The following is a 57,250-nucleotide window of genomic DNA, read 5'->3' as shown; positions in this document are numbered from 1 at the left end:
GCTCACCGGGCCATTGTGCGCGCCGGGGGCGTAGCCGAAGAGTTCGGCCTCGGCATAGTTGCGGCTCAGGGCGCCGCAGCTCACCGCGACGAACAGGCCGGGCCGTTCGCTGGCGCGGTGGATGTGGCGGGCCAGCAGCTCCTTGCCGGTACCGGTTTCGCCGTGGATCAGCACCGGTTGCGGCAACGGTGCCAGGCGTTCCACTTCATCGCGCACCTGGTGCGAACGCGGGTCGAAGAACACCAGCGCCTTGGCGCGGATGCTCAGCGGGCTCTTGTCGGCGTCGGGGAAGGTCAGCAGTGGCGCCGGCGTGTGCGGGGCGTTCATGGGGGTTCTCCTTCTACTTCTGCGCCAGGGCGCGTCCAGCGTCCGCGGGACGTCACGAATGGCGCGAGCCCGCATGCGCCCTGTCCGTGCCGCCCCCGGCGGTCCTGGACGGATTCCAAGAAAAACGCCGGTGGAACCTGCCCACCGGCGTCGAAGCGGGGGCGCGATCAGACGCGCGCCAGCCTGGGAGTCGTTGTGCCCGGCGGCTTGCCGGGCGGCGGATCAGAAGGCCGGCACCACGGCGCCGTTGTACTTCTTCTCGATGAAGGCCTTGACTTCCGGACTGGTCAGGGCGGCGGAGAGTTTCTTCAGGGCATCGCTGTCCTTGTTCTCCGGACGCGCCACCAGGTAGTTCACGTAGGGCGAGTTGCGGTCTTCGAGGATCAGCGCGTCCTTCACCGGGTTGAGCTTGGCTTCCAGGGCGTAGTTGGTGTTGATCAGGTCCAGGTCGACCTGGTCCAGCACGCGCGGCAGCAGGGCCGATTCCAGTTCCTTGAACTTCAGGTGCTTGGGGTTCTCGGCGATGTCTTTCGGGGTGGCCAGGGCGTTGCTCGGATCCTTCAGCTTGATCACGCCGGCCTTCTGCAGCAGGAGCAGGGCACGGCCGCTGTTGCTGCCTTCGTTGGGGATGGCGACGGTGGCGCCGTCCGGCAGTTCGGCCAGGGATTTGTACTTCTTCGAGTAGCCGCCGAAGGGCTCGACGTGCACCCCGGTCACGGTGACCAGGTGGGTGCCCTTGCCGGCATTGAAGTTGTCCAGGTACGGCTTGGTCTGGAAGTAGTTGGCGTCCAGGCGTTTCTCGGCGACCTGCACGTTGGGCTGCACGTAGTCGGTGAAAACCTTGATCTCCAGGTCCACGCCTTCCTTGGCCAGGGTCGGCTTGATCAGTTCGAGGATCTCGGCGTGGGGAACCGGGGTGGCGGCGACGATCAGCTTTTCATTGGCGAAGGCCGAGGTGGTGAAGGCAGCGGCGAGGGCGCTCAGAAGCAGCAGCTTTTTCATTGCGATGTCCTTGTGGGGCAGGTGACCGCGGGCATCCGGGCCGACCGGGATGGGGCCTTCGAACGGGCGCTGGAGTCATGTTCCGCCGCTTCAGTGGCGGTGGTCGATGCAGACGTTAGCGATCTTTTTTATTCCAATAAAATACTAATTTTTCATTTTGATATTCTAATTTGTTTATTTGAGCGGCCTATGACGAGCCGTATGAGACATGCTGTCGCGCGACACCCCGCCGCGCGGCAACCCACCACGGCGGCCTCGGGGCGCGTCGGGCGTAACATCGAATCAATTTCTTGAGCGGCGTCAATGCAGATGGTGGTCCATTCTGATTGGGCGGCGAAAAGAAGCCGAACCGACAGCAGATCGGTGGCTCGAAACTGAGTCATTAGAAAAGACAGACTCACGCAAGAACGCCCTGCGCATGCGCAAGGCACGGTGCCCAACCACTTCGGTGGCGGGCGTCAGCCTGAAGAGGAATCGTCATGTTCGGACTAGAGGCGCTCGACCTGGCCCGGATCCAGTTCGCCTTTACCGTATCCTTCCACATCATCTTCCCTGCCATCACCATCGGCCTCGCCAGCTACCTCGCGGTGCTCGAAGGCTTGTGGCTGAAGACCAGCGACGAGGTCTATCGCGACCTCTATCATTTCTGGTCGAAGATATTCGCCGTCAACTTCGGCATGGGCGTGGTCTCCGGCCTCGTCATGGCCTACCAGTTCGGCACCAACTGGAGCGCCTTCTCGGCGTTCGCCGGGAGCATTACCGGCCCGCTGCTGACCTATGAAGTGCTCACCGCCTTCTTCCTCGAAGCCGGCTTCCTCGGCGTCATGCTCTTCGGTTGGCACCGCGTCGGCCCGGGCCTGCACTTCTTCGCCACGCTGATGGTGGCCATCGGCACGCTGATCTCCACCTTCTGGATCCTTGCTTCCAACAGCTGGATGCAGACCCCGCAGGGCCACGAGATCGTCAATGGCGTGGTGGTGCCGGTGGACTGGGTGGCGGTGATCTTCAACCCGTCCTTCCCCTACCGCCTGCTGCACATGGCGATCGCTTCCTTCGTCGCCACCGCCTTCTTCGTCGGCGCCTCGGCGGCCTGGCACCTGCTGCGCGGCCGCGACAACCCGGCGATCCGCAAGATGCTCTCGATGGCCATGTGGATGGCGCTGATCGTGGCGCCGATCCAGGCGATGGTGGGCGACGCCCACGGTCTCAATACCCTTAAGCACCAGCCGGCGAAGATCGCCGCGATGGAAGGTCACTGGGACAACAGCAGTGGCGAGGCGACCCCGCTGATCCTGTTCGGTTGGCCGGACATGGAGCGCGAGGAAACCCGCTTCAAGGTGGAGATCCCGGTCCTCGGCAGCCTGATCCTCAATCACAGCCTGACCGAGCCGATCCCGGCGCTGAAGGACTTCCCCAAGGCCGACCGACCCAACTCCACCGTGGTCTTCTGGTCGTTCCGCATCATGGCCGGCCTGGGCATGCTGATGATCCTGGTCGGCCTGTGGAGCGTCTGGCTGCGCCTGCGCAAGCGGCTCTACCAGAACCGCGCCTTCCTCCGGCTGGTGCTGTGGATGGGGCCGTCCGGCCTGATCGCTATCCTCGCCGGCTGGTTCACCACCGAGGTCGGCCGCCAGCCCTGGGTCGTCTATGGGCTGATGCGCACCGCCGATGCGGTGTCCAACCACAGCGTCACGCAGATGAGTCTGACCCTGGTGATGTTCGTGCTGGTGTACTTCTCGCTGTTCGGTGTGGGCATCGGCTACATGATGCGCCTGGTGCGCAAGGGCCCGGTCACCCATGAGGGCCGCGAAGCCAGCCACGGTGGCGCCGGGCAGAAACGTACTCCGGCGCGTCCATTGTCGGCCACCGCAGAGGGCTTCGACGACGATGACAGCGCCAGTCCGGCAGGGAGGAACTGAGTCATGGGAATCGATCTTCCGCTGATCTGGGCAATCATCATCATCTTCGGCGTGATGATGTACGTGGTGATGGACGGCTTCGACCTGGGGATAGGCATGCTCTATCCGTTCTTCAAGGACGAAGGCGACCGCGACGTGATGATGAACACCGTGGCGCCGGTCTGGGACGGTAACGAAACCTGGCTGGTGCTGGGCGGCGCGGCGCTGTTCGGCGCCTTCCCGGTGGCCTACTCGGCCGTGCTCTCGGCGCTCTACCTGCCGCTGATCCTGATGCTGGTGGGGCTGATATTCCGCGGCGTGGCCTTCGAGTTCCGCTTCAAGGCCAAGCCGGCCAAGCGGCACATCTGGGACAAGTCGTTCATCGCCGGTTCCCTGGTGGCGACCTTCTTCCAGGGCGTGGCGCTGGGCGCCTTCATCGAAGGCATTCCGGTGGAGAATCGCGCCTTCGCCGGTGGCGCACTGGACTGGCTGGCACCGTTCCCGCTGTTCTGCGGTCTCGGCCTGGTCGTCGCCTATACGCTGCTGGGCTGCACCTGGCTGATCATGAAGACCGAAGGCCGCCTGCAGGAGCGCATGCACGACCTGGCCAGGCCGCTGGCGCTGGTGCTGCTGGCGGTGATCGGCATCGTCAGCCTGTGGACGCCGCTGGCCCACGAAGATATCGCCCAGCGCTGGTTCAGCCTGCCGAACCTGTTCTGGTTCCTGCCGGTGCCCCTGCTGGTGCTGCTGACCTTCTACGGCCTGCTGCGCTCGGTGGCCAACAACGACCATGTGCAGCCCTTCGTGCTCACCCTGGTGCTGATCTTCCTCGGCTACAGCGGCCTGGGGATCAGCCTGTGGCCGAACATCGTGCCGCCGTCGCTGTCTATCTGGGACGCGGCCGCGCCGCCGCAGAGCCAGGGCTTCATGCTGGTGGGCGCGCTGTTCATCATCCCCTTCATCCTTGGCTACACCGCGTGGAGCTACTACGTGTTCCGCGGCAAGGTGAAGCATGGCGATGGCTACCACTGAGGGCTGCGCGATGACCCATGAGGAGCAAGGCAAGGCGCCGCTGCGCAAGCGGCTCGGCTGGCTGGTGCTGATCTGGGCGTTGAGCGTTGCCGCCCTCGGCGTGGCGGCCTGGCTGATGCGCCTGTTCATGAGCGCGGCGGGCCTGGGCACGCCGCACTAGTCCGCACAATCGATCCCATCCGGGCGCTGTTCTTGGCGCCCGTTCCCACATCCCTCGCCGGTGCTTCCAGCGAGGGATTTTTTTGCCTCGGTGGGTGGGGTTGGGTTTTATGTAGGAGCGAGCTTGCTCGCGAACATACTCACCGGCAGAACCGATGTTGGGCGGTTCGCGAGCAAGCTCGCTCCTACGAAAAGCGGGACGGCGAAGCTGTCAGTGCAGCTTGTCCCGCTTGGCCAGGGTGGGGAACAGCTTCATCCAGGCCCCGGTAACGATCAGCGTCCCCACACCGCCGAGCACCACCGCCGGCACGGTGCCGAGCCAGTGGGCGGTGACGCCGGACTCGAACTCGCCCAACTGGTTCGAGGCGCCGATGAACAGGCCGTTCACCGCGCTGACCCGGCCGCGCATCTCGTCCGGGGTTTCCAACTGCACGAAGGCGCCGCGGATGACCATGCTGATCATGTCCGCCGCGCCCAGCACCACCAGTACCGCCAGGGAGAACCAGAAGGAGGTCGACAGGCCGAAGGCGATGGTGGCGACGCCGAAGATACCGACGGCGAGGAACATGATCCGCCCGACGTTGCGCTCGATGGGGAAGCGCGCCAGCCAGAACGACATCAGCAGCGCGCCCACCGCCGGCGCCGAGCGCAGCAGGCCCAGGCCCCAGGGGCCGGTGAGCAGGATGTCCTTGGCGAACACCGGCAGCAGCGCGGTGGCGCCGCCCAGCAGCACGGCGAACAGGTCCAGGGAAATGGCGCCGAAGATGTCCGGGCGGCTGCGGATGAAACGGATGCCGGCCAGCAGCGACTCCAGCGTGGCCTTGCCCTGGACGGCCGGCGCCTGGCGCGCGGGCAGGGTGAGCACCAGGCCGCAGGCGATGAAGTACAGCACCGCGGTGGGCGTGTAGACCCAGAAGGCGCCGAAGGCGTAGAGCAGGCCGCCCAGGGCCGGTGCGGCGATGGTCGCTGCCTGCATGGCCGAGGCGGAGGCCGCCACGGCGCGGGGGAACAGCGCGGTGGGCACGATGTTCGGCAGCAGTGCCTGGGTGGTCGGCATCTCGAAGGCTCGCGCGGTGCCCAGCAGGAAGGCCATCACGAAGATCATCTCGCGGGTCACGTTGTCGGTGCTGGCGCCGATCACCAGCGCGACGGCGATCAGGCCCTGGCCAATCTGGCAGAGCGAGGCGATGCGCCGGCGGTCGTAGCGGTCGGCTACATGGCCGGTGTGCAGCATGAACAGCACGCGCGGCAGAAACTCCACCAGCCCCACCAGGCCGAGGTCGAGCACGTTGTGGGTCAGCTCGTAGATGTGCCAGCCGATGGCCACGGTGATCATCTGGAAAGCACTGGCGGTGCAGACGCGGGCGAGCCAGAAGGCGAGGAAGGGGCGGTGACGCAGCAGGGACGTGGCTTCGGCGGTCATGGAAAGTGCTTTTGTTAGGAGGCTAAGCAAGGGCTGCGCAGCGTAACACGGTGTAGCACTTATCCGGTTGTATTGCGCAGGAGGCGCGGAGTTGAGGCCCGCGCGCGGGAGCTGATGAGTGGTCATCAGATTGGGCGACAGCGCGACAAGTTGCCTGCTTGACTTTGCCTGGAGGGGCGCGAATGGGGTAAAGTTGACGAATGAGTCAGGTTTTTCTGTGGTTTCCCACTCCGACGTCGACTCCGAAACGTCAATGATTCCGCACCCTCCGAGCTCTCTCCAGCATTAGAAAACGACATGGGCGGGCCTTCACCGTCCAGAGGATGAACCATGTCCAACCGTGATATTTCCCGGCGTGCCTTCCTGCAGGGCGGGCTGATCGCTGGCGTCGGCGTAACGCTCGCGCCGCTCGGCAGCCGGGCTTTCGCTGCCCTGATGGAAAACAGCGTCACCGTCTCGCCGCAGCAGTGGATGGGCCACGACGGCAAGGCGCGTTTCCGTAACGATGCGCTGTCCAAGGTCTGCGGCAACAAGGTGTTCGCCCGCGACATCCGCTCCAGGGACATGCCCGGCTGGCCGCAGCAGCAGGGCCACGCCATGCTGCTCAAGACCATCAAGGCCGACCGCATTTTCGAGGGCATCGACCTCGCCTGGCTGGGCGTCGACCTGCAGCCGGACCGCATCGTCACCGCCGCCGACCTGGACAAGGACGGCATCGCCTTCCCCGAGGCCCACGCGCCGGATCCGCTGCTGCCGCCGGGCAAGGTACCGATGTTCATCGGCCACCCGGTGGCGATCCTGATCTGGAACGACTTCGAGCGTTTCCGCAAAGCCAAGCTGAAGATGAAGTTCAACGACAAGGCGATCCGTTACGGCGCGAAGGCTCCGCTGTACCAGGGCGATCCCTACGGCAGCTTCCGCTACGTGCGCGTCGGCGGCGCGACCTCGGCCGATCCGGACGAGTTCTCCAGCCTCAAGGACTCGATCCTCTTCCCGATGATCCGCGAGCGCAAACCGGTGTGGAACCAGCAGCCCAATCAGCACGGCGACCTCACCGAGCAGGGTCTGTTCTACGCGCAGAAGATCAAGGAGCAGATCGACAACCCGCCCCAGGACTGGCTGATCTTCGACGAGCGCTACAAGACCCCGTCCATCGAGCCGGCGGCGATGGAGCCGGACAACGGCAACGGCTGGTACGACCCGGCGAGCAAGACCCTGCACTTCGTGGTCGCCACCCAGTGCCCGTTCGAGGCGGCGTACGAGACGGTGCTGATGATCAAGCCGTCGCGCTTCGGCCTGGCCCAGTTGAACATGCACCCCGGCTACACCGTGGGGTACGGTTCCAAGGACCACAACATCTTCGTCTACTACGCGGCCCTGGCGGCGCTGTACGGCAACGGTGTGCCGGTGCGCCTGGCCAACGACCGCTACGAGCAGTTCCAGAGCGGCATCAAGCGCCACCCGTTCGACATCCACTACCAACTGGCGGTGGACAAGAAGGATCTGACCTTCAAGGTGTTCCGCTCCGAGATGAGCGTGGACGGTGGCGGTCGCATCAACTACAGCCCGTCCGTGGCGGCGGTGGGCGCCACTGCCGCGCAGTCGATCTACTACATGCCGCAGAACGACCTGCAGGTGACTGCCTACCATTCCCGCGCCGTCGAGGCCGGTTCCATGCGTGGCTACGGCACCCTGCAGAGCATGGCCGCCACCGAGATGATGGTGGACGAGATCGCTGGCCGCCTGGGCGTCGACGCCATCGAGCTGCGCCGTGTCAACGCGCTCAAATCCGGCATGAAGAACACCCAGGGCGCGATTCCTGCCGGCGCCCTGCGCCTGCACGAGATCCTCGACAAGGCTGCCGCCCACGAGTGGTGGAAGACTCGCGACGCGCGCAAGAAAGAGATGGACGCCAAGGACCCGGATCACTGGTACGGCGTCGGCTTCGCCATCTGCCAGAAGGACTTCGGCACCGGCTCCGAAGCGCCCATGGCGAGCATCGAGTTCGATGCCCAGGGCAAGGTGCACATGCGCCATATCGGCATCGAGATCGGCACCGGCATGTCCACCTCCCAGGCGCTGGTGGTGGCCGACTTCCTCGGCAAACCGGCGGACGAGATGAAGACCGCCGAGACCGAATGGCCGGAGCTGCAACTGCTCAGCGGCGAAGACCCCTACACCATGAGCCAGCCCACCCAGGACGAGAAGCTGCGCAACCCGCGCTGGGTCGGCAAGTACGCCTCGGCGTCGTCGGCGACCAACTCGGCCTACTACTTCAGCCACGCCACCCGTGAAGCGGCGCGCGTGCTGTTCAACCACGGCCTGTGGCCGGCGGCCCTGGAAATCTGGCGTCGCGGCCCGTTCAACGGCGCGGCCAACCCGCTGGTGGTGCGCCGCGAAGACGCCCACTGGGTCGACGGCAAGCTCACCGCCAACGGCCTGGAGCCGCTGTCCTTCGCCGAGCTGGCGCAGGTTGCCCACGACAAGGGCCTGGTCACGGGCGCCACCGTCCACGGCTTCAACCGCTGGAGCTGGGCGGAGTGCGATTTCGTCATCGACGGCGTGCGCGACCGCCTGCCGCTGGACGCCCTGGCCGTGAAGTACGGCGACGGCGCACCGGGCGTGAAGAAGGCGCAGATGAACAGCGCCGGATTCCACCTGCTCGATCGCCAGAACGTGGCCTATCCGCCGGTGCAGCTGAACAACGCCGCGGTGACCTACTACAGCCCGGTGGCGACCATCGTCGAGCTGAAGGTGAACAAAGGCAACGGCGAAGTCAGCGTGCTCAACCACCACAGCTGGATCGAGTGCGGCCGCGTGCTGGTGCCCGAGCTGGTGAAAGGCCAGATCGAAGGCGGCACCGCGATGGGCATCGGCCATGCGCTGCTGGAAGACATGCCGCTGTACGAGGGCGGCCCGGGCGAGGGCGACTGGAACTTCAACCGCTACCGTCTCCCGAAGGCGAAAGACGTGGCCGTCTGGCAGCAGAGCTCGGAAATCCTTCCGCCTCTGTCGCCCAGCGACCCGTCCAAGGGCATCGCCGAGGTGGTGATGATCCCGGTGGTCGGTGCCATCGGCAACGCCGTGGCCCACGCCATCGGCAAGCGCGTCCGCGACCTGCCCATCACCCCTGCTCGTATCAAGGAGGCCCTCAATGGCTAACCGTCCGCTCAACCTGACCATCAATGGTCAAACCGTCGGTCCGGTCGAGGTTCCCGAGGACCTGCCGATGATTGACTACCTGCACGAATACCAGAACCTCACCGGCTCGCGCCTGGGCTGCGGCCAGGGCATCTGCCATGCCTGCGTGGTGATCGTCGACAACCCCGACGGCACCAGCGAGGAAGTGCGCACCTGCATCACCGGCGCGCACTACTTCGAAGGCAAGAAGGTGCGCACCATCGAGGGCCACGCCAAGCGTGAGGAAGACGGTTCGGTGAAGGAACTGAACCCGATCCAGCAGAAGTTCGTCGACCGCTTCGCCTTCCAGTGCAGCTACTGCGCACCGGGCTTCGTCAACGCCGCCACCGTGCTGGTGGAAAAGGCCCAGCGCCAGCCGCTGAAGAAGAGCGAACTGGAATCGACCATCGAGGCGAGCCTCGGCCACCACATCTGTCGCTGCACCGGGTATGTGCGTTACTACGACGCCACCCGCGAAGTGCTGACCGATCTCGGCCTGGTCAAGGAGGGCTAAGCATGCAGCGCATTCTTTCCGGCCTCACGCTGGCTGTCGGCCTCGGCCTGGCAGTCGGTGCCCAGGCCGCCGACCAGGACCTGATCAAACGCGGCGAGTACGTCTCCCGCGCCGCCGACTGCATGGCCTGCCACACCGCCGAGGGCGGTGCGCCGTTCGCCGGCGGCCTGCCGATCCACTCGCCGTTCGGCACCATCTACGGCAGCAACATCACCCCGGACAAGGAGTTCGGAATCGGCAACTACAGCGCCGACGACTTCTTCGCCGCCGTTACCCAAGGCAAGCGCAAGGATGGGGCCAATCTCTACCCGGCCATGCCCTACACCTCGTACCACCTCATCAAGCGCGAGGACAGCGATGCCCTCTACGCCTACCTGATGAGCCAGACGCCAGTGCACCGCGCCGCTCCGGAAACCAGCCTGAGCTTCCCGTTCAACGTGCGCATGGGGCTGTCGGGCTGGAACATGCTCTACGGCAAGAGCGTCCAGCTGGAGAATGCCGAGGGCAAGAGCGCGGCGTACCAGCGCGGGCAGTACCTGGTGGAAGTGCTCGGCCACTGTGGCGAGTGCCACACCCCGCGTAACCAGATCGGCGCCCTGCAGCAGGACAAGCGCCTCACCGGCGGCCTGCTCAACGGCTACAGCGCCCCGAGCCTGCTGGCCCAGGACTTGGCCGAGCGCGGCTGGACCAGTGCCGACCTCACCGGCTTCCTCAAGCACGGCATGAGCCCGCAGGGCAGCATGTTCAACGAGATGTTCCCGGTGATGCACCTGAGCACCCAGCACCTGGCTGACGAGGACCTCGCTGCCATGTCCACCTACCTGCTCGGCGAACAGCCGCCGCAGGCCAAGGTGGTCCAGGCCGTGACCGAGGACAAGCTCAGCGACAGTGCCAAGCGCGGTCGCCAGCAGTACCTCAACGTCTGCGCCGGCTGTCACGGCAACGACGGCGAGGGCAAGCCGCACATCGCCGTGGCCATGCAGGGCAACACCACCCTGCGCCTGGCCGATTCGCGCAACCTGGCCAAGGTCATTGTCGAGGGCATCCGCGAGCAGCAGTTCACCGGCTTCGAGCGCATGCAACCAATGCCGGGCTTCGCTGACAAGCTCAATGACGAGCAGCTCACCGACCTGATCAACTACCTGCGCCAGGCCTGGGGTGGCTTGCCGGGCGACATGGGCGTACAACAGGTCGCTCAACTCAAGGCGGAGTGAGTCGTGCAGCATCTCGATCTGCAAGTAGTCCGGCAGGCGCTCCAGTGGTCCAACGCCGGGCAGCGCGTGTGGCTGTGCAGCGTGCTCTTCACCTATGGCTCAGCGCCCCGCGCGCCGGGCTCGCTGCTGGCGGTCAACGCCAGCGGCCAGTGGGTGGGTTCGCTGTCCGGCGGCTGCGTCGAGGATGACTTCCTCGAACGCGTCGCCGAGGGCGAGTTCAGCGAACCGGTGGTCGTCGTGCGCTACGGCGACGGCACCGACACCCGCACGAACATCCGCCTGCCCTGCGGCGGCATCCTCGATGTGCTGGTGGAAAACCTCGCGCCCGATTGCGACGTGCAGGCCCACCTGCGCGAACTGGAATCGGCGCTGCTCGGCCAGCGCCGCCTGCTGCGCGAAGTGAACCTGCAGGACGGCAGCCGCCGCCTGCGCGACGACCACGAGCACGGCCCGCGGGTCGAGCGTGACGAAGCCCGCGTGCGTCTGCGCATCGGCGCTGCGCAGCGCTTGCTGCTAGCCGGGTACTCCAGCGTCGCGCACTTCTGCGCGGAGTTCGGCAAGGGGCTGGGCTTCGAAGTCATCCTCTGTGATCCCCGCGAAGAAGCGCTGGACGGCGTGGTGCTGGACGGCATCGAAATCCGCCGCGAACTGCCGTCGATCTTCATCGCCAACGGCGGCTGCCACGCGGACACCGCCGTCGTCGCCCTGACCCACGACCCGAAGATCGACGACCTGGCGATGCTCGAAGCCGTGCGCACCGAGGCCTTCTACATCGGCGTGATGGGTTCGCGCACCACTTCCGAAAAGCGCCGCGAGCGCCTGGTACGGGTGGGAGGCCTGAGCGAGACCGAACTGGCGCGCATTCACGCGCCCATCGGCCTCAACCTGGGCAGCAAGACCCCGGCGGAAATCGCCCTGGCCGTGCTCGCCGACATCCTGCGCACCCGCAGCGGCATCGCCCGCGAGGCGCTGTGACGGTCGTGGCGCTGGTCCTGGCTGCCGGCCAGGGCTCGCGCTTCGGCGCGGACAAGCGCCGCGCGACCTTGCCCGACGGGCGCAGCCTGCTGGCGCACAGCGTTGAACGCGCGCTGGCGGTGTTCGCTGAAGTACGGGTGGTGCTGCGTGACGGCGAGCGGGCGGAAGATTTCGGCCTGCCTGCCGGTAGCCGGATTATCTACAGCCCGGACGCGGCGCTCGGCATGGGGCACAGCCTGGCGGCGGGCGCGGCTTCGCTGGGTGACAGTGATGCACTGGCCGTGGCCATCCTGCTCGGCGACATGCCGTGGATCGCCCTGGATACCTTGCAAGCGCTGATCGATGCGGCCAGCGCTTCGAGCATTCTTTTTCCGATTTTCGAAGGCCAGCGCGGGCACCCCGTGTTGTTCGGGCGCGAGTTTTGGCCGGCGCTGACACAGCTCACCGGCGATGAAGGCGCCCGGACAGTGGTGCGGGCACACCGTGATTGCTGCGTCACCCTGGACGTCGCCGACGCAGGCGTGCTGAGTGACGTCGATACACCGGCCGCACTGCGTTCCTGACCTGGTTCGCGAGCAAGCTCGCTCCTACAGGGGAAACTCCGGCGTCAGACTGTAGGAGCGAGCTTGCTCGCGAACCCCGGCGACACCCAAGCGACAGCTCTCAGTGCTGCGCCAACCAATGCTCGATGCGAGGCCAGACTTCCACGCTGGCATTGCGCGACAGCAGCAGGCGGTTGTGGCTGTAATCCTCCCGCGCACCGGTCGCCAGCCCGAACAGCTCCAGCTTCGCCTGCGCACCGCCAAAGGCCTTCACCAGCGCCTCGCACCCCGCCACCGGCGCGATGAAGGTATCGCCGCTGCCCGCCACGCCCAGCACCGGCAGCTCGACGCCGCCCAGCCCGGCCAAGTAGTCGAAGCCCTCCAGCGAATCGAAACGCCGACGGAAATTCCACTGGCACCACTGACGCATCAGCCGCGCACTCTCCACCTCGGGGCCGACGCTCTTCGCCCGGCTGGGCGCGATACGCCGCCAGCGCAGCATCCAGTCGAACGCCTGGATTGCCAGCCAGTGCCGCAGGCTGGCACCGGCCGCCGTGGCCTGGGAACCGATCAACACCAACGAGCGCAGCCGTCGCTGAGCCAGTTCGGGATTGCGCGCCGCCCACATCGAGACGATCAGCCCGCCGCCTGAGTGGCCGACCCAGTGCAGCGCCGTCTGTCCGGTACGCTGGCTCACCGCATCGAGTATCGCCGGCACGTCCTGCTCGGCCACGTCATCGAAGCTGTGCAGGAAGTCATTGCGTCCGCTGTCGCCATGCCCGCGCCAGTCGAACACCCAGCAGGCGAAGCCCTGGCTGCCCAGGTAATTGGCCAGCCCCAGGCAACTGCGATGGTTGGAGAAGGTGCCGTGGGTCAGCACCACCGGCACGCCGTCCTCCGGGCCAACGCGGCGCAGGGCGAGATCGACGCCGTCGGCGGTGCGGATCAGTTCGGGTGGGAGGAGAACGGCTTCTTGGGCGGTCATGGCGCGCATCCGGGTGGGGGCGATCCATGCTGCTCCGGCGCGCTGGCCGGAGCAATCCCGAGCGCTTATTTGGTCGCTTTCAGCACCACGAATTTCGGATTTGCCGCCACTTGCTCGATGCCGCGGAACAGGCGCTTGAGCTTGGCGTGGTAGCCCAGGTGGCGGTTGCCGACGATCCACAGCTCGCCGCCGGTGACCAGCGCGGCGCGGGCCTGCTGGAACATGCGCCAGGCGAGGAAGTCGCCGACCACCTGCTGCTGGTGGAAGGGCGGGTTGCACAGGATCAGGTCCAGGGAGTCTGCGGCCTGGCTGGCGAGGCCGTCGTCGGGGTGGATATCCACAGGGCGCTCGCCCAGGGCGGCCTGCCAGTTCTCCCGTGCGGACCGCACCGCCATGTAGGACTCATCCACCAGGGTCAGTTCGGCCTGCGGGTTCAGCAGGGCGAAGGCGATGCCGAGCACGCCGTTGCCGCAGCCCAGGTCCGCCGCGCGCACGGCGTGGTGCACCTGCGGCAGGTGCGGAAGAAAGGCGCGGGTGCCGATGTCCAGGCCCTCGCGGCAGAACACGTTGGCGTGGTTGACCAGCGTCAGCGCGGGTTTGTCCAGGCGATAGCGGCTGGGGTAGGGCGAGGTTGGCGACGGCCGCTGTTCGGCGGTGGCGATCAGCAGGCGGGCTTTCTTCACCGCCAGCGAGGCCTGCATCGGGCCGATGTATTTTTCCAGCAGGTCGCCGGCGGCGCGCGGCAGGTGTTTGATCATGCCGGCGGCGACCACTTTCGCGCCCGGCGCGAGCTGGTCGTGCAGGCGGATCAACTGTTCTTCCAGCAGCGCGAGGGTCTTGGGCACGCGCACCAGGACGTAGTCGAACGGGCCTTGCGGCGTTTCGCTGGAGGGCACGAAGGTCGGCGCGGCGTCGCTCAGCCCGTTGCGTTCCAGGTTGCGTTGCAGGGCGATGAAGCCCAGGTGCGAGTCGCCGCTGCTGGTCAGGCGCACATGGGGCGCCAGGCTGGTGGCGAGGGCGCCGAAGCTGTCGTTGAGCACCAGCACACGGCTGTCGGCGGTTACGCCTTGCTCATGCAGATGACCGAGCAGGTACTCGTCGGCCGCATCGAAGGCCTGCAGCGGGTCTTCGCGCTGTTCGGGGTGGCGGACCAGGTCGAGCTGGGCGAAGGGGCTGGCGAGGACGGGCATGGGACTCTCGAACGAAGGTGTCTGGCTGAAGTCGCGGAACAGGGTGGATGGCAATAACGGAGGGCTCACTGCAATCGCATTGTCATGAAACTGAGACGTGGTTGGCTGTCGGCGACTTGTGTGGACCGGCTGGATACCGAAAAATTATCGCCTATCCGCCCCGCCTTCGTCTGCGTTGCGGATTACCAATAATAACCGGGCGCTGCGTGCGACCCGGTAGGGCCGGATCCCGGGACCGCTGTCCCGCCGACCTGCGGCCACTCCCCTGACAAGTCTTCACGGAACCTCGATGCGCGAACCTGTTCGCGCGCCGGGCTATTGCTATTGCATAAGGATATCGATGTACAAGTCGTTTCTCGGGGTGGCGTTGTCCGTCCTGTTCTTCCCGGTCCAGCCGGCCTTCGCCGATGCGCCCATCGTGATCAAGTTCTCCCACGTCGTCGCCGACGGCACCCCGAAGGGCCGCGGCGCACTGCTGTTCAAGAAGCTGGTGGAGGAGCGCCTGGCCGGCGAGGTGAAGGTCGAGGTATTCCCCAACTCCACACTGTTCGGCGATGCCGACGAGTTGCAGGCGCTCAGGGACGGCAAGGTGCAGATGCTGGCGCCGTCGCTGTCGAAGTTCGAGGGCTACACTCGGCAACTGGAGGTTTTCGACCTACCGTTCCTGTTCGATGACCTGGAGGCGGTGAAGCGCTTCCAGAAGCGCAGCATGAGCCGCGAGCTGCTGCATTCGATGGCCACGTCCGGCATCTATGGCCTGGCCTACTGGAACAACGGCATGAAGCAGCTTTCCGCCACCCGCGAGCTGCGCGCCCCGGTGGACGCCAAGGGGCTGAGCTTCCGCATCCAGCCGTCGTCGGTGATCGATGCGCAATTCGGCCTGCTCGACGCCAAGGCGGTGAAACTGCCCTTCGCCGAGACTCTCAAGGCGCTGCAGGACGGCAAGGTACAGGGCACCGAGAACACCTGGTCGAACATCGGCAGCCAGAAGCTCGACAGCGCCCAGCCGTTCATCACCGAGACCAACCACGGCGTGCTCAGCTACATGCTGATCAGCAACCAGAAGTTCTGGAACAGCATGCCGTACCCGGTGCGCACCCAACTGGAAAGCATCATCGAAGAAGTCACCGTCGAGGTGAACAAGGACGCCGAGGCGCTGAACCAGAAGGAGCGCGAGCAGGTGCTTGCCAACGGCAAGGCGCGCATCGTCGCCCTGACCCCGGCTGAGCGCGACGCCTGGCGCGCCGCCATGCAGCCGCTGTGGAAGCAGTTCGAGGGTGAGATCGGCAGCGATGTGCTACGCGCCGCCCAGGTGGTGAACCGCAAGCATTGATCCAAAGGGACTGATCCAGAGCAGGCTTGTGGCGATCTACCCGGATAGCCACAAGCCTTGCGGGTGTTTCTCCGCGTGCCAATACGGGAAAATAGCTTCGTTCCCGAGAAAGGAGTGGACGATGACCGCCAGCGAAGAGAAGTTCACCCGCCAGGCCCTGGTGGAGGTGCAGACGCTTACCCCTAGCCTGTTCACCCTGCGCACCACCCGCGACAGCGGCTACCGCTTCCGCGCCGGGCAATTCGCCCGCCTGGGCGTGTACAAGCCCAGCGGCAGCATCGTCTGGCGCGCCTACTCGATGGTCTCGGCGCCCCACGACGAGTTCCTCGAGTTCTTCTCCATCGTCGTTCCCGGCGGTGAGTTCACCAGCGAGCTCAGCCGCCTGCGCGTCGGCGACCAGTTGCTGGTGGATCGCCAGGCCTTCGGCTTCCTCACCCTCGACCGCTTCCCCGATGGCCGCGATCTCTGGCTGCTGGCCACCGGCACCGGCCTTGCGCCGTTCCTGTCGATCCTGCAGGACTTCGAGGTGTGGGAACGCTTCGAGACCATCAAGCTGGTCTACAGCGCCCGCGAGGAGAAGGAGCTGGCCTACCGCGACCTGATCGCCAGCTTCGGCGCGATGGAGCATCTGGCCGAACATATCCACAAGCTGCAGTTCATCCCGGTGGTCACCCGCGAACAGGTGCCCGGTTGCCTGAACGCGCGGATCACCACGCTGATCGAGAACGGCGAGCTGGAACGCGCCGCCGGTCTGGAACTCAGCCCGGAACATTCGCGGGTGATGCTCTGCGGCAACCCGCAGATGATCGAGGACACCCGTGCCGTGCTGAAGGCCCGCGGCATGAGCCTGGCACTGACGCGCAAGCCTGGCCAGATCGCCGTGGAAAACTATTGGTAAGGTCGGCTCGATAGATTTTGAAAAGATTGTCCCCTTAGGGCAGCGAGGCTTTGCCCTTAGGATGGGCGTCCGTTTCCCTTTCTTCGGACCTCATGGACAGTCAAAGTACGACGCCGACCCCGATGCCTACCCCGGTAGAGCCGGCGGTCGGCGAACCTCCCCCGGCATCCGCGCTCGCGGATGATCCTTCCCAGCCTGCCCTGGCGCGCACCCAGCGAGGTCGTCCGGCATGGAATGGCTGATGGACCCCACGGCCTGGCTCGGCCTGCTCACCCTGATCCTGCTCGAGCTGGTGCTCGGCATCGACAACCTGGTCTTCATCGCGATCCTCGCGGACAAGCTGCCGCCGCACCTGCGCGACCGCGCGCGGCTGATCGGCCTGTCGCTGGCGCTGCTGATGCGCCTGGGCCTGCTGGCGAGCATCTCCTGGCTGGTCACGCTCACCGAGCCGTTGATCGAAGTGCTGGGCAAGACCTTCTCCGGCCGCGACCTGATCATGCTGTTCGGCGGTCTGTTCCTGCTGTTCAAGGCGACGCTGGAGTTGCATGAGCGCCTGGAAGGCCGCGTGCACACTTCCAACGGCAAGCGCACCTACGCCGCCTTCTGGCCGGTGGTCGCGCAGATCGTGGTGCTGGACGCGGTGTTCTCCCTCGATGCTGTGATCACCGCCGTGGGCATGGTCGAGCAGTTGGAAGTGATGATGATCGCGGTCATCTTCTCCATAGGCCTGATGATGATCGCCAGCAAGCCGCTGACCCGCTTCGTCAACGCACACCCCACGGTGATCATGTTGTGCCTGGGCTTCCTGTTGATGATCGGTTTCAGCCTGACTGCCGAGGGCCTGGGCTTCCACATCCCGAAAGGCTACCTGTACGCCGCCATCGGCTTCAGCCTGCTGATCGAGATGGCCAACCAGCTGGTGCGCTGGAAGCGCCAGAAGAGCCAGCGCGGGCAGCGCGGCCTGCGCCAGCGGACCGCCCACGCCGTGCTGCGCCTGATGGGCGGCAAGGTCGACGCCGACGAGGTGGGCGAGGACATCGCCGACCTGGTGGGCCCGGAGGAGGGCGGCGACGCGCCGTTCGACCGCCGCGAGCGGGTGATGATCAGCGGTGTGCTGGGCCTGGCCGAGCGTCCGGTGAAGGCCGTGATGATCGACCGCCAGCGGGTGCACGGTATCGACCTGGCCGACGACCCGGATGCCGTGCGCCGCGCGCTGCTGGAGTCGCCTTACTCGCGCCTGCTGGTGATCCGCGAAGGCAACATCGACGAGCCGCTGGGCTATGTGCACAAGAAGGAGCTGTTCTCCGTCCTGCTGCAGGGGCGCGAGCTGGACATCCTGCCGCTGCTGCGCGAGCCGCTGAGCCTGCCGGACAGCAGCACGGTGCTGGGCGCCCTGGAGCTGATGCGCGAGGCCTCGACCCACCTGGCCTTCGTGGTCAACGAGTTCGGCGGCTTCGAGGGCATGCTGAGCATGACCGATATCCTCGAGGCGATCGCCGGCGAGCTGCCGGATGCCAGCGAAGTGTCTGGCACGGACATCGAGCCGGACGCGCAGGGGTATCGGGTGGACGGCGCGGTGACGCTGGCGGCGTTGGCCGCGCGGGTGGGCTTCCGCGCTCGCTCGACCGCGGAGTACCAGACCCTGGGCGGCCTGGTGCTCAAGCACCTGGGCCGCTTGCCGGCCAAGGGGGACACGCTGGAGCTGGCCGGCTGGCGCCTGGAGGTGACGGACGTCAGCGAGCGGCGGATCGGCCGCGTGCGGCTCACCCCGCCGCTGTGACGGAGTGAGTCGGGGGCTCAGGGAGCGCGGTTGCGCTGCTCCTTGAGCAGGTCGCGGATTTCGCTCAGCAGTTCCTGATCCTTGGTCGGCGCGGCCGGCGCGGCTTCTTCCTCGCGCTTGAAGCGGTTGATGGCCTTCACGCCCATGAAGATCGCGAAGGCGACGATGATGAAGTCCAGGCAGGTCTGAATGAACTTGCCGTAGGCCAGGACCACGGCGGGCACGTCGCCTTCGGCAGCCTTGAGCGTGATCGCCAGGTCGGAGAAGTCGACGCCACCGATCAGCAGACCGATAGGGGGCATGATCACGTCGCCGACGAAGGACGAGACGATCTTGCCGAACGCGGCGCCGATGATGATACCGACGGCCATGTCGACCACGTTGCCCTTGACGGCGAAAGCCTTGAACTCGCTAAGCAGACTCATGCAGGAACTCCTTGTAACTGAGGGGGACAGGTGGGCAGTTTAGCGGCCCGCCGCGGTCCGATCACCCCGAATCGTTCAATGACCGGCGGTGCTGGGCGCTTTTGCCGGGTGGGCTAGGCTTAACGGGCAACCCATCTACTGACGGAGGTCCGCCATGCCACTCGAGCATCATCCCTTGTCCCGAGAGTTTCCCGACCAGAAGGCACTGATGACCCGGTTGCACGGGAAAGACGCCACCTTCACCCGCCTGGCCTCCAGCTATGAGGAGCTGGACAGGAAAATCTACGACATCGAGGACGGCCGCCAGGCGATGGATGACCTCGCCCTCAACTCCCTCAAACTGCAACGCGTGACACTGAAGGACGAGATCGCCGACCTGCTCAGGCGATCTTCCTGAGCTTGATTGATGTCAAGGGTGTGGGTCGGAGCGAGGCGTAGGCTCCCGTCATCCATTTCCAACCGGTGCCACCGCCATGCGTAAAGCCATTTCGTCCTCTGGCAAGTCCGTCACCAAGTCCGCCAAACGCAACGTCGAAGCCCTCCGCGCCCAGGAGCGCCTGGTCCGCCTGAAGCTGCAGTACGAGCTGCTGGACCAGCGCATCGGTCGGGTGGAAGAGGGCGTCGAGCGTCCCGACTGCACCCTGGCGTCGCTGCTCATGCGTCGCGAAAGCCTCAAGTACGATATGGAGTGCCAATATCGCCGCCTGGCGGGCTGAGGACCTGCTTACGGTCTGCTTCGCGTCTGCACAACTGCATTGAGGTCGGTTTCGGGCTGCGCGCAAACTCCGCTCCCTCAACCGGCTGATTCGCTGCGCTCGCCCTTCGGACCAGCCTGAAGGCTGTTATTCCCGTTGGCCGTTGCGCCAGGTTCTGCTCTGGCTTGCCGGATCGTAAACAGGTCCTGAAGCGTGTGGCCCGATTGGCTATGATGCGGACTTTGTCTTCGACGGAGTCCGCTCATGGCCAAGGCCAAGCGCATGTACGGCTGCACCGAGTGCGGCGCCACCTACCCCAAATGGGCCGGCCAATGCCCTGATTGCGGCGCCTGGAACACCCTGGTCGAGACCGTCATCGACACCACCCCCACCGGCGGCTCGGGCAGCAGCTCTTCCGGGCGCGGCGGCTGGGCCGGCCAGCAGGCCAACATCAAGACCCTCGCCGAAGTCAGCGTCGAAGAGATGCCGCGCTTCACCACCGCCTCGGCGGAGTTGGACCGCGTGCTCGGCGGCGGTCTGGTCGACGGCTCGGTGGTGCTGATCGGCGGCGACCCCGGCATCGGCAAGTCCACCATCCTCCTGCAGACCCTCTGCAACATCGCCGCGCGCCTTCCCGCGCTCTATGTCACCGGTGAAGAATCCCAGCAGCAGGTCGCCATGCGCGCCCGCCGCCTGGGCCTGCCGGAAGACAAGCTCAAGGTCATGACCGAGACCTGCATCGAAAGCATCATCGCCACCGCGCGCCAGGAGCAGCCGAAAGTGATGGTGATCGACTCGATCCAGACCATTTTCACCGAACAACTGCAATCGGCCCCCGGCGGCGTCGCCCAGGTGCGCGAGAGCGCGGCCCTGCTGGTGCGTTTCGCCAAACAGAGCGGCACGTCGATCTTCCTGGTCGGCCATGTCACCAAGGAAGGCGCGCTGGCCGGCCCGCGCGTGCTGGAGCACATGGTCGACACCGTGCTGTATTTCGAGGGCGAGTCCGATGGCCGCCTGCGCTTGCTGCGGGCGGTGAAGAACCGTTTCGGCGCGGTGAACGAACTGGGCGTGTTCGCCATGACCGACCGGGGGCTGAAGGAAGTCTCCAATCCTTCGGCGATCTTCCTCACCCGCGCCCAGGAATCGGTGCCGGGGAGCGTGGTCATGGCCACCTGGGAAGGCTCGCGGCCGATGCTGGTGGAGGTGCAGGCGCTGGTGGATACCAGCCACCTGGCCAACCCGCGTCGCGTCACCCTGGGCCTGGACCAGAACCGACTGGCCATGCTGCTGGCGGTACTGCACCGCCACGGCGGCATCCCGACCTACGACCAGGACGTGTTCCTCAACGTGGTGGGCGGGGTGAAGGTGCTGGAAACCGCCTCGGACCTGGCGCTGATGGCGGCGGTGATGTCCAGCCTGCGCAACCGCCCGCTGGATCATCAGTTGCTGGTGTTCGGCGAGGTGGGGCTGTCCGGCGAGGTGCGTCCGGTGCCCAGTGGCCAGGAGCGCCTGAAGGAAGCGGCCAAGCACGGCTTCAAGCGCGCCATCGTACCCAAGGGCAATGCGCCGAAGGAAGCGCCGGCCGGCTTGCAGGTGATCGCGGTGACGCGCCTGGAGCAGGCGCTGGATGCCTTGTTCGAATAGCGGCTTTCTGTAGGAGCGAGCTTGCTCGCGAACTCTCACCGGCGGCTCCGGTGTCAGACGGTTCGCGAGCAATAACGATGGCGTCCCCCTCGCTCCTACAAGGTTGGATCAGTGTTCGCTGAGCAGCGTCAGCTCCCGCTCCAGCAGTGATTCGTCACCCAGGTTGAGCTCCACCAGCCGCCGCAGGTGGCTGATGGACTCCAGGTCGATGTGCCGGCAGGCGAAGCCCAGCAGGCCCTCGCGCTCCCAGGCCAGGTCGGCTTCCATGTAGACGTTGGCGTCGAAGCCCAGGTAGATGCGCACGTGCACCGGCTCGCCGGCCACCACGTTCCAGTGTTCGGGGCGCTCCACCAGTACGCCCTGCAGTGACAGGTCGAGCAGCGTCACCTTCCAGCGCTGGTCGCCCTGGCTGATTTCCGTGCCGGCATCGAAGGCGATGCGCTGGAAGCGCCGGCGCTCGGCGTGATCGTCGCTCATGTCCTGACTCTCCGGCCAATCGGGTTCGCCTCACTATAGACAAGCGGCGCAGGCTTCGTCGGACGGTTATCGCTCGGACGGAAACCGTAGGCCTTTCGTCTGTCCGGCACGGCTGGCGGCGGTTTGACAGGGCGCCGGCTCTCGCCAAAGCTCCTTGGGCACGAACCAACACCCACTGCGGAGCGCAGAATATGGACAAGAAACTCCTGAGCAAGGGCCTGATCCTTGGTGTTTTGAGCGCCACCAGCCTGTTGGCGCAAGCCGACGAAGCCGGCGGCAAGGGATGCGGCTGGGGCAACATGGTGTTCGAGGGGCAGCGCGGCCTGCTGCCGCACCTGCTGGCCACCACCACCAACGGCACGTCGGGCAACGCCACCTTCGGTCTGACCTCGGGTACCAACGGCTGTGACTCCAATGTGCGCATCGGCTACGGCGGCCGCTCGATCTTCGCCATGAACGGCATGCTCGACAACATCGCAGAGGACATGGCCAAGGGGCACGGAGAGGCGCTGGATGCCTACGCCGTCCTGCTGGGCATCCCGAGCGAGGACCGCGCGCACTTCGCCCAGGTGACCCAGCAGCACTTCGGCGAGATATTCGCCACCCAGGACAGCACCGGCGAGCAGGTGCTGAACAATACCCTGGCGGTGATGAGCCGCGATCAGGTGCTGTCGCGCTACGCCAAGCAGCCAGTCTGATCCCCCGCGCCCCCGAAAAGCCCGCCGCAGATGCGGGTTTTTCTTTTGCATCGTCCGGCTGGTCGATTTTGAGCTCAGGCAATAAGCACGTAACCGCTCTAGACTAAGGTCGTATGAATGGGTCGTGGGAAAAGATTAGAATTTTTCTGCGAATTCTCGCCTTCAAACTGTCGGAAGCCTCGCTATGAACAATAACAACAACCTGCTGCGTCACCTCGCATGGCTGGTGGTGGCGATAGTCGGTGCCTTTGCCTTAGGAGTCGTGGCGTTGCGCCGCGGCGAAGCCATCAACGCATTGTGGATCGTCGTCGCAGCGGTCGCCATTTACCTGGTCGCCTACCGCTACTACAGCCTGTTCATCGCCACCAAGGTGATGCAACTGGATCCCAACCGAGCGACCCCCGCGGTCCTCAACAACGACGGCCTGGACTACGTCCCGACCAACAAGCACATCCTCTTCGGTCACCACTTCGCCGCCATCGCCGGCGCCGGCCCGCTGGTCGGTCCCGTGCTCGCGGCGCAGATGGGCTACCTGCCCGGCACGCTCTGGCTGATCGCCGGCGTGGTGCTGGCCGGTGCCGTTCAGGACTTCATGGTCCTGTTCATCTCCAGCCGCCGCAATGGGCGCTCGCTGGGTGAACTGGTGCGCGAGGAAATGGGGCAGGTGGCGGGGACCATCGCCCTGTTCGGCGCGTTCCTGATCATGATCATCATCCTCGCGGTACTCGCCCTGATCGTGGTGAAAGCCCTGGCCGAAAGCCCGTGGGGCATGTTCACCGTGCTGGCGACCATCCCGATCGCGATCCTCATGGGCGTGTACATGCGCTACATCCGCCCGGGCCGCATCGGCGAGATTTCCGTGGTCGGCGTGGCGCTGCTGCTGGGCTCCATCTGGTTGGGCGGGCAGGTCGCCGCCAGCCCGGAATGGGCGCCGGTCTTCACCTTCCACGGCGTGCAGATCGTCTGGATGCTGATCGGCTACGGCGCCGTCGCCTCGGTGCTGCCGGTGTGGCTGCTGCTGGCGCCGCGTGACTATCTGTCGACCTTCCTCAAGATCGGCACCATCGTCGCCCTGGCCATCGGCATTCTGATCGTCATGCCGGAGCTGAAGATGCCGGCCCTGACCCAGTTCACCGACGGCACCGGCCCGGTGTGGAAGGGCAGCCTGTTCCCGTTCCTGTTCATCACCATCGCCTGTGGCGCCGTGTCCGGCTTCCACGCGCTGATCTCCTCCGGCACCACGCCGAAGCTGCTCAACCGCGAGCCCGACGCCCGCTACATCGGCTACGGCGGCATGCTGATGGAGTCCTTCGTGGCGATCATGGCGATGGTCGCCGCCTCGGTGATCGAGCCGGGCATCTACTTCGCCATGAACAGCCCGCCGGCCGTGGTCGGTACCGACGTCAACGCGGTGGCCGCCACCGTCAGCAGTTGGGGCTTCATGATTTCCCCCGAGGTGCTGACCCAGACCGCCAAGGATATCGGCGAAACCACCATCCTGGCCCGTGCCGGCGGCGCGCCGACCCTCGCCGTGGGTATCGCGCACATCCTTCACCAGGTGCTGCCGGGTGAGAATACGATGGCCTTCTGGTATCACTTCGCGATTCTCTTCGAGGCACTGTTCATCCTCACCGCGGTGGATGCCGGTACCCGTGCCGGTCGCTTCATGCTGCAGGACCTGCTGGGCAACTTCGTCCCGGCACTGAGGAAGACCGACTCCTGGGGCGCCAACATCGTCGGCACCGGCGGTTGTGTCGCGCTGTGGGGCTGGCTGCTGTACCAGGGCGTGGTCGATCCGCTGGGTGGGATCAACACGCTGTGGCCGCTGTTCGGCATCTCCAACCAGATGCTCGCCGGTATCGCGCTGATGCTCGCCACCGTCGTGCTGATCAAGATGAAGCGCCAGCAGTACGTCTGGGTGACCGCGCTGCCGGCCGCCTGGCTGCTGATCTGCACCACCGCGGCGGGGCTGATCAAGGTCTTCGACAGCAACCCGGCCGTGGGCTTCGTCGCCCTGGGCAAGAAGTACAGCGCCGCGCTCGATGCCGGGCAAGTGCTGGCGCCGGCCAAGGATATCGGCCAGGTGCAGGCGGTGATGATGAACGCCTACATCAACGCCGGTCTCACCGTGCTGTTCCTGCTGGTGGTGTTCAGCGTGCTGGTGTACTCGATCAAGGTGGGCGCCAGCGCCTGGAGCAAGAAGGAGCGCACCGACAAGGAGGCGCCGTTCCAGCCGATCCCGGACGCCTGACGGAGGTAGATCATGTTCAACGACCTCAGCCGCATGGGTAAGTATCTCGGGCAGGCCGCACGCATGCTGGTCGGCATGCCCGATTACGACACCTACGTTCAGCACATGCAGAACAAGCACCCGGACAAGACTCCGATGACCTACGAGGAGTTCTTCCGCGAGCGCCAGGAGGCTCGCTACGGTGGTGGCAAGGGGAGGCCGATCCGCTGCTGCTGATGCGATGAAACTGGCTGCGTGGCCGATGCTGCGTTGCCAGTGGCCGGAAAAATGCTCATCTACTGAAGTAGACTCCGCTTTTTCCGGCCACTGGCGCCTTGTCTCGCCTGCCTCGCCGACGTTTCATAAGTAGAGATGCGGGCCGCGAGCGATCGCGGTCCGTTTTCATTTCTGCCTGTTTTCTTTTCTGATTGCCTGGATGTTCCCATGACCGATTCCGCAAGCGCGCCGCAGATTCCGGTGACCGTCCTCACCGGCTTCCTCGGGGCCGGCAAGACCACCCTGCTCAAGCACATCCTCAAGGCCGAGCACGGTCTGAAGATCGCCGTGATCGAGAACGAGTTCAGCGAGACGCCGATCGACGCTCAATTGCTCGGCGACGACGCGGTTCAGGTGACGACGCTGTCCAACGGCTGCGTCTGCTGCACCATCAATAGCGACCTGGAGCGCGCGCTCTACGTCCTGCTGGAGCGCCGCGACAACGGCGAGCTGGACTTCGACCGCGTGGTGATCGAGTGCACCGGCCTGGCCGATCCGGCCCCGGTGGCGCAGACCTTCTTCGTCGACGATACCCTGCGCGAGCGCTACCTGCTCGACGGCATCATCACCCTGGTGGACGCCGCCAACGCCGAGCGCCACCTGCAGGAAGCCATCGCCCAGGCCCAGGTCGGCTTCGGTGACCGCATCCTGGTAAGCAAGAGCGACCTGGTGTCGCCTGAACAATACGAGGCGCTGGTCGAGCGCCTGCAGCGCATCAACCGCCGCGCCGAAATCCACGCCGTGAAGCACGGCGCCATCGAGCTGGAACGCCTGCTCGACGTGCGCGGCTTCAACCTCAACGCCGACCTCGGCCTGCGCCCGCTGCTGCGCCCCGTGCGCCCGGCGGCGGACACCACCGACCGCATCACCACCCTGGTGCTGCGCAGCGACAACCCCCTGGATATCGAACGCCTCAGCGAATTCATGGACGACCTGCTGCAATGGCACGGCAATTCGCTGCTGCGCTACAAGGGCGTGCTGAATATCGCCGACGAGGCGCGTCGTCTGGTGTTCCAGGGCGTGCTGCGGCTCTATGGCTTCGATTGGGACTCCGAGTGGAAGGGCGACGAGAAGCGCGAGAGCGTGATCGTCTTCATCGGTGACAACCTGCCGGAAGAGCAGATTCGACAGGGCTTCGAAGCCATCGCGGGCGGGCCTGCCGCCTGACCGAAACGCCCGGCCAGCGCCGGGCGTTTTTCTCTGCCGCTCTTTGTAGGAGCGAGCTTGCTCGCGAACAGTTGCTCCCGGCTAACGCCATAGTGCAATCACGCACCGACCGGTCCTCTTTCGCTGAGGCGTGGGGATGGAGTTCGGTATCAACGGGGCGCCTCGGTTCGCGAGCAAGCTCGCTCCTACAGTAAATCTCAGCCGCCGATCAGGTGCTTGAGCGGGTGGTAATCCGCCTTCAGGTTCCCCGCCGCCCTGAGGATGGCCTGCTCGATGGCGTTGAGGTGCATGCAGGTCAGCTCGATGGCCGCCGCCTGGTTGCCCGCCTCGATGAACTCGATCAACCGCAGGTGCTCGTTGCCCCGGCAGGTTTCGTGGTGCTCGTCGTCCAGGGTGGTGGCGTAGAGCGAGGCGCGCTCGATCAGCTTGCGGAAGAAGTCCAGCAGCACCGGATTGTGCAGCGCCGCCGCGAGCTTGAGGTGAAACTCCCCGAGCAGGTGGACGAACTGCGCATGGTCGCGGCCGTGGGCCGCATCCTCCAGCGCCACGTGGTCGCGCAGGTCCTGGAAGATCGCGCTGTCGGCTCGGCGGCACAGTTCGCTGACGATGCCGATCTCGATCAGCCGCCGCGTTTCGAACAGCGAACGGATCTCCTCGTCGCTGGGTAGCGACACCCAGGCACCCTTGTTGAGCGCGCTGGAGACCAGCCCGTCCGCTTCCAGATGTTTCAGCGCCGCGCGCACCGAAGTGCGGCTGACCTTGAACAATTCCGCCAGCGCCGCCTCGCCCAGCTTCATGCCGGGGCGCAGGGTGCGCTTGCTGATGGCCTCGTAAACCCCTTGGTAGACGCGTTCCACCGTGGACTCGGGGCGTTTCTCCGTCATGACCGACTCCGCCTCTTGCTTGACCCAGGAAAGGATGCCGCAAAACCGTCCGTGCAAAACCTGTTGCGGAAGAAAAATAAACTCGTTGGTCGATGTCCGTCGGGTCAGCAAACGCTCCACCGACGCGCCCCCGCCTCAACGAGGTCTTCACCTTGCTGGGGGCGTCGGGTTGTGGCAAGACCACGCTGCTGCGCAGCAGCGCCGGCGTCGAGAACATCACCTCCGGCGACATCCTCATCGGCGGCGAGCAGGTCAACGACCTGCCGCCATATCGCCGCGCATCAGCAGCGTGTTCCAGAGCTGCGCGCTGTCCCCGTACATGTCGGTGAGCAGTGCCATCGCCTATCCCAACGGCATCTGGTCCAGGCTCTAGGGCTGACGAGCCGCTTTCGCTTTTCTTCGGAGCGAGCTTGCTCGCGAACGGATTCTGCTCCGCCACCGGCGTCATGCAGCTCGCGAGCAAGCTCCTGCAACAAGATGCGCATTGGCACATCGATGGAACACGAAAAATGCCCGGCAACTCATTGCCGCACTCCCTTTCACGCCGCCATGTCGGAAGTTTCTGCCTGCACCTGGTGGAGGCGCCGCATTGGAACCACTTCCCCTATTCGTCAGCCTTGTTCGTTTCCTCGGGACGAGAAGGCAACCATGTCGAACGGGTTGAGCAGTGAGGTGCGCTGGCACGAACAGAAGGTCACGACGCAGATGCGCGCCGAGGTCATGCAGCAGCGCGGAGCATGCATCTGGCTCACGGGCCTGTCGGGAGCCGGCAAGTCGACGCTTGCCAATGCGCTGGACGTGGCGCTGTATGCGACCGGCAGGAAGACTTATCTGCTCGATGGCGACAACGTGCGCCACGGGCTCTGCCGTGATCTGGGCATGGCAGAGGCGGACCGGGCGGAAAATATCCGGCGCGCAGGCGAAGTGGCGAAACTCATGGTGGACGCCGGCCTGATCGTGCTCTGCGCCTTCATCTCGCCGTACCGGCGCGACCGCGAGCGACTGCGGGCGCAGTTCCAGCCGGGGCAGTTCGTCGAAGTCCATGTTTCCACGCCACTCGATCTCTGCGAGCAGCGTGATCCCAAGGGGCTGTACAGCAAGGCGCGACAGGGGCTGATCAGCGATTTCACCGGCATCGATTCCCCCTATGAAGTGCCGCCTGCGCCGGAGTTCGTCGTTGATACCAGCCTGGAGCCGCTGGACCTGTCCGTTCGACGATTGCTCGGCGCCTGCGCGTACTGAGGCGCCCGTTGGCGCACGCTGGAGCGTAATGCGCAGGAGCGCGAGCAGGCGTCGGCGGAAAGGAACATCGAACGACCACTGAACCGTCGCCCAGCCAGAGCCGCCTGAAGCTGCCAAACGCCGCGTAAACGGCTAGGCTAGGGCGGTTCCCTCATCGACGGATACCGCCATGAGCCAGTCGCTCGACACCCTCTCCGATTTCGAACCCCTGAGTGCCGTGGATGCCCGCGTTCTCGGGTGCCTGATCGAAAAGCAGCTCACCACCCCCGAAGCGTACCCACTGACCCTTAACGCCCTGGTTACCGCGTGCAACCAGAAGACCAGCCGCGACCCGGTGATGAACCTCACACCCGGCCAGGTCGGCCAGTCCCTGCGCCATCTGGAAGGGCGCGAGATGACCCGCCTGGTCATGGGCAGCCGCGCCGACCGCTGGGAGCAGCGCTTGGACAAGGCGCTGGAACTGGTCAAGCCGCAGGTCATCCTGCTCGGCCTGCTGCTCCTGCGCGGCCCGCAGACTCTCAACGAACTGCTCACCCGCAGCCAGCGCATGCACGACTTCGACGACACCGAGGAAGTCCGCCACCAGCTCGAACGCCTCGCCGGACGAGGCATGGCCGTGCAACTGGAGCGCCTGAGCGGCCAGCGCGAAGACCGCTACATGCACCTGCTGGGTACCGAGGAAGACCGCGAGGCCGCCATCGCCGCCAGCGGCAGCCGCGCCTCCAGCGAGCGCAGTGACGGCGGCGGGCACGACGAGTCCCGCCTGGTCGAGCTGGAGGCTCGCATCGCCGCCCTGGAGGAGCGTCTTGCCCTGCTGGAACTGGGTGTCTCGCGGGATTGAGGCAGGTCTTTTCCACTGGCCGGTCGACTTTGGTCGGCCAGCCATCCGACTAATCAAGCGTTAACATTCGGCGTCGATAGTCACAGTTTTACCCGCTATACCCGGAGTTCACCATGAGTTGTCGAAAACCCTCCCAGGCCCAGTTGACTGCCGTGCTCAGCCAGCTTTCGGAAATCGACTTCAAATCCGTGAACGAGCTCACCGGACATCGCGAGAGCAATCTCCTCGCCATTCGCGCACTGTTCCGCCAGGGGCTGATCAAGGGGGTGCTGATCGATGATCCGTTCGGGGCCGAAGACGACGCGGGCCCCTTGCTCCACAGTGCGGAACGGCTGCGCCTGGCCCGGCGCCTGAAAGAGGCCATTGTCGTTGTGGAGGCTCCGGAGGAGTTGGTGCGCTGGGGAGCCTTGCTGGTCTAGCGCCTGCTTCCCTGTCTGCATACCGTGGCTCGCTCATTTCGCGGAACGGGTCGACTACGTATTGAGTACGGTATTGGCCAAGCCTGTGGCTTCGTCCCTGCCGCAAGCTGGTGCTGTAACGAAAAAGCCCCTGAAATTCGCTAGGAAAATCAGAGCTTATCGTTTTCATTTGGTGGGGCCGGGGGGATCCGACCTCGGTTTCAGGATCGGATCTTCAGCGCCTTGGGGATCAAGCCGAGAGCGGGCCGAGGCCCGGTGTTGTCTGGCTTTCTCAATGCTCAAACATAGGAAGGATTCTGCGAGCGTCAAGGACGGTACAAGAAAAACCGTAGTTGAGTGGCTAATTCTGGTTGGGTGGAATCGCTGCGCTATTGGGATTTGAACTAGTGAACTGACAGTAGGTTTTACAAGCGTTGCCTGACCAATGCTCAGCGATCTGCTCCTGTGGTAGCAAGTACGCAATGGCTACTGGCGCTCGCCTTTCGCTCTACCGATGCTGCCGATTGCCTGGGCGAAGCTGGATGTACGCCCTACACAGGAGATCTGGATGCGTTCGAGTAAGCCTGTATCGCTCGCAAATTGCACCTCTTCGTAGCGCACGACAGGCAGTTCTCGGTTGTTCTTGAAACGCCTGTCTGGGCCGCCTTTTTTGTTCACAAACTTCCAGGTTCTGCTGATGATCTCGGAGTCTTTCGGAACGGCGCCGTCTTCGATGAAGTTTGTCGTGGAGATGTCGATTCGCAGGTTTTCATAGGACACCGCGCCGACCCCGTTGGCTTCGAACACAAGCACCTTGTCCGGGAAGAAATAGAGGGTCTGGCGGCCCACGGGGATGCTGGGCGTGGCAACGTTGGTTTTTACTAAGGGCGGGTTTTGCAGTCCGAGTGCGATCGAGCTTCTGGTTACCAGGTGTCTGGCTCCGGCGTGGTACTTGCTATCAAGCACCTTCCCTTGAGCCTGAAGATGCCAGGTTGCGCGACAGCTTCGAACGCCGTCGAAGGCGGTATGCAATTGCTCGACAACACCGGCGAATTCCGACTCGAAGTCGTAGAGCATGACTGTTGTTTTTCTCAGCAGATCCCAGTAGTACGTTACGGCCATCAGCAGACCGCCAACGAGGAGCAGGGTAAGTAGTGCCCAGGGTGGTAGCTGCTTCGCTGAGAGGAGAAGCGCGCCAACGGTGAGTGCGGCGACGAAGGGCCAAAGGCGCAAGCGCTTTCGCTTGGTATTCAGCTCGTCGACGAGCGCTTGCGATGAGGAATCCACCATCAAGCCGATCTCGCCACTATCGATTTCCTTGAGGGGCTCGTGTGTATGCGATGGGATATCGACTAGCGGGGTAGGCGCTCTCGCCGGCTTGGGTGGTGCAATGGCAGGGGCCGAGCCATTGGATGGGAGGGTTTGGCGGTAGTAAAAGCCTCCGCGCCCCATGTGAATGTAATTGCCCCTCGGCCCAGTTCCAACCCGGAGGCCCTTAATACCGGCGGAAACACCAATTCCAGACTTCGAGAGGTTGAACCTGAACGGGCCCACTCTCACTGACTTACGCACTGACAATCCCATGTTCCCTCCGGGCTTTGAAACTGCCCCCTTGCAGCGGGGGCATCCCTCGATCGTACGGTCTTCTTGCGCAGCCAACTCTGTACCCTCGAGATCGACGAGCTGGTCAGGAGAACAACTGGTCGATCACGCCTTGGATTCTGGCCCGGGTTGATGCCGAGACTTTGCTCAGCCCGAGCTCTCGTGCCATGGCGTAGAGCAAGTCTTCGCCGACGAGGCTTTGGTCTGCCAATGCACGTGCCAAGGCAAGGAGCTCCAAGCTGCAGATCTCGTCGACAGGACGGGTGTGATCAGCGCCGGCCGGTCGGCGATACGCTACGGCTTCGCAGTTTGGTAAGCGGCTGGGCCAATAGAAGTGTCCAGCGTCATCTTCAACCTTGCGGTGTACGCGATCGGCCACGCTGACGACACGATCACGAATGCGTGCGCCAGTACGAGTCCAGCCATGTGCCCGGGCGATTCGGCGGGCGAGCGAGGTATCGAGGACGGGGCCTTCCTCTTCGACCACATGCTTGATCATCATCGCCAGGACAGTGTCATAGCGCGCATCGAAGAATGCATCCGGATCCACGCCTTCCACGGCGCTCAGCGGGTCGCTCCCTCGGTAGAAAGGGAAGGTTGTCGAAGTGCGTGCTGCGTCTGCCTGCATATCGGCGTAGCGCACGCTCGGCATGTCCAACGCCTCGTTCTCGGTTTCAGGTTCCACTGACTCATCAGGGGTTTTGAGCTGGGGACGGTCGACAGGGAGTGCTACAACGTTGTCGGCCAGCGGAGCTTGGTACTCGTACTCAGCGGCATTCGCGGCCAACTGCTCCTGGGCTTCACGAGCCGCACGTTGCTGACGGCTTTCGACCAACAGAGCCTCAAGGTGCTCATGGGTTTTCTGTGCCGTGCCCAAGGAGTCGATCCACCAGTCGGTCGACCAGATGCGCAGAATCTCCCAACCAAGACCTCGTAGCACTTGCTCGCGCAGCTTGTCCCGATCACGGGCTGTTGCGCTGCGGTGGTAGGTTGCTCCGTCGCACTCGACGCCGGCGAGGTAGCGCCCAGGCGCATCGGGGTCGACAACTGCGAGGTCGATGCGGAACGACGACACGCCGACTTGGGTGACGACCTGCCAGCCCTTTTGGCGAAGCGCATTCGCAACGGCTTCTTCGAAGGGGCTGTCGTAACCGCCCAGGCTTCCGGTATCGGCTCCCGCCAGTGCACGAGCGCCACGGTCGGCAAACTCGAGGAAGTGCTTGAGGTCGCGGACGCCGAAAGCTTGTGTGCGTGCCAGGTCGATCTTCTCGGCTCGCAGGGTGCTGAAGACGCGAAGTTCATGGCGAGCCCGGGTGACGGCGACGTTGAGCCGGCGCTCACCTCCCGTGCGATTGAGCGGGCCGAAGTTCATGGCAACGTTGCCCGCAGCATCGGGGCCGTAAGTGATCGAGAAGTACATGATGTCGCGCTCGTCACCCTGAACACTTTCCAGGTTTTTCACGAAGACGGGTTCAAGCTCGCTCTCCGAGAAGTAGCTTTCCAGCGCCGGGTCTTTTCGGCGTTCGGTGTCGAGCAGATCCTCGATCAGCTTTTGCTGTTCGCCGTTAAATGTCACGACGCCGATGGTCAGCTTGCTCTCTTTGAACCCAGGGCTACGCAACCGGCCGATCAGGTCAGCGACCAATGCCTTGGCCTCTGCAGGGTTGGTACGTGCAGAGCCTTTCTCGTACACCCCGTTGATGACGTGCAGGCTGACGGCACGATCATTTGTAACAGGGGAGGGGAAGGTCACCAGCTTGGACTCGTAGTAGCGCTGGTTCGAGAACGCAATCAGGCTTTCGTGTCGACTACGGTAGTGCCAGTTCAGGTTGCGGATCGGCAGGTTGGCACTGATGCATTCATCCAAAATGCTTTCGAGGTCGGCCTCGACATCAACGTCATCCTGGGTGGATTCGGCACGATCGAAGAAGGAGGTTGGGGGGAGCTGTTTGGGGTCGCCAACCATCACCACCTGCTTGCCACGAGCGATGGCGCCGATCGCATCCCATACAGGAATCTGTGAGGCTTCGTCGAAGATCACTACATCGAAGACGCTGGAGTTCGCTGCCAGGTACTGAGCGATGGAGAGCGGACTCATCAGCAAGCACGGCGTCAGCTTGGTGAGGGCATCGGGGATTTTGGACATCAGCTCGCGCAGCGGAAGGTGGCGCGTTTTCTTCGTGATTTCGTGCCGAAGGACGCCCCATTCCGAGTTCTTGCTCACCGAGTCCTGTGTGGGGAGCTCGGCACACAGGCGTGCGCGCAGCAAATCACGGGTCAGCGCGGTGAAGCGGTCGTCCAGGGCACGGAAGTCTCGAATGCGCTGCTCGTGTTCTACGCTCACGAATGTGCGAATGACAGGCTCGTGATCAACGGCCGTGTTCAACCACCAACGGGCATAGTTCGTTTCGAATGCCTTGCGCACAGAGCCTTGTGGAACATGCCCTGCTTTCAGCGCATCGACCAGCGGAAGCAGGCCGAGAGCGGATGCTTCATCGCATGCTTTCTTCCAGGCGCACCAGGCGTGCAGGCCATTGCCGGATTGCACGATCTGCTCACACTGCACATGCTGCTGACTCAGCTCCTGCTCCGTGAAGTCGGCCGCGTCCTCGGCCAAGAAATGCCCGGCGTCGACGAGCTTCTGCGTATGCGCGACGTACTTATCAAGCGACTCCAGCAACTGCCCGCCGGCCTGGGCCAACTGACCCTCGGGCTCGAGCAGGGCATTGGCGTCACCTAGCAAACGCCCCAACGCTGATTTGATGCCCTCGACATGTTCTGGTGTTTGCACAAGGGCAGAGATGGCGCTGGCGAGGTGGGCGTGGAACTTGAGTACGCGGGAGACCGTGTCTTCCTTCGTATGCAGGCCCAGCCACAGACCGGATGTCAGTTCTCGCAGGTCTGCCAGGTCGCTTAGTTCTCGCTCGATGGCTTCTCGCTGCCGGAGAATTTTCAGCTCACCTTGGAGCCACTCTCCACAGGCGCCGCTAGCAACGAGCTCATGCTCGTCCTCCAGGCGTCCTTCCTGCTGGATAGACCGTCTTCCGCGTTGGAAGGCCAGCGCAGCGTTGAGCGCTTTGGTTTGGGTCTGCAGTCCGGCCCAAAGCGATCCTGTCGCGGGGGTGAGTGGATTGAGTGTGGAAATCTCACCCTCGAGCGCCCGGACGTCTCGCATTCGCTCTAGCGTTTCCTTCAGTGCGAGGCCCGCCTGCCCCTGACTGATGAGGTCGAAGCCGTCGTCTGACCAAGCACGGCCTTCAACGCACGCAGCGAGCGAAGCCTGCAGGCGCATGACCACCGACAGAAGGGCTGGATCAGTGTTGTGACCCTTCCATACAGCGCTGGAAGAGGGCTCTGGATCAATGGCGTCGAGGCGAGCGCGGAGTTCACGAATGGTGATCCAGCGCTGAAGATCTTCCGCAATGGTCGTCGGCGCTGGCGTCGATTGAGTGCTCACCACTTGCCCGCGGATTCTGCGTTGGACAAGCCAGGATTTCGGCCACATCGATTTGCCGGCTTGATCCCACTCCTGCAGCAGAGCACGGACATCCAGTGCCTCAATGGCATCGGAGTAACCCACGGACAGCGTTTGCGTGACTCGTGCAACCTCTGCAAGGGTCTCCAGGCCCTGGTTGAGCAGAATCATGCTCGCTACTGGCCAGGGTTGGGGAAGACCAGATCTGAGCTCCGCATGCTGGGCCAGCAGTCCCAGTCCGCGTTGGCACTCCTCCAGCGTACTGGATGTCCAGAATGCGGGGAGCGTCTGGTTGAGCGTGCGGTGTTGCTCGATGAGTTTCAGGCCTGCATCCAGACGTTGCCCGATTGCACGGGAATCGGGACGGAGCACGAAGCTCCAGTTATGCCCTACGGCGGCGGGAAGGATCTTCGCCAACGCGGCCAGACCTTTGAGCGTCCTGGTATTGGCTGGCAGCGAGGGTAGGCCGGACATTTGGATGTAACGCTCACTGGCCTTTTGCACCGCATGGATGGCAGGGCCGAGCTCATGTGCCGCCTCGATCACCTGGTGCTGCCAGGTTGGAGACCAATCGTTGTTACCAATCAGATGCAGCGGGTGTTGGTTCAGCGTGCCGAAACCGACCGCCTGAGCATTGACTTCCAGGCGATCGGCGATCTCCCGCTTAGCGAGTAGATCCGCGGACTGATGCTGCGTGTGCGATGTCCACGCGAGATTAATCGGAGCGACATCCTGATTGGTGCTGACGATGCCGATGGCATCATAGATTGTGTACCCATTGGGGTAGCGCTCGTGCAGTCTCTCGGCATACTGGTTCAGCACATCACGATGCCCTTGCAGGCGTTGTGCCTCGGCCTGCCATGTGTCTGCGTCAGCAGTGCCACGGGCCTCCCAGGCGGAGTGCAGTTGGGCAAGGACTTCGGTTTTCTTCGACTTGTTCGAGTGAACCTCAAGGCAAAACTCACCCAGGCCTACCTCGCGTAGGCGCCGGTACACAACATCGAGCGCGGCGATCTTTTCGGAGACGAAAAGCACGCGTTTTTGCTGCGCAATGAACTGAGCAATCATGTTCACGATCGTCTGGCTTTTGCCGGTGCCGGGTGGCCCGATCAGAACGAAGTCGCGTCCCTGTGCTGCCGACAGCACCGCGGAGAGTTGTGACGAGTCAGAGGGAAGAGGGCAGAAGACCTGCTGAGGGCTGTATTGCGTGTCCAGCTTCCGCTCTTCCGGGAATGCCCCACCACCGCCGCCGTTGAATGCCTCGCGTGGGGTATCCAGCAGATGCTTAACCACGGGGCTCTGACGCAGCGCATCAGAGCGCTCCGAGAGATCTTTCCACATCAGGTATTTGGCGAACGAGAACATCGACAGGACGACATCTTCGCTGACCTCCCAGCCCTTGATGTCCTTGATCGCGTGGGCAACCGTTCTCCAGATCAACGCGACATCCAGACCTGAGTCGTCTTTCGGTAGCGCGCCATCTCCGATGCCCAGACTTAGCTCAAAGTCCTGACGGAGCATTTCCTGTAGGGTTGGGTTGAAGCGTGGCTCGTCGTCGTGAATCACCAGAGTAAAGCCTGCACGAGCGCTCTTTCGCTCAAGCGTTACCGGTACCAGTATTAGCGGCGCTCGATAGCGTTGGCTTTCTCTGTCCTCACGTGTCCAGGTCAGGAAGCCCAGCGCGAGGAACAGCGTGTTGGAGCCGCCTTCCTGCAGGTTCGTGCGGGCTCCCCGATATAGTTCGGTGAGGCGGGCATCGAGCTCAGTGACCGGCAGGCCTACGAACACTTCATTGCGCTTCAATGCATCCAAAGCATGCTGACGTCGAAGGTCTTCGCGTTCCCTTTCTTCGTGCAGGGCTTGATCGCGTGGGTCAGCACCTTCCATCAGGTCAGGACGTGTGTGCAGTTTGAGCTGCTGGCCACTGGCGAGGATGTCCTCAAGCGCCGCGGCATCGGGTGCCTCCAGGCGAACCGCTTTCTTGCCGGCCTTGAAGTTCAACAGGTTGTTGCGCAAGGACAGATCGAGCAGCTTGCGTTGCCAGCGGGCGAGGCGATCTTTGGGATCAAGTGACGCAACGTCAACTTCAACCGGGGCCTCGTCAGGCAGTTCGGGTGGCCAGTCGATGAGTAGTTCCTGGCCAGCCTGGTTCTGCTCACTACTAGCGGTACCAAGAGCAGGAGCTGCCTCTGCAGTGGCCAGTGGTTTGATCCGCTGCAGCCGGGCCCGCCGGATGTCCAGGGCGAGCTCAAATTCCTGCGCCTGGCCCTCAGCCAGATGTTGGGCACCGCGCTCTATGGCATAGGACAGTGACGGGATGTTGGGTTGGGTGATCAGTGTGGTCTCAAACAGCTTCAGCTCGTTGAGCTTCATGCGTTTGCGCAGCGCGGTGATGTCATCGACGGTACTGTTGGAGAACTCCTCGGCTTTGAGCCAGAAGCCCGAGAATGCATGGCCTCGAGTGAAGATCAGCAGCGGGTTCAGGCCTGCTTGCTCTAGCGCTGCACAGAACAGCAACGACAAGTCGAAGCACGTCGCCAGGCCACTCTCGAGGATGTGGCTTGGACTGCGCACTTTCTGGCCGAACTGCTCGAAACTAGCTGGGGGGAGGGCGTAGTCTAGTTTTAGGGACGCGACCGCGGCCCAGATCGCCGATGCAATCTCCCAGGCGTGCGCTGAGCCGCTGGAGTAACCGTTCAGCGCGGGGTTCTTGCCTTGGTCGCGCAGTAACTCCGCGGCCTTCTTCAGCAGCCGCTCAACCGCGAGGTCGTTAGGCTGGACGAAGGCCGCGGTCATGTCGGGAAGATGGGATAACCCGCCCCATTGATTGCGAGGGAGTAGCTCCAGAGTGAGTTCAAGACGGGTGACTTCTTGGCGCTCTTCGTCACCATTGCCCAGGGACGTCAGAACAAAGGTGACGGCCACTCTCTCTGCTTCAGTAAGCCGGGCAAGCAGGGCGCCATCGATCTGCAGATCGAGCCCTGGTATGGGAAGGAATGTGCCAGGGCCCAGCGCGTCGATATGCCAGGTCTTGGGCTTGAAGACGTGAGGGTCGGATAGGAGCTGAAGCTCCAGTATGCTGTACTTCTGATCACTGTCGTTGATCAGGCGCAGCTCTCGAATCACCGGTACCGAGTTCTGGAAGTCGGCCAGGTTGAGCTTGGCGACCAGCGTCGCTTGAATGCGGACGGTCTTTATCGCCTCCGGCTCGATAGCCTCTACGGTGGCGTGCGAATCCTGAGGCAGCTCGCGACCTGGCTGCTGAATAACCTCATCACTCATTTCGATCTCCTTGTCCAAACCTAGCGAAGTGGCCAGGCGGCGGAAAACTCTCGTGACGGGCTTACCCCCGGCGCGCGCTTCCCTACATCGCTTCATCCTATCTGGCTTCGACGGATGATGGCGAGTGGCCAAAGGGTTGAGTTGACGAGCTGTATTGCGTGGCAGTTTGAACCGGCTATCGCCCGTTCGCGAGATTCAGCTGTAAAGGCTATGCACCGACACGCCCAAACGCTCGGCTACTTCCGCAACGCGCAGGCCGCGCTCGGTCACTTGTCTGACCGCTTCGATTTTGAATTCTTTGGGGTAACGCTGGTTGCTCATGGCACCTCCTGATGGGCCTCATTATGAGGCTCGAAGGTGTCTACAAAACTAGGGGCGATTCAGGATGCTCCACCGGCACGTCGTCAGGTATGGGCAGCGTTACGCATGATGTCATCGATTGTTCATTGCGATAAACTTGAACAGTATTTTACATTTCGTTCATTATTTTAGGGCTCCTAATGCTGTCTGCCAGCAATGCCCCATGGCGAGAAATGACAGCTTCCAGTCTTTTCGATCAGATGGATTTGTTAGATAAGGTGGCAAACTGATGGTGCATTATTCAAATAAGAACTTCGTTCCTGGCCAGAATATAGGTTTCATGTTGGTCAAGGCGCGGAACATTGTCTCGTGTGAGGCGGATGCTGCCCTGAAGGAACTGGGGGTTACTGGGCAGCAAATGGGCGTGCTGTTAACTCTACGCCGAGGTGAGGCGATTACCTCGGCGGCGTTATCCAAGCTCTTCTGTATCGATACTGGTTCGGTTTCGCGAATGCTCGACCGGCTCGAGAGCAAGGGACTCGTTTGTCGCATCCGGAGTACCGAGGACCGTCGAGTGATCGTCCTGCACCTCACTACGAAGGGGGAGCGAATAGCTGACAGAGGGACTGAGTTCATAGTTCCTTTGCTGAATTCTCGGCTATCGAGATTCAGTGAGAAAGAGTTCTCCGAATTTTCCCGCTTTCTTCAGATGTTTCTATCTGACTGATCATTAGGGAAATAGGCTCTCAAGCGAGGTGGTTTTCCAGAATAAGCTGAATCGGCCAATTTTCTTTGCTTAGCCCCCTATGAAGACTGCACGTGGTACATCCGTCTTGGGGAGGCTAGATTCGCCATGCGCCGGCAGTACTCATTTTTGAAATTGCTCGTATGTAATACCCATTACTGCAAGTCGCGGCAGTACTTCGACCAACGTTTCGAGTCGGCAGCTTGGTAAGCGCCATTCCGGATAGTCGTCAAGAATGGCCATTACACTACGAACGACCACCGTCAGTTTTCCCTCATCCCTAGCGTACTGGCTCGACATTTGTTTTAAGATTTCCCTAAGATGCTCGATCTGAGACAGCCGAATCGCCATTATCGCGCTCTTTTGCTCGTTAGTGAGCTGGCGGAGTTCTAGGCGAGATAATATCTGCCTGCCGTGATGAGCAAGACTGAAGTGCACGTGTGAATGGATATATTGCCGTAAGCGCTGCAAGCCGCTGGCGTTATTCGGATCTTCTGCCCTGAGTGTGTCCAGTAGATCTGATTCATGCTCTTCAATCAGCTCGAACAGCAATGCCTGCTTGCTGTCCATGTGGTTGTATAGCGATCCGGCCTGCATGCCGAGAGCATTGGCGAGCTGGCGCAAGCTGACGCTCTGGAAGCCTTGCTCGACGAACAACTGGAGTGCCACTCGACGAAGTCTTTCGTGAGAGCTAGTCTGTTCGACCTGTTGCGGCTTTGCGTGTTCCCCGTGCCGATATAGCATCGATTCGGCGGCTGGGCAGTCGGACTTGGCAGGCGATATGGCTAATTTCACGATTAATCTCGATGCAGCGTCAAGGCAAGCTCCAGGCCTCCGCCGATGTACAACGTGGCAAGGCCCTTCCTGGCATCGCGGCGGTTCATTTCGCACAGGAGGGTAACCAGTACCTGGCTGCCGGAAAGGCCAATCGGGTAGTCAAGAGCGATGCCCCCATCATTGACATTGACTTTGTCGATGTCCCAACCCGGCTTCCCGCCAACTGAAAGAGCCTGCACGGCGAAGGCTTCGTCGGCTTCTATCAGGTCGAGATCGGCCAATTCCCAGCTGGCCTTTTCCAGGTATTTGCGGCTGGCTGGGAGCGGACAACACCCATCACTCCCATCACGGCAGCGGATCGTCTGGGGCCGCCGTGGCGACAGTCTCAGACTTGACCCGCACAGCTTACTCACGGACGGGCACGATATAAGGCAGCCCGGCGGTGATTGCCGCCCGGCGTGCCGGATTCTGTCCGCAGCTCTCGGTAAGCACCTGGCCGAGAGTCACTTCATCTAAGTAGGTTGGAGCCACGCCTGTTTTTTCTAGCAGGGTGCGGATTACGGCGCTGCCTAGTTTGACTGCACTGAAGTCGGCCAGGCTGTCCTGGATGGCACCGATGGCACCGATGGCACCGATGGCAGTACGATCGGCGACGACGACGTCTTGCATACTATCTCTCCGCATAAAACTGGCTCCGGCTCGAGCTCTCGTCTTGGTCACAGCTGGGTGACTTGGATACGTGCACTCATGCCAGTTGGCTGAGTGGCGTCGTGGAACTGTGCTTCACCACGCAACCGGGCTAGCAATTGTGTCTTGCGCGTTTCGGCGTGGGCTAGATAGCGCTCCTTGACCGGGCCATAGCCGCGTACGGCATCCGGCAATCGAGCTAGTTCCAAGGCGGTGGCGAGGTTGTCGGCAGTGAATCGGGCCAGCACTTCGTCGAGGATCGCCTCGTAGCTTTCCAGCCATGCGCGCTCGACCTTGCGCTCATGGGTGCGGGCGAAGGGGTCGAGCCAGGTGTTACGCAGGCGACGGAAACGGCTGAGCAGGCGTAAGCCTTTGAGCATCCAGGGACCGAAGCTGCGCTTGGCCGGTTCCACACCCGGTGCGGTCTTGTTGAGCAGTGGCGGAGCCAGATGGAAGTTCAGGTGGTAATCGCCTTCGAAGGTTGCCTCGATCTTACGAATGAACTCGTCGTTGGCGAATAGACGGGCCACTTCATACTCGTCCTTGATCGCGAGTGCCTTGAAGTAATTGCGCGCCACTGCCTCGGTGAGGGCGCCGGGCTGGCCATTGAGGGTGCTTTCCGCGACGCTGAAGCGTTCGACGCGCTTGCGGTAGCGCTCGGCATAGGCTGCGTCTTGATAATCGGTCAGTATGTCGGTGCGCCGAGCAACGATCTCGTCCAGGGTCTGCGTCAATTGCCGGTCGCGGCTCTGGACTCTGCCCGCTGCGAGCAACTGGTGTACTCGTTGTGAGTCAGCTGCGGAGCGGCGGCCCCAAACGAAGGCAGTACGATTGAACTCAACCGCCGTGCCGTTAAGTTCGATGGCCTCCAGCAAGGCCGTCTCCCCCACCGGCAACCAGCCTTTCTGGTAGGCATAGCCGAGCATGAAGGTATTGGTGGCGATGGAGTCGCCCATCAGAGCGGTAGCGATGGCGCTGGCATCGACGAATTCCGCCCGCTCCGCGCCGACTGCTTCGTTGATCTGTGCGGCCATTTCGGGACTGCGGAAGCGCGGGTCGGGGTTTTCCAGCAGGTCACCGGATTCTGCCTGGCGGGAGAAGGTGCGGACGAAGGCGCTGGTGATGCTTTCCTCGCTGTTGATCAGAGCGTGACTAACGCCCTGGCGTAGCTTGGCCAGGGTCTCTGTGTTGGCGCTTACCACCAGGTCGCAGCCCAGCAACAGGCTGGCCTCGCCCTCTGCGATACGGGGGGCGAACAGTTGTTCCTGGCGAGCGGCGATGCGGATGTGTGACCAAACCGCGCCACCTTTCTGCGCCATCCCGGCCATGTCCAGGTTCAGCACGCCCTTGCCCTCGATGAAGGCTGCCATACCCAGGAGGGCGCCGATGGTGACTACTCCGGTACCACCGACGCCGGTGACTAAGATGCTGTAGGGCTGTCCGAGGTCGGGCAGCAGCGGCTGGGGAAGCTCCCAGACATCCCCGGCGCTCTGCACCAGCGCTTTGGGCTTGCGCAGCCGGCCGCCTTCGACGGTGACAAAGCTTGGGCAAAATCCAGAGAGGCAGGTGAAGTCTTTGTTGCAGGACGACTGGTCAATCGCTCGCTTGCTACCGAACTCGGTCTCCACTGCGACTACCGACATGCAGTTGGACTTATTACTGCAATCGCCGCAGCCTTCGCAAACCGCCTCGTTGATCACCACCCGCCGCGCCGGATCGGGAAATTTGCCGCGCTTGCGACGGCGGCGCTTCTCGGCAGCACAGGTTTGGTCATAGATGATCGCGGAGACACCGGGAAACTCACGCAACTGCTTCTGTACTTCTTCCATCAGGTCGCGGCGTAGGACCGGTACCCCGGCTGCTAGGTCGTGTACTTCCTGGTATCTGTCCGGATCGTCGCTGACCACCACGATTCGCTGAACGCCTTCGGCGGCGAGTTGGCGGGAGATCTGCGCCACGCTCAAGCTGCCGTCCACCGGTTGCCCTCCGGTCATCGCCACAGCATCGTTGTAGAGGATTTTGTAGGTGATCGATACTTTGGCCGCCACGGCTGCACGGATGGCTAGCAGGCCAGAGTGGAAATAGGTGCCATCGCCGAGATTGGCGAACACGTGGCGGGTTTCTGTGAATGGCGCCTGGCCGACCCAGGCCACGCCTTCGCCGCCCATCTGGCTGAAGGTCTCGGTGCGCGGATAGATCCAGGCCGCCATGTAATGGCAGCCGATGCCTGCCAGAGCTCGGCTGCCTTCTGGTACTTTAGTCGAGGAGTTGTGAGGACATCCGGAGCAGTAGTGCGGTACCCGCTCCATCAGGTTGCTCAATTGTTGCTTGCAACCGAGTTGGGCATCTAGCACCGCCAGGTGCATCTGTAGCGAACCGTGCGGGTGCAAACGCAAGATGCGCTTGGCCAAGGCGCGGGCGATCTGCGCTGGCGTCAGGTCGTTGATTGCCGGCAGCAGCCAATCGGTGTGCGGCAGGCTCCATTCGCCCTTGTCGTCGAACTTGCCGACGATGCGCGGGCGCACATCTTCGCGCCAGTTGTACAGCTCCTCCTTGAGCTGGTACTCGATCATGTGGCGCTTTTCCTCGACCACTACGATCTCTTCCAGCCCTTCGGCGAACTGGCGCACCCCCTCTGCCTCCAGCGGCCAGACCATGCCGACCTTGTAGACTCGCAGGCCGATCCGCTCGGCCTGCTCCTGGTCGATTCCGAGGATGTCCAGCGCCTGGCACACATCCAGATAGGACTTGCCGGAGGTGATGATGCCGATGCGTGCCCGACTCGAGTCCAGAGTCACTCGGTTGAGGCCGTTGGCTCGGGCATAGGCGGCTGCTGCGTAGAGTTTGTGCTCCAGCAAGCGCTGTTCCTGGGCCAGCGGAGGGTCTGGCCAGCGGATATTGAGGCCGCCTTCAGGCAGGGCGAAATCGGGAATGACTGGCTTCACGCGATTGATGTCAAGGTCGACGATAGCCGCGCTTTCTACGGTGTCGGCCACCGCCTTGAGCGCTACCCAGCACCCGGAGTAACGCGACATGGCGAATCCGTGCAGACCATAGTCGAGGTACTCCTGTACGCCGGACGGTGCCAGCACCGGCATCATCACGGCCTTGAAAATGTGTTCGGTCTGATGCGGAAGCGAGGACGAGCGCGCGCCATGGTCATCGCCGGCAATGGCCAGCACGCCGCCGAAGCGTGAGGTACCGGCGGCATTGGCGTGGCGGAACACATCACCGCAGCGATCCACGCCGGGGCCCTTGCCGTACCAGATGCCAAACACGCCGTCGTGCTTGGCGCCGGGGAACAGGTTGACCTGCTGGGTACCCCACAGCGAGGTGGCCGCGAGGTCTTCATTGACCCCCGGCTGGAACAATACCTGGTGCTGCTTGAGGTGGTCGCGGGCTTTCCACAGCGCCTGGTCGAAGCCACCGAGGGGGGAGCCGCGATAGCCGGAGATAAAGCCTGCTGTGTCGAGGCCGTTGTCGAGGTCGCGCTGGCGTTGCATCAACGGTAGCCGGACCAGTGCCTGGATCCCTGTCATAAGGGCCTTTCCGGTCTTCTGGGCGTACTTGTCTTCCAGGGAGAGTGGTGTGCTCACGGCTAACCTCCAATGGTTCTTGTCGTTGCGACCGCGCCAGGACGTATCGCATTTTATTGAACGAAGTATTGGTTAGTGTTCATTTTTTGTTGAGTGATAAAAATTACTTACAGGTATCTGAAAATCTAATACCTTGGTTTCGTCTGTGCCTTTCGGTAATGGATTTCTGCGTTTCGGCGATACCCGATTGGCGCCGGCGCGGCGTTCGACATCGCAGCGTTCCTTATCGCCCGATACTTTGGCATGCGTGATTACGCTCGCTTGTTCGGCGTGTACCTGGGGCTGGTTACCGCTGGCGCTGCTGCCGCGCCCTTGCTGTTTGCCTTGTTGTTCCTGATCAGTGATAGCCACGCTTCTAGTTCGCCTGCTTCCTGATCGGCCCGTTGTTGTTGCTGACGCTGGGGGTATCCACACTTCAGGCGGGGCAGCGTAGTGCACGGATAATTTTCTGGACAAATTATTAAAATATGTTCAATTAGTCTGCTTCTGAGTTCGTGTAGAAAAACAAGAAGGAGGCTGTATGCGTGCTGCTGTGATTTCCGAACGCAATGCCCTACCGTTGGTGGGTGATTTCTGTGAGCCCGAGTTGCAGGACGGCGCGGTCCTGATCGACGTCGACACCGCCGGTCTCGGTGGCTGGGATGTGCTCGGTGCCTACCGCCTAGGGGTTGAGTATCCCTGCGTGATTCGTGGAGAGGGCGTGGGGCACGCTAGCGATGGCCGCCGCGTGTATTTTGGTGAGCGCTCGGTAGCGCCATTCGGGGCCTGGGCCGAGCGTACCCTGGTACCTGCTCCCGAGGTGTGGGAGGTACCGGACGACGTCGACGACAAGACCGCCATCAGCATGGGCATCGCCGCTACTGGGGCCATAGTGCCGTTGGAGAAAGCCGAGATCCAGAAGGGCGAGAAAGTGCTCATCCTGGGGGCCACCGGTACCCTGGGTCAGATCGCTTTACAACTGGCGCGTGGTATGGGGGCGGGTAAAGTGGTGGGTGCCGCACGCTCGGAGCAAGCCCTGTTGGGCCTGAAATCACGCGGTATAGCTGATGAGGTGGTAACTCTGGGGAGGGCGGACGACGTGTCCGCACTTAAGGATGCCGCCGACGGTGGGTTCGATGTGGTCCTCGATCTGGTCTGTGGCCAACCGTTGCTCACCGCCCTGAAGGCCACCAACTGGGGGGCGCGGATTATGACTATCGGTACCGGGGCGGGCCGGCAGGTCAACCTGGACATTGCCGACCTGCTGTTTCGCTCGTTGTCTTGTATAGGCACCGGTCAGCGTCCACCGATCGAGCGTGAGCAGATCTGGCGGCGTCTCCTGAAGATCGCCAAGGAGCAGGAAATTTGGATTGACTATATGGACTACACCCTGGACCAGGCCGCTGAAGCCTGGGCAGCACAAGCGGCCGGCCCGCACGCGAAGATCACTGCACGCATCAAACGCTGAGCCGTTTGGGTGCCGCGATCCGCATCCTGGCGTTAAGAAGCCTAATGCTTGCTGGGGTGCGGAGCGGACTGTACTGCCGCTCCGCTAAGAGGGACTGTAATTGTTGCGCTGGCGACGGAACTCCTCTGCTATCAATCCGGCTTCGATGCGAAAGGCTGCGGTGAAAGCAGCGGCATTCTGGAAACCGGCACCATAGGCGACCTGCTCGATCAGCAAATGCCTGTTGGCTAGCAACTGAAAGGTGAACGGTCGCAGGAACACCGGGCACAGCGGTGTTTTCGTCTAAGCCCAACTCTAACCAGCGCGATCACGAAGGCGATTCGTAAAAATAAGGGGCGTGTATCGGAAAGCAGATGGTAAAAGGCAAGGACATCTCCATGCGGCAACTCCGTTACTTCGTAGCGGCAGCTGACGCCGGCCAGTTCTCCCAGGCCGCACTCAAGGTGCATGTATCGCAATCGGCAATCACTGCGGCCGTCCTGCAGCTTGAGGAAACGTTGGGGGCTAGTCTGTTCGAGCGCTTACCTTATGGAGTGGCACTGACTGCCGAGGGGCACAAGTTTGCCCTGCATGCCCGACATATTCTAGATACCCTGCAGGATGCCCTCAGTGAGCCGCTGTTGCTCGGTCATTCGATGCAGGGAGTCGTGAGGGTCGGGGCGTCTTACACGGTGCTAGGCTACTTCCTACCGGCGCTTTTGGCGCGCTTCAAGCGCAGTTACCCTCAAGTGGAAATCGACCTCATCGACATGGACCGTTCAAGCATCGAGGCTGCAGTGGCCGACGGTTGCCTTGACCTGGGGTTGGCGATCACCTCCAACAGTCAGGATCTGTCCCGCTTCGAGCATCATGTACTGATCCGTTCTCGGCGCCAGCTCTGGCTTGCTAGCCAGCATCCTCTGATGACGGCGAGCTCCGTCACTCTCGAGGATGTCGCCGGGCACGCCTATATTCTGGCCACAGTGGACGAGGGGGATGTCTCGACTAACCGTTACTGGGAGGCGCAGGGGCTAGCGCCACAGGTGGCGTTCCGCACCTCTTCGATGGAAGCCCTGCGTGGTCTAGTGGCGCACGGTTTTGGCGTCGCCATCCTGTCCGACATGCTTTATCGCGCCTGGTCCCTGGAGGGCAAGAAAATCGAGGCGCGTCCATTAGCCGATGCCATTCCGCCCATGGAACTCGGATTGGTTTGGCATCCCGACGCCGACCTACCGGAGCCCGCCCAGGCATTCCGGCAGTTCCTGATCATGGCATGTGCTTCCTAAACGCGCTGGTAGACATCGGCCGAGAGGGAGTGCACAGCCCGCCTCGGCTCGATGCATGCGATCAGGGGCAGTTTCTAGTGCTTGTTCAGCTCGATTTCGATGGCCTGAAGTAGACGCGGATCGTCCGTCGCCACATCCGGGGCGAAGCGGCCAACCACCTGTCCGTCACGGCTGACCAGGAACTTCTCGAAGTTCCACAGTACCGCGGGAATCGGTCCGGCTTCTATGCCATAGCCTTTGAGACGTTCACGCATCGGACCTTCGCCAACGGTGTGTGGTTGTGCCTCCGTCAGCAGCCGATACAGGGGATGGCGGTTTTCGCCGGTCACCGCGATCTTGGAGAACAGGGTGAACTGGACGGCGTAGTTCAGTTCGCAGAATGCCTTGATTTCCTCGTCGCTGCCGGGCTCCTGTTCCTTGAAGTCATTTGCTGGAAAGCCCAGGATCTCGAGCCCGGCCGCACCCTTGTCCTCGTAGAGCTTTTCCAGACCAGCATACTGGGGGGTGAGCCCGCACTTCGAAGCAACGTTCACCACCAGCAGTACCTTACCCTTGAAGCGCTTGAGCGTCAGGGCATCGCCTTCGATGCTCTTGAGAGGGATGTCGTAGATCGCCTGGGTCATGTTGTTCTGCTCCTTTCGTTTGAGGCGGGGATCGGTTCTCTCAGGCTTGTTCGTTGCGTTTCCGGGCTGTTTCGACGAAATCGCGCTTGAGAGTCGGGAAATAGGCTATCTGCCCACCCATGCCGCCGCTGATATCGATGGACGCGGCGCTGATGAACGCAGCGTACTCACTGGCCAGGAACAGAGCCATGCCGGCGACGTCCTCAGGCTTGCCGAAGCGGCCGAGTGGAACCACCTTGAGTACCATCTCGTTGAACTCCTCGCGGCTTACGCCTGGTGGCATCTCTTTGTAATGGCGCTCCCACTGCCCGGTGTCGATCCAGCCCATGTTCAGGCTGTTGACGAGGATGTTGTCTCGCGCCAGGGACATGCCCAGTGAGCGCGAGAGGGCGATGCAGGAGGCTCGATTGATCACCGAGGGGATGCCGTCCGGGGTGGGCACGCTCCCGGCGAGGGCGTTGATTTCTATGATCCGTCCCCAGTGCTGAGCGCGCATGTATGGAACCACTGCCTGGACGAAACGATAGTGACCCATCTGCAGGATATTGGCGTGTTCGAGGATGGCCTCTGGCGTCAGGGTGTCCAGGTTGCCGCCTTTGCCTTGACCTGCATTGTTGACCAGGACGTCCACTCCGCCCCAGGTCTCGGCCACCTCGGTGACAAATGCCTTGACTCTCGTTGTATCGGTGACATCGACGGCACGAGCAATGACGGCCTGCGCGGTTCTTTGCAGTTCCTGGCCAGCGCTCGTCACAGCTTCCAAGGTGCGGGCGCAAATAGCCACTTTCGCGCCTTCGTCGGCAAATGCTTGGGCGATTGCCTTACCAATGCCTCGCGACGCGCCGGTCACGATGACTCGTTTACCTCTGAGGTCGATGTGCATGGAGTCTCCTGTTGTTGCCGATGGCCGAAGGTATCCGATGGATGCCAGCCTGTTGAGCCGCATTAAATCCTAGGGAGCGGGTTTTTTAAAGAAAATATTGAACAAAAAAACTCGTTGTGTTTATTTTGTGTTCGCCTCTCGCACTCTGCCTGGCCCGGCGTCTGTGAAGGTCCTATATGGGGCCAAGCTGCGTGTATTCCGGGAGCGTGGGGCGCCTCTAAGCAGGGAGCTCAGTGCGCGTGTATTATTCTGAGTATAGAATTGAAATCTGCATATGGAATTTTTTGCAGTAGTCGGCTAGGGTGCTGATAGGTTTGATGGAACGTTTCTGCGATTGTTGTACATAAATTGCCGAGGGGCTCAGGCGAGGCCGGTAGGGGCAGTAGTGCGATTCCGCTCCTAAGTGTTTGAAAATAAAAATAAAAGGATCTGAGATGAACGCGATGGCAATGAAGATGTCTGGGCGCAAGTCCCTCGTTCTCAGCGGTCTGGCCTTGGCTGTAATGGGGCAGGTCGGTGGCGTGATGGCGATGGATATCGATGTCGGTAACCCCGACCTGCGACTGCGCTGGGACAACACCGTGCGGTACAACCTCGGGGTTCGGACTGAGGGGCAGGATCACAAGATCATGAACAACCCGAACTACGACGAGTCCGATGGCAAGTTCGACAAAGGCGATATCGTCACCAATCGCCTTGATTTGCTCAGTGAGATTGACCTCTCCTTCCGCGATCAGTACGGCGCACGCCTGAGCGCCGCGGCCTGGTACGACGATGCCTACCACGATACTGACGTGAAGAGTAACGTCCCGGGCTATTCGACCAGTTACAACCGGGATCGATACAGTTCCGAAACCAAACGTTATGCACTCGGCCCCTCCGGTGAAATCCTGGATGCCTTTGTGTGGAGCAACTTTCAGTTGGGGCAGACGCCCGTCAACGTCAAGGTTGGCCGGCACACCAACTACTGGGGGGAGGGGCTACTGTTCGGCGCCCATGCAGTGTCTTATTCCCAGGCACCTACCGATGGCATGAAAGCAGTGACCAGTCCAGGTATTGAGACTAAAGAGGTATTCCTGCCGATCGGGCAGATTTCGGCGAAAGCCCAAGTCACCGACAACCTCTCCATTGCCGGTCAGTATTTCTACGAGTGGGATAACACCCGCTTCCCGTACGGTGGAACCTACTTCGGCGCAGCCGACCCCTTCTTCGAAGGCCCTGACAGGTTGCCTGCGGCTCCAGGCTTCAATCTCAATCATGCGTCTTCTAAGCGTGGGCGCGATGGCGAGAACTGGGGAGTGATGGCCAAGCTAAATGTCGAGGCTATCGAAACTACCTTCGGTGCTTACTATCGCCAGTTCGACGATTACCAACCCTGGCTATCGCCACAGGTGGATGCTGCTCATCGCCAATATCGACTGGTTTATCCGCGGGATGTCAAGTTGTTGGGGGTCAGTGCTTCCCGGGCTATCGGCAGCGCTGCAGTAGGTGCTGAGCTGTCCTATCGCAAGGATGGGGCGCTCAATGCTACGGGGGTTAGCCTGCTGGACGACGAGGGGCCGCGTGGCGACACCATCCACTTCGTGGCCAACGCCGTGTACGGTGTGCCGCGTAACTTCATCGCCGATAACGCAACGCTGGTTACTGAGTTCGCTTACAGCCATTTGGATAAGGTGACGGAGCACGAGGAGCTGTACAAGGGAGAAGGCTACAAATGCGTAGATGTTCAAACCGGTGGTAAGGGTGACAAATCCGATGGTTGCTCTACCCGTGATTACTATGCAGTGGCGCTGAACTACACCCCGCAATATGTCGAAATCTTGCCATCGTGGACCCTTGATGTGCCGCTGACCATTAACTATGGCCTGCATGGCAATGCCGCCAGCGCAGGCGGTGGCAGTGAGGGCGCGCTTTCATGGTCGGTCGGTGCCAAGATGACCTACCGCCAGGAACATGAATTCAGTCTGCGCTATGCCGACGTATCCGCGCAGGAGAAGAACTCCCTGAATGCCAATGGCGAGCGGATGGTCAATGGCAACGGTAACGTTGGCGGTACCGACCGTGGTTGGTTGGTTTTCACCTACAAAACCTCCTTTTAATAATTCCAAGAACGGAGACTGGTCATGAAACTTCGACTCGCCTTAGCCCTTGCCTTTAGTGGACTCTCTTTGCCGGTACTGGCTGCAGTGAGCCAGCAGGAAGCCGCTGAACTTGGCAAGGACCTGACGCCCTGGGGGGCGATCAAAGCTGGTAATGCCGATGGCACCATCCCTGCCTATGAGGGGGGGCTGAAGAAGGCCCCGCCTGGGTTCCAGCCGGACAGTGGATTCTGGGTCGATCCCTTCAAGGATGAGAAACCCCTGTTCCGCATCACTGCTGCGAATGCCGACAAGTACGCGGACAAGCTCAGTGAGGGACAAAAGGCCCTCCTCAAGCGCAATCCTGATACTTGGTACATGGATATCTACCCAAGCCATCGGACAACCGCCTATCCCGACGCAGTGGTAAACGCCACATTACGCAATGCCACCGGTTGCCAGGTGCAAAAGGATGGCCTAGCGGTCGACCCTGCCTGTCGTGGCGGCCTGCCGTTCCCTATCCCGAAGAACGGCAACGAGGTGATGTGGAATCAGCAACTGCGCTACAAGATTGGTCCGGGCTATTCCACCACCAGCTCTTCCAATAGCTGGGTGATAGATACGAATGGCCAAGTGACTAAGACCGCCGAGCAGGCGACCTTCGAAGAAACGCCGTTCTACCAGACCAGCCAGGCTGATCGCGATCCGATGATGTACGCCAGGGTGTATTCGCTGAACAACTTCCCCGCGCGGCGGGCGGGAGAGGTGATCGTCCTCAACGATTTCCTCGATCCGGAATCCAAGCCGCGCCGTTCCTTCAGCTACACCCCAGGGCAGCGCCGGGTCAAGTTGGCCCCTGAGTTCAACTTCGACACTCCTGTAGCTAGCCAGGGTGGAGTGACTTTGTTCGATGAGCTGCAGATGTTCTCTGGTAGCCAGGACCGCTTCGACTACAAACTGGTAGGCCGTAAGGAAATGTACATTCCCTATAACGCCTACAAGTTCTACTTCGGCTGCAAGCAGGACGAGCAATTCCTCAAGAGTCACGCCAACCCCGCTTGCGAGCGCTGGGAGCTGCACCGTGTCTGGGTGGTCGAAGCCACGCTCAAGCCGGGCATGCGCCACGTCTACAGCAAGCGTACCTACTACCTCGACGAAGATACCTTCGGCATCGGCCTTTACGACGCCTGGGACAAGAGCGGTGCACTGTACCGGTCGATCTTCCTCAGTGGCGTGCAGATCTACGACAAGAACATCCCGTACAACGTTAAAAACGTCGTATACGACTTCAACAAGGGGATGTGGGCACTGCTGAACGATGCGCTTAAAGGTGGTTATCGCTTCACCGATGTGCCCTATTCGGAACGTCAGATGAACCCGGAGGCGATCGTTTCCCGCGTCACTCAGCGTTGACTGTGAGCCTGCGCGATATTGCTTGCGTGGGCAGATGACAAGAAATGGGCGCGCCGGTGTGGTTGCTTTGGCCGGACGCGCCCGGTGGTTGAGGAAAATAACAATGACAAGCCCTTGCCGTGACCTGATCCACTCGATGCACCGCCTGCTGACTGGCAGATGGCAAGTTCGCCGGCAGGTACTGTTGGCTGTGGCTTCGACCTCTCTGTTGCTGTCCGCTTCGTCGTTTGCTGGTGCGGCGACGGTTGTCGGGCATGACGTCCTGAGCAAGCCTGCTCTGAAGATAAGCCCCCATATACGCCCTCCAATGGTTGCTGTGACCTACTCGGGCGAGGCACTGCTCGGTGTCGGTCCACATGGTGTGATCCTGCGCTCGGAAGACTATGGCCAGAATTGGAGCCAGGTTCCCAGTCCAGTTTCCAGCGACCTGGTGCAAGTACGCTTCACCGATCCGAAGAATGGCTGGATTGTCGGCCACGACGCTTTGCTATTGCACAGCGGTGACGGTGGTCGGAGCTGGCAGGTACGCCTGGATGGAAGACAGGTGCTTGTGTTGCTGCGCGAGTACTACTCGCGAGCAGAGAAAGCCGGAGATCAGCAGGCTGGCGACTTGCTGCGTGAAATTGACCTAGCAATGAAAACCTCTGCGACACCGGATGTCTTGCCCACCCCGTTGCTCGATGTCTCCTTCGATGACAAGGGTACCGGCTTTGTAGTCGGCGCTTTCGGACTCATGCTGCGCAGCGAAGATGCAGGAGCCACCTGGGAGCCCTGGATTGAGCGCGCAGATAACGAGCGGCGGATGCATCTCTATGGGCTTGCCCAACACCACGGTCAGTTTTACGCCTGTGGTGAGCAAGGGCTACTGATGCGCTTGGACGCCGAGTCGCAGCGCTTCGTTAGAGTCGAGACGCCCTATGGCGGAACCTTCTTTGGTGTTGCCGCGCATGATGGCTTGCTGCTTGCCTATGGCCTGCGCGGAAATCTGTATGCCAGCCAGGATGATGGCCGGGACTGGCGCAAGGTGGAAGCCGGATTGGACAGCAGTGTGGTGGGCCTGGTTGAGGAAGCGGGTTCGCTGGTGCTGGTCAGCCAGAGCGGGCGGTTGGCGGTACTCGAACCGAGTTCATTGCTGGTGCGGCCCCTCGAGCCGATGCGCTCCAGCGAAGTTTATGCGGCGAGCCGAACTGGACAGGATGGCCACTTGCTTGTTGCTACCTATGCCGGCGCACGGGTAGTGCAGATCGCTACGGCGAAATAAACCAGCGGCTTACCCTCCAGAGAGAACGTAGAAATGGTCGAGCAGAAGTACAACAGTGGAATGCCGGTGATCCCTAACCTTCGGGATTTCGACATGACCTCCGGCGGGTATCTCGAGCGAGTGATCTTCAACAATCGCATCCTGGTGTTGCTGGTATGCCTTGTTGCCACCCTGGTGCTGGGTTTCCATGCGACTCGCTTGCAGGTCAATGCCAGCTTCGAAAAGATGATTCCTAGCACCAGCCCGTACATCAAAAATTATCTTGCCTACAAGAGCGAGTTGCCGGGGCTCGGTAACAGCGTGCGGATCGTGGTGGAGAACAAGCAGGGAGATATCTACGACCATGACTACCTGACCGCACTGCAGAAGGTGAATGACACCCTATACCTGATTCCTGGGGTCGATCGGTCCTGGATGAAATCTCTGTGGATGCCGATCGTGCGCTGGAAGGAGGTCACCGAGGAGGGTATCGACGGCGGTGCGGTGATGCCTGCCGATTACAACGGTAGCCCGACGTCCATCGACAAGCTTCGGCGCAATATCGCGCGCGCAGGCATCTTGGGAAGCCTGGTGGCCAACGACAATCGATCCAGCATGATTGTCGCCCCCTTATTGGAAACCAATCCCCAGACTGGCCAGCCGCTGAACTACCGTGAGTTCTCCAGCCAGTTGGAGAACCAGTTACGGTCGATGGAGAGCGAGTCGATTGGTATCCATATCGTTGGCTTCAGCAAACTGGTCGGTGATCTGATCGATGGCCTCTATGCGGTCATGCTGTTCTTCGGCGCGTCGGTGATCATCGCCGCAGTCTTCGTCTACTTCTATACCCGCTGCCTGCGCAGCACTTTGCTGCTGGTTGGCATCGCCGTGGCTGGCGTAATCTGGCTGCTTGGCCTGATGGAGTTACTCGGCTACGAACTGGATCCTTACTCGATCCTGGTGCCGTTCCTGATCTTCGCCATAGGGATTTCCCATGGCACGCAGAAGATGAACGGCATTCTCCAGGACATCGGACGTGGCACACATAAGTACATCGCTGCCCGCTACACCTTCCGCCGTTTGTTCCTGACCGGGTTGACAGCGTTGCTGTGTAATATCGTCGGCTTCGCCGTCCTGGTGATCATCGACATCCCGGTAATTCGCGACCTGGCCTTGACCACTAGTATCGGTGTGGCTGTGCTGATCTTCACCAAATTGCTGCTGATCCCCGTAGCGCTGTCTTATCTCGGGGTAAGTCAGAAGGCTGCACGGATCGCCATTGAGAAGGATCGCGCCGGGGAGTCTAACCGCGGATTCCTCGGCCATATCTGGCATGGTCTTGACCGTTTCACCGAGCGTCCCTGGTCGATCGGCGTGATCGCCTTGTCCGTTATCGTTACCGCAGCCTGCAGTGTGGTCATGCTTCACCTCAAGGTCGGTGACCTTGACCCTGGGGCGCCGGAGTTGCGGCCAGACTCGCGCTACAACCGGGACAACGCATTCATCACCGCTAACTATGGGCTGTCTAGCGACCAGTTCGTGGTGATCATGAAGACCAATGAGGACAACTGCCGCCTTTACCAACCGTTGCAGACCATGGACCGGCTGGCTTGGCAGTTGCGCCAGACTGAGGGAGTGCAGACCACCAGTTCGCTGGCCGAGACCGTCCGTTTCTTCACTGCGGGCATGGCTGAAGGTAGTGGCAAGTGGCTGACCATCAGTCGCGACCAGGCAATCACCAACTCCTCGGTCGATTCGGCGATGATCTCCGCACCGGGAATCACCAACCAGAAATGTTCGGTTACACCGCTGATTGCCTACCTGGCTGATCACAAGGCTGACACGCTCACTCGCGTGCTGCGGGTTGCCGAGGAGTTCGCCAAACAGAATAACGTCAGCACTGGAGAGCAACCGGTCGAGTTCCTCCTTGCTGCCGGTAACGCCGGTATCGAGGCTGCTACCAATATCGAGGTGGAGCGGGGCATCGTCACCATGTACCTGGCGGTATACGGCGCCACGGCTCTACTTTGCCTACTCACCTTCCGTAGCTGGCGCGCCACGCTGGTAGCGCTGATACCGTTGCTGATGACGACCATCATCTGCAAGGCTTTGATGGTGTGGCTGGGCATTGGCCTGAAGGTAGCGACCTTACCGGTCATCGCCGTGGGCGTGGGCGTCGGCGTCGACTATGCCCTGTATCTGCTCAGTGTGCAGTTGGCGGTGCAGGAGCGTGGTGGCAGCTTGATCGTGGCTTATCGGCGCTCCCTCGACTTTACCGGCAGAGTGGTTGCCCTGATCGGTTTGACCATGGCGGCGGGGGTCGTTACCTGGGCCTGGTCACCCATCAAGTTCCAGGCTGACATGGGAATCCTGCTGACCTTTATGTTCCTCTGGAACATGCTCGGCGCCCTTGTTCTCATCCCGGCCCTGTCCCACTTCCTGCTCAACCCCAAAGCACGTCCCGCGGAGCCCCAAGTGGCTGGTAGCACAGCGCCTGTCTCTCTCGGGAAAGGTACAGACGCGAATACCCAGGCTGCTACCGCCCATTGATCAATCCAGTCCGCAGGGGCGGATGCTCAGTGGCATTCCGCCGTGCCTAGCCGACGACAAGAGGAAAATCGCATGTTCGAATTGTTGATGAGCGCCGACATGATGGTGCCGGATCCTGACGGGATGGCCGAGAAGTTGGTAGACAAGCTTGGTATCTATAAGCATGAGCGGTGGCGGCAGGCGTTCGACAACCATCCCTACATCGCGCATTTTCTGAGGGTGCACAAATCCCTGGCGGTAGCGCCGACGCGCATTGAGCCGCAGTGGCACCTCGACAAGCCGAATCCCGGAGACCCGTTGTTCCACGATTTCCTGGAAAGCCTCAAGGACTATCAGGGGCATCACCGGCCGATGATTACCCACTCCATCGTCCTGGCTCTGCATCGCGAGAAGTTCGTTGTGCTGGTAGATAAGCTGATGCGTCGCCGCCTGCCGTTCCGCATGGCACAGCGCACGCCGGAGATGCCATTTGATCGCCTGTGGCTCGGCGCCACGCCGGAGCGGCCGTATTACCAGCCCTCGGTCGACGGTGGTCTATGCATCGAGATCATGGAGACCGAACCGCTGCAGATGCCGGCGGAAACCTACACCCTGCCGCCGGCACAACCTCGCGATCTAGCGCCCGGCAGTATGGTGCGGGTGACTGCTCGCGGCTTCCTGGTGCGTGACTTGGACGAGACCTTGCGCAAGGTGTCCACTAACCTTGACTGGGAACCCAGTGGTCCGGTGGAACAACTGCGAGAGGAAGGTTACCGGCGTGCGCGCATGGGCTTTACTGTTGCCAACAGTGCGACCCTCGATGTGCTTGAGGCAACTCAATGGAACACCGATGCCGGCCACTACTTGAACAATTGGGGCCCGGGCCCGTACTACATCCGTATCGGCGTCAACGACCTGGCAGCCAAGGCCGAAGATCTGCGTGCGCGGGGTACAGCTTTCCGGTGGATCGAGTCGAGCGAGGCAGTTGGTGGCCGGCCGCTGATCAAGGTCGATCCTAGGGAGCTGGACGGCCAAGTGTTCGAGTTCGAGGAGGTGAGTGTATGACCTCCGGTTCGGATGCATTGGATCCGCTGTTGATCAATGAGTCTGTCCGCGTCGAACGAGATTCCGCTCTGGGCTGGATCGTGCTGACCCGACCCGGGCAGATCAATGCGATCAACGACGATATCCGCCTTGGTGTACCGAAGGCCCTAGGGCTGCTGGAAGCCGACCCGCAGGTGCGGGTCATCCTGATTCGCGGTGAGGGTGAACGAGGCTTTTGTGCTGGGGCGGACATCAAGGAAAAACGTGGTGAAGAGTCGGCCATACAGGTTCGCCAACGTATGGAGCGTTCGCGCTGGATCGAGTCCCTGGACGGCATCTGCAAGCCGGTGATAGCCGCCATTCATGGGTACTGCATGGGGGGAGGGCTCGAGTTGGCTCTAGCCTGTGATATCCGATTTGCTGCACCGAATGCAGTGTTCGCCCTGCCGGAAACCGGGCTGGGACTCATCCCTGGCGGCGGTGGAACCCAGCGCCTGGCGCGAGTCGTGGCTCCGGGCTTGGCCATGGATCTGTTGTTGACTGGCGAGCGCGTGAGAGCCGATGAGGCCCGCCGAATTGGCCTGGTCACTCGCCTGGCGAGCGACGAGTCCAACTGGCTTGATGAGGTCGCAGCACTTGCTCGGCTGATAGCTGCCAAGCCGCCGGCCGCTTCGGCATACGTCAAGCAGGCCGCGCGGGCTGCGTTGGAGCTGGACATCAAGCGCGGGCTTGATCTTGAGTTGGACCTGTTCGCGCTCCTGGCACCAACCAAGGATCGGCGCGAGGCCGCACTGGCATTTGCCGAGCGGCGCGAACCGCGCTTCACCGGTGAGTA

At 62.2% G+C, this 57,250-nt stretch carries 45 protein-coding genes and 5 pseudogenes (2 of these 50 cut by a window edge); 33 read left to right on the top strand and 17 right to left on the bottom strand.

Annotated features, from left to right (window positions below; genetic code table 11):
- Together ACYCAX_RS16195 and ACYCAX_RS16190 are read right to left on the bottom strand one after the other, a co-directional pair.
- Window positions 1–327: the start of a sigma 54-interacting transcriptional regulator gene (locus ACYCAX_RS16195; RefSeq protein WP_294977903.1), read on the bottom strand. 651 nt of this gene lie to the left of the window's left edge; only the first 327 of its 978 coding nucleotides appear in the window; its start codon is at window positions 325–327; the stop codon falls past the left edge of the window.
- A 222-nt stretch (window positions 328–549) separates the two neighbouring features.
- Entirely contained in the window at window positions 550–1,329 is a 780-nt protein-coding gene (locus ACYCAX_RS16190; protein WP_015478992.1) for a MetQ/NlpA family ABC transporter substrate-binding protein, read from the bottom strand.
- A 479-nt stretch (window positions 1,330–1,808) separates the two neighbouring features.
- On the opposite strand from ACYCAX_RS16190, the gene ACYCAX_RS16185 reads away from it, so the two are divergent.
- From ACYCAX_RS16185 to ACYCAX_RS16175, 3 genes are read left to right on the top strand one after another with little or no spacing between them, the layout of a single operon-like run.
- On the top strand, window positions 1,809–3,248 hold the full coding sequence (locus ACYCAX_RS16185) for a cytochrome ubiquinol oxidase subunit I (protein WP_460248387.1): 1,440 nt from the start codon (window positions 1,809–1,811) through the stop codon (window positions 3,246–3,248).
- Window positions 3,249–3,251: 3 nt separating this feature from the next.
- On the top strand, window positions 3,252–4,259 hold the full coding sequence (gene cydB, locus ACYCAX_RS16180) for a cytochrome d ubiquinol oxidase subunit II (protein WP_015478990.1): 1,008 nt from the start codon (window positions 3,252–3,254) through the stop codon (window positions 4,257–4,259).
- A 10-nt stretch (window positions 4,260–4,269) separates the two neighbouring features.
- Window positions 4,270–4,419 carry a DUF2474 domain-containing protein gene (locus ACYCAX_RS16175; protein WP_015478989.1) on the top strand — a complete coding sequence of 50 codons (150 nt, stop codon included), beginning with the start codon at window positions 4,270–4,272 and terminating at the stop codon, window positions 4,417–4,419.
- A 210-nt stretch (window positions 4,420–4,629) separates the two neighbouring features.
- Here the strand turns inward: ACYCAX_RS16175 and ACYCAX_RS16170 are convergent, their stop codons facing one another.
- Window positions 4,630–5,841, bottom strand: coding sequence for an MFS transporter (locus ACYCAX_RS16170; RefSeq protein WP_460248386.1), 1,212 nt, complete (start codon window positions 5,839–5,841; stop codon window positions 4,630–4,632).
- 330 nt (window positions 5,842–6,171) lie between these two features.
- On the opposite strand from ACYCAX_RS16170, the gene ACYCAX_RS16165 reads away from it, so the two are divergent.
- Genes ACYCAX_RS16165 through ACYCAX_RS16145 form a run of 5 tightly spaced genes read left to right on the top strand, consistent with a single transcriptional unit; the run spans window position 6,172 to window position 12,287 of the window.
- Entirely contained in the window at window positions 6,172–9,003 is a 2,832-nt protein-coding gene (locus tag ACYCAX_RS16165) for a xanthine dehydrogenase family protein molybdopterin-binding subunit (RefSeq protein ID WP_460248385.1), read from the top strand.
- Window positions 8,996–9,535, top strand: coding sequence for a (2Fe-2S)-binding protein (locus ACYCAX_RS16160; RefSeq protein WP_296286960.1), 540 nt, complete (start codon window positions 8,996–8,998; stop codon window positions 9,533–9,535). The genes ACYCAX_RS16165 and ACYCAX_RS16160 overlap by 8 nt, the downstream gene beginning before the upstream one ends.
- 2 nt (window positions 9,536–9,537) lie before the next feature.
- Window positions 9,538–10,749 (top strand): c-type cytochrome, encoded by a 1,212-nt coding sequence (locus ACYCAX_RS16155; RefSeq protein WP_460248384.1) that lies wholly within the window; start codon window positions 9,538–9,540, stop codon window positions 10,747–10,749.
- A gap of 3 nt (window positions 10,750–10,752) precedes the next feature.
- Window positions 10,753–11,724 (top strand): XdhC family protein, encoded by a 972-nt coding sequence (locus tag ACYCAX_RS16150; RefSeq protein ID WP_460248383.1) that lies wholly within the window; start codon window positions 10,753–10,755, stop codon window positions 11,722–11,724.
- Complete coding sequence (locus ACYCAX_RS16145; RefSeq protein WP_294977927.1) at window positions 11,721–12,287, top strand: nucleotidyltransferase family protein; 567 nt, start codon at window positions 11,721–11,723, stop codon at window positions 12,285–12,287. Before ACYCAX_RS16150 ends, ACYCAX_RS16145 begins: the two co-directional genes overlap by 4 nt.
- Window positions 12,288–12,387: 100 nt before the next feature.
- On the opposite strand, the gene ACYCAX_RS16140 is transcribed toward ACYCAX_RS16145, so the two are convergent.
- Both ACYCAX_RS16140 and ACYCAX_RS16135 read right to left on the bottom strand, forming a co-directional pair.
- Entirely contained in the window at window positions 12,388–13,251 is an 864-nt protein-coding gene (locus ACYCAX_RS16140; protein WP_460248382.1) for an alpha/beta fold hydrolase, read from the bottom strand.
- A 65-nt stretch (window positions 13,252–13,316) separates the two neighbouring features.
- Window positions 13,317–14,441 (bottom strand): methyltransferase, encoded by a 1,125-nt coding sequence (locus ACYCAX_RS16135; RefSeq protein ID WP_460248381.1) that lies wholly within the window; start codon window positions 14,439–14,441, stop codon window positions 13,317–13,319.
- A 340-nt stretch (window positions 14,442–14,781) separates the two neighbouring features.
- Here ACYCAX_RS16135 and ACYCAX_RS16130 point away from each other — a divergent pair, with 340 nt between their 5' ends.
- The 3 genes from ACYCAX_RS16130 to ACYCAX_RS16120 all read left to right on the top strand — a co-directional run bounded on the left by ACYCAX_RS16130 (window position 14,782) and on the right by ACYCAX_RS16120 (window position 18,452).
- Window positions 14,782–15,774 carry a DctP family TRAP transporter solute-binding subunit gene (locus ACYCAX_RS16130; RefSeq protein ID WP_460248380.1) on the top strand — a complete coding sequence of 331 codons (993 nt, stop codon included), beginning with the start codon at window positions 14,782–14,784 and terminating at the stop codon, window positions 15,772–15,774.
- A gap of 121 nt (window positions 15,775–15,895) precedes the next feature.
- Window positions 15,896–16,672 (top strand): ferredoxin--NADP reductase, encoded by a 777-nt coding sequence (locus ACYCAX_RS16125; protein WP_294980858.1) that lies wholly within the window; start codon window positions 15,896–15,898, stop codon window positions 16,670–16,672.
- Between the two features lie 229 nt (window positions 16,673–16,901).
- Window positions 16,902–18,452, top strand: a complete 1,551-nt coding sequence (locus tag ACYCAX_RS16120; RefSeq protein ID WP_460248379.1) for a TerC family protein — start codon at window positions 16,902–16,904, stop codon at window positions 18,450–18,452.
- A 17-nt stretch (window positions 18,453–18,469) separates the two neighbouring features.
- On the opposite strand, the gene mscL is transcribed toward ACYCAX_RS16120, so the two are convergent.
- A complete protein-coding gene (gene mscL, locus ACYCAX_RS16115; RefSeq protein ID WP_015478977.1) occupies window positions 18,470–18,877 on the bottom strand; it encodes a large-conductance mechanosensitive channel protein MscL in 408 nt (135 codons plus the stop codon).
- A 154-nt stretch (window positions 18,878–19,031) separates the two neighbouring features.
- On the opposite strand from mscL, the gene ACYCAX_RS16110 reads away from it, so the two are divergent.
- The 3 genes from ACYCAX_RS16110 to radA all read left to right on the top strand — a co-directional run bounded on the left by ACYCAX_RS16110 (window position 19,032) and on the right by radA (window position 21,216).
- Window positions 19,032–19,274, top strand: a complete 243-nt coding sequence (locus ACYCAX_RS16110) for a YdcH family protein (protein ID WP_015478976.1) — start codon at window positions 19,032–19,034, stop codon at window positions 19,272–19,274.
- Between the two features lie 76 nt (window positions 19,275–19,350).
- Entirely contained in the window at window positions 19,351–19,593 is a 243-nt protein-coding gene (locus ACYCAX_RS16105) for a hypothetical protein (RefSeq protein ID WP_015478975.1), read from the top strand.
- Between the two features lie 243 nt (window positions 19,594–19,836).
- On the top strand, window positions 19,837–21,216 hold the full coding sequence (gene radA / locus ACYCAX_RS16100; protein WP_015478974.1) for a DNA repair protein RadA: 1,380 nt from the start codon (window positions 19,837–19,839) through the stop codon (window positions 21,214–21,216).
- A gap of 108 nt (window positions 21,217–21,324) precedes the next feature.
- Here the strand turns inward: radA and ACYCAX_RS16095 are convergent, their stop codons facing one another.
- A complete protein-coding gene (locus tag ACYCAX_RS16095; protein ID WP_015478973.1) occupies window positions 21,325–21,693 on the bottom strand; it encodes a PilZ domain-containing protein in 369 nt (122 codons plus the stop codon).
- A gap of 191 nt (window positions 21,694–21,884) precedes the next feature.
- Between ACYCAX_RS16095 and ACYCAX_RS16090 the strand changes: the two genes are divergently transcribed.
- From ACYCAX_RS16090 to yjiA, 4 genes are all read left to right on the top strand, one after another.
- Complete coding sequence (locus ACYCAX_RS16090; RefSeq protein WP_015478972.1) at window positions 21,885–22,391, top strand: DUF3015 domain-containing protein; 507 nt, start codon at window positions 21,885–21,887, stop codon at window positions 22,389–22,391.
- 184 nt (window positions 22,392–22,575) lie between these two features.
- Entirely contained in the window at window positions 22,576–24,642 is a 2,067-nt protein-coding gene (locus tag ACYCAX_RS16085; protein ID WP_015478971.1) for a carbon starvation CstA family protein, read from the top strand.
- A gap of 12 nt (window positions 24,643–24,654) precedes the next feature.
- Entirely contained in the window at window positions 24,655–24,858 is a 204-nt protein-coding gene (locus ACYCAX_RS16080; RefSeq protein WP_015478970.1) for a YbdD/YjiX family protein, read from the top strand.
- Window positions 24,859–25,065: 207 nt separating this feature from the next.
- On the top strand, window positions 25,066–26,064 hold the full coding sequence (gene yjiA, locus ACYCAX_RS16075; protein ID WP_460248378.1) for a GTPase: 999 nt from the start codon (window positions 25,066–25,068) through the stop codon (window positions 26,062–26,064).
- A gap of 197 nt (window positions 26,065–26,261) precedes the next feature.
- On the opposite strand, the gene ACYCAX_RS16070 is transcribed toward yjiA, so the two are convergent.
- Window positions 26,262–26,948 (bottom strand): GntR family transcriptional regulator, encoded by a 687-nt coding sequence (locus ACYCAX_RS16070; protein ID WP_460248377.1) that lies wholly within the window; start codon window positions 26,946–26,948, stop codon window positions 26,262–26,264.
- Between the two features lie 34 nt (window positions 26,949–26,982).
- On the opposite strand from ACYCAX_RS16070, the pseudogene ACYCAX_RS16065 reads away from it, so the two are divergent.
- From ACYCAX_RS16065 to ACYCAX_RS16045, 5 genes and pseudogenes are all read left to right on the top strand, one after another.
- Window positions 26,983–27,294 (top strand): annotated as a pseudogene (locus ACYCAX_RS16065) (ATP-binding cassette domain-containing protein); the annotation flags it as partial.
- A 64-nt stretch (window positions 27,295–27,358) separates the two neighbouring features.
- Window positions 27,359–27,619 (top strand): hypothetical protein, encoded by a 261-nt coding sequence (locus ACYCAX_RS16060; RefSeq protein WP_460248376.1) that lies wholly within the window; start codon window positions 27,359–27,361, stop codon window positions 27,617–27,619.
- Window positions 27,597–28,190, top strand: coding sequence for an adenylyl-sulfate kinase (cysC, locus tag ACYCAX_RS16055; RefSeq protein WP_460248375.1), 594 nt, complete (start codon window positions 27,597–27,599; stop codon window positions 28,188–28,190). The genes ACYCAX_RS16060 and cysC overlap by 23 nt, the downstream gene beginning before the upstream one ends.
- A 169-nt stretch (window positions 28,191–28,359) precedes the next feature.
- Window positions 28,360–29,031: a YceH family protein gene (locus tag ACYCAX_RS16050; RefSeq protein WP_294976624.1), complete on the top strand. Its 672-nt coding sequence runs from the start codon at window positions 28,360–28,362 to the stop codon at window positions 29,029–29,031.
- A 113-nt stretch (window positions 29,032–29,144) separates the two neighbouring features.
- Entirely contained in the window at window positions 29,145–29,450 is a 306-nt protein-coding gene (locus ACYCAX_RS16045) for a hypothetical protein (protein WP_460248374.1), read from the top strand.
- A gap of 465 nt (window positions 29,451–29,915) precedes the next feature.
- Here ACYCAX_RS16045 and ACYCAX_RS16040 read toward each other — a convergent pair whose 3' ends face one another.
- The 4 genes and pseudogenes from ACYCAX_RS16040 to ACYCAX_RS16025 form a co-directional block, all read right to left on the bottom strand.
- On the bottom strand, window positions 29,916–30,722 hold the full coding sequence (locus ACYCAX_RS16040; protein WP_235565026.1) for a hypothetical protein: 807 nt from the start codon (window positions 30,720–30,722) through the stop codon (window positions 29,916–29,918).
- 144 nt (window positions 30,723–30,866) lie between these two features.
- Window positions 30,867–31,013: pseudogene (locus ACYCAX_RS16035) on the bottom strand (DUF4236 domain-containing protein); the annotation flags it as partial.
- Window positions 31,014–31,116: 103 nt separating this feature from the next.
- Entirely contained in the window at window positions 31,117–37,788 is a 6,672-nt protein-coding gene (locus ACYCAX_RS16030; protein ID WP_049311175.1) for a DUF3320 domain-containing protein, read from the bottom strand.
- A gap of 198 nt (window positions 37,789–37,986) precedes the next feature.
- A pseudogene (locus tag ACYCAX_RS16025) lies at window positions 37,987–38,109 on the bottom strand (transposase); the annotation flags it as partial.
- Window positions 38,110–38,377: 268 nt separating this feature from the next.
- Between ACYCAX_RS16025 and ACYCAX_RS16020 the strand changes: the two are divergent.
- Complete coding sequence (locus ACYCAX_RS16020) at window positions 38,378–38,815, top strand: MarR family winged helix-turn-helix transcriptional regulator (RefSeq protein WP_043158240.1); 438 nt, start codon at window positions 38,378–38,380, stop codon at window positions 38,813–38,815.
- 141 nt (window positions 38,816–38,956) lie between these two features.
- Here ACYCAX_RS16020 and ACYCAX_RS16015 read toward each other — a convergent pair whose 3' ends face one another.
- From ACYCAX_RS16015 to ACYCAX_RS16005, 3 genes and pseudogenes are all read right to left on the bottom strand, one after another.
- The gene (locus ACYCAX_RS16015; RefSeq protein ID WP_049311174.1) at window positions 38,957–39,502 is read right to left on the bottom strand and encodes a TetR/AcrR family transcriptional regulator; all 546 of its coding nucleotides are present in this window, start codon (window positions 39,500–39,502) and stop codon (window positions 38,957–38,959) included.
- 128 nt (window positions 39,503–39,630) lie between these two features.
- Window positions 39,631–40,279: pseudogene (locus tag ACYCAX_RS16010) on the bottom strand (thiolase family protein).
- A 47-nt stretch (window positions 40,280–40,326) separates the two neighbouring features.
- The gene (locus ACYCAX_RS16005; RefSeq protein WP_049311171.1) at window positions 40,327–43,893 is read right to left on the bottom strand and encodes an indolepyruvate ferredoxin oxidoreductase family protein; all 3,567 of its coding nucleotides are present in this window, start codon (window positions 43,891–43,893) and stop codon (window positions 40,327–40,329) included.
- Between the two features lie 189 nt (window positions 43,894–44,082).
- On the opposite strand from ACYCAX_RS16005, the pseudogene ACYCAX_RS16000 reads away from it, so the two are divergent.
- The 3 genes and pseudogenes from ACYCAX_RS16000 to ACYCAX_RS15990 all read left to right on the top strand — a co-directional run.
- Window positions 44,083–44,357, top strand: a pseudogene (locus tag ACYCAX_RS16000) (hypothetical protein); the annotation flags it as partial.
- Between the two features lie 56 nt (window positions 44,358–44,413).
- Window positions 44,414–45,340: a quinone oxidoreductase family protein gene (locus ACYCAX_RS15995; RefSeq protein ID WP_049311170.1), complete on the top strand. Its 927-nt coding sequence runs from the start codon at window positions 44,414–44,416 to the stop codon at window positions 45,338–45,340.
- 353 nt (window positions 45,341–45,693) lie between these two features.
- Window positions 45,694–46,605 (top strand): LysR family transcriptional regulator, encoded by a 912-nt coding sequence (locus ACYCAX_RS15990; protein ID WP_049311169.1) that lies wholly within the window; start codon window positions 45,694–45,696, stop codon window positions 46,603–46,605.
- A 74-nt stretch (window positions 46,606–46,679) separates the two neighbouring features.
- Here the strand turns inward: ACYCAX_RS15990 and ACYCAX_RS15985 are convergent, their stop codons facing one another.
- Both ACYCAX_RS15985 and ACYCAX_RS15980 read right to left on the bottom strand, forming a co-directional pair.
- A complete protein-coding gene (locus ACYCAX_RS15985; RefSeq protein ID WP_049311168.1) occupies window positions 46,680–47,228 on the bottom strand; it encodes a glutathione peroxidase in 549 nt (182 codons plus the stop codon).
- Between the two features lie 40 nt (window positions 47,229–47,268).
- A complete protein-coding gene (locus tag ACYCAX_RS15980) occupies window positions 47,269–48,111 on the bottom strand; it encodes an SDR family oxidoreductase (RefSeq protein WP_033970170.1) in 843 nt (280 codons plus the stop codon).
- A gap of 434 nt (window positions 48,112–48,545) precedes the next feature.
- Here ACYCAX_RS15980 and ACYCAX_RS15975 point away from each other — a divergent pair, with 434 nt between their 5' ends.
- From ACYCAX_RS15975 to ACYCAX_RS15950, 6 genes are all read left to right on the top strand, one after another.
- Window positions 48,546–50,210: a DUF1302 domain-containing protein gene (locus ACYCAX_RS15975; RefSeq protein WP_152904804.1), complete on the top strand. Its 1,665-nt coding sequence runs from the start codon at window positions 48,546–48,548 to the stop codon at window positions 50,208–50,210.
- Between the two features lie 24 nt (window positions 50,211–50,234).
- On the top strand, window positions 50,235–51,602 hold the full coding sequence (locus ACYCAX_RS15970) for a DUF1329 domain-containing protein (RefSeq protein WP_049311167.1): 1,368 nt from the start codon (window positions 50,235–50,237) through the stop codon (window positions 51,600–51,602).
- Between the two features lie 136 nt (window positions 51,603–51,738).
- The gene (locus ACYCAX_RS15965) at window positions 51,739–52,863 is read left to right on the top strand and encodes a WD40/YVTN/BNR-like repeat-containing protein (RefSeq protein WP_235565025.1); all 1,125 of its coding nucleotides are present in this window, start codon (window positions 51,739–51,741) and stop codon (window positions 52,861–52,863) included.
- Between the two features lie 33 nt (window positions 52,864–52,896).
- On the top strand, window positions 52,897–55,392 hold the full coding sequence (locus ACYCAX_RS15960; RefSeq protein WP_033970175.1) for an efflux RND transporter permease subunit: 2,496 nt from the start codon (window positions 52,897–52,899) through the stop codon (window positions 55,390–55,392).
- A gap of 72 nt (window positions 55,393–55,464) precedes the next feature.
- Entirely contained in the window at window positions 55,465–56,436 is a 972-nt protein-coding gene (locus tag ACYCAX_RS15955; protein WP_033970176.1) for a VOC family protein, read from the top strand.
- A protein-coding gene (locus ACYCAX_RS15950; RefSeq protein WP_033970177.1) for an enoyl-CoA hydratase/isomerase family protein crosses the window boundary here: on the top strand, window positions 56,433–57,250 show its 5' portion. The gene runs 1 nt beyond the window's last position; the window shows 818 of its 819 coding nt (coding positions 1–818); it begins with the start codon at window positions 56,433–56,435; the stop codon is cut by the window's right edge — 2 of its three bases fall inside, at window positions 57,249–57,250. The genes ACYCAX_RS15955 and ACYCAX_RS15950 overlap by 4 nt, the downstream gene beginning before the upstream one ends.

Source organism: Pseudomonas sp. MT3 (genome assembly GCF_054720805.1).
Note: the sequence above shows the minus strand (reverse complement) of the source record. Positions and strands in the feature narration are given on the sequence as shown.

What these genes read in the sequence shown, in the direction of transcription:
- ACYCAX_RS15965 (WP_235565025.1), top strand. Translation starts at nt 51,739, where the DNA reads ATGCACCGCCTGCTGACTGGCAGATGGCAAGTTCGCCGGCAGGTACTG.
- ACYCAX_RS16090 (WP_015478972.1), top strand. Translation starts at nt 21,885, where the DNA reads ATGGACAAGAAACTCCTGAGCAAGGGCCTGATCCTTGGTGTTTTGAGC.
- ACYCAX_RS15985 (WP_049311168.1), bottom strand. Translation starts at nt 47,228, where the DNA reads ATGACCCAGGCGATCTACGACATCCCTCTCAAGAGCATCGAAGGCGAT.
- ACYCAX_RS16045 (WP_460248374.1), top strand. Translation starts at nt 29,145, where the DNA reads ATGAGTTGTCGAAAACCCTCCCAGGCCCAGTTGACTGCCGTGCTCAGC.
- ACYCAX_RS16085 (WP_015478971.1), top strand. Translation starts at nt 22,576, where the DNA reads ATGAACAATAACAACAACCTGCTGCGTCACCTCGCATGGCTGGTGGTG.
- ACYCAX_RS15955 (WP_033970176.1), top strand. Translation starts at nt 55,465, where the DNA reads ATGTTCGAATTGTTGATGAGCGCCGACATGATGGTGCCGGATCCTGAC.
- ACYCAX_RS16030 (WP_049311175.1), bottom strand. Translation starts at nt 37,788, where the DNA reads ATGAGTGATGAGGTTATTCAGCAGCCAGGTCGCGAGCTGCCTCAGGAT.
- ACYCAX_RS16110 (WP_015478976.1), top strand. Translation starts at nt 19,032, where the DNA reads ATGCCACTCGAGCATCATCCCTTGTCCCGAGAGTTTCCCGACCAGAAG.
- ACYCAX_RS15990 (WP_049311169.1), top strand. Translation starts at nt 45,694, where the DNA reads ATGGTAAAAGGCAAGGACATCTCCATGCGGCAACTCCGTTACTTCGTA.
- ACYCAX_RS16165 (WP_460248385.1), top strand. Translation starts at nt 6,172, where the DNA reads ATGTCCAACCGTGATATTTCCCGGCGTGCCTTCCTGCAGGGCGGGCTG.
- ACYCAX_RS16170 (WP_460248386.1), bottom strand. Translation starts at nt 5,841, where the DNA reads ATGACCGCCGAAGCCACGTCCCTGCTGCGTCACCGCCCCTTCCTCGCC.
- ACYCAX_RS16175 (WP_015478989.1), top strand. Translation starts at nt 4,270, where the DNA reads ATGACCCATGAGGAGCAAGGCAAGGCGCCGCTGCGCAAGCGGCTCGGC.
- ACYCAX_RS16160 (WP_296286960.1), top strand. Translation starts at nt 8,996, where the DNA reads ATGGCTAACCGTCCGCTCAACCTGACCATCAATGGTCAAACCGTCGGT.
- cysC (WP_460248375.1), top strand. Translation starts at nt 27,597, where the DNA reads ATGTCGAACGGGTTGAGCAGTGAGGTGCGCTGGCACGAACAGAAGGTC.
- ACYCAX_RS16135 (WP_460248381.1), bottom strand. Translation starts at nt 14,441, where the DNA reads ATGCCCGTCCTCGCCAGCCCCTTCGCCCAGCTCGACCTGGTCCGCCAC.
- ACYCAX_RS16105 (WP_015478975.1), top strand. Translation starts at nt 19,351, where the DNA reads ATGCGTAAAGCCATTTCGTCCTCTGGCAAGTCCGTCACCAAGTCCGCC.
- ACYCAX_RS16080 (WP_015478970.1), top strand. Translation starts at nt 24,655, where the DNA reads ATGTTCAACGACCTCAGCCGCATGGGTAAGTATCTCGGGCAGGCCGCA.
- ACYCAX_RS16140 (WP_460248382.1), bottom strand. Translation starts at nt 13,251, where the DNA reads ATGACCGCCCAAGAAGCCGTTCTCCTCCCACCCGAACTGATCCGCACC.
- ACYCAX_RS16020 (WP_043158240.1), top strand. Translation starts at nt 38,378, where the DNA reads ATGGTGCATTATTCAAATAAGAACTTCGTTCCTGGCCAGAATATAGGT.
- mscL (WP_015478977.1), bottom strand. Translation starts at nt 18,877, where the DNA reads ATGAGTCTGCTTAGCGAGTTCAAGGCTTTCGCCGTCAAGGGCAACGTG.
- yjiA (WP_460248378.1), top strand. Translation starts at nt 25,066, where the DNA reads ATGACCGATTCCGCAAGCGCGCCGCAGATTCCGGTGACCGTCCTCACC.
- ACYCAX_RS15970 (WP_049311167.1), top strand. Translation starts at nt 50,235, where the DNA reads ATGAAACTTCGACTCGCCTTAGCCCTTGCCTTTAGTGGACTCTCTTTG.
- ACYCAX_RS16070 (WP_460248377.1), bottom strand. Translation starts at nt 26,948, where the DNA reads ATGACGGAGAAACGCCCCGAGTCCACGGTGGAACGCGTCTACCAAGGG.
- ACYCAX_RS16050 (WP_294976624.1), top strand. Translation starts at nt 28,360, where the DNA reads ATGAGCCAGTCGCTCGACACCCTCTCCGATTTCGAACCCCTGAGTGCC.
- ACYCAX_RS15975 (WP_152904804.1), top strand. Translation starts at nt 48,546, where the DNA reads ATGAACGCGATGGCAATGAAGATGTCTGGGCGCAAGTCCCTCGTTCTC.
- ACYCAX_RS16185 (WP_460248387.1), top strand. Translation starts at nt 1,809, where the DNA reads ATGTTCGGACTAGAGGCGCTCGACCTGGCCCGGATCCAGTTCGCCTTT.
- ACYCAX_RS16190 (WP_015478992.1), bottom strand. Translation starts at nt 1,329, where the DNA reads ATGAAAAAGCTGCTGCTTCTGAGCGCCCTCGCCGCTGCCTTCACCACC.
- radA (WP_015478974.1), top strand. Translation starts at nt 19,837, where the DNA reads ATGGCCAAGGCCAAGCGCATGTACGGCTGCACCGAGTGCGGCGCCACC.
- ACYCAX_RS16155 (WP_460248384.1), top strand. Translation starts at nt 9,538, where the DNA reads ATGCAGCGCATTCTTTCCGGCCTCACGCTGGCTGTCGGCCTCGGCCTG.
- ACYCAX_RS16130 (WP_460248380.1), top strand. Translation starts at nt 14,782, where the DNA reads ATGTACAAGTCGTTTCTCGGGGTGGCGTTGTCCGTCCTGTTCTTCCCG.
- ACYCAX_RS15980 (WP_033970170.1), bottom strand. Translation starts at nt 48,111, where the DNA reads ATGCACATCGACCTCAGAGGTAAACGAGTCATCGTGACCGGCGCGTCG.
- ACYCAX_RS16120 (WP_460248379.1), top strand. Translation starts at nt 16,902, where the DNA reads ATGGAATGGCTGATGGACCCCACGGCCTGGCTCGGCCTGCTCACCCTG.
- ACYCAX_RS15960 (WP_033970175.1), top strand. Translation starts at nt 52,897, where the DNA reads ATGGTCGAGCAGAAGTACAACAGTGGAATGCCGGTGATCCCTAACCTT.
- ACYCAX_RS16095 (WP_015478973.1), bottom strand. Translation starts at nt 21,693, where the DNA reads ATGAGCGACGATCACGCCGAGCGCCGGCGCTTCCAGCGCATCGCCTTC.
- cydB (WP_015478990.1), top strand. Translation starts at nt 3,252, where the DNA reads ATGGGAATCGATCTTCCGCTGATCTGGGCAATCATCATCATCTTCGGC.
- ACYCAX_RS16125 (WP_294980858.1), top strand. Translation starts at nt 15,896, where the DNA reads ATGACCGCCAGCGAAGAGAAGTTCACCCGCCAGGCCCTGGTGGAGGTG.
- ACYCAX_RS15995 (WP_049311170.1), top strand. Translation starts at nt 44,414, where the DNA reads ATGCGTGCTGCTGTGATTTCCGAACGCAATGCCCTACCGTTGGTGGGT.